The sequence below is a fragment of the Nitrospirillum amazonense genome, from assembly GCF_007828045.1.
In the GTDB taxonomy this organism is placed as follows: Bacteria; Pseudomonadota; Alphaproteobacteria; order Azospirillales; family Azospirillaceae; genus Nitrospirillum; species Nitrospirillum amazonense_C.
In genome coordinates this window covers 1-57025 of record NZ_VITN01000022.1, presented here as the reverse complement: position 1 = coordinate 57025, position 57025 = coordinate 1, and the positions used below count along the sequence as shown (strand labels likewise).

Below are 57025 nucleotides of genomic sequence, written 5' to 3'. Positions count from 1 at the left end.
GCCGGCCAGCGCCACGGTCCCGCCCGCCCAGGCGAGATCGGGCAGGGCGCCAGTATGATCGAAGGTCCAGCCGGCCCAGGCCAGTCCCACCAGGGGCAGGGCCGCGCCCCATGCCCAGGCCCGGGGCAGACGGTGCGTGCCGGTCAGGGCCCGCAGTCCCGCCGCCGCGAAGCCCAGGCCGAAGGCGGCGGCCACGCCCAACTGGGCGGGATAGGACAGGCCGGCGGTGCGCACGGTGTAGCCCTGGGCCAGCGCCAGCGTGGCCAGCAGGGCGGCAATGGGTGCTAACGCCTCCGTCACCTCCGGCCTGTGGGACGGCGCGCGCGCGGTGGCGATGGCCAGCAGGGCCAGGGCCGCCAGTCCAGCCACGCCAATGGCGTCATAATCGGTGGCCACCAGCAGCAACCAATCCAGCACCATGGGCAGGCCACCCAGGGCGGCGACGATCCAGGCATCGGTGACGACCGGCCGTTCCCGCCGCAGGTCCAGCAGGCCGAAGCCCAGCCCGGCGGCGGACAAGGCCACCAGGAACAGGGCGATTGGGGCGGCGGCTACGGTGTGCGAGGCGGCGGTGACCACCCACAGGGCCGCCCCGGCCAGCACGGGCAGGCCCAGCCAGGCCGCCGGCAGGCGCCAGCTTACGGCCAGGGTGGCGGTGTTCAGCAGGGCCAGATAACCGAACAGGGCCCAGGCGGAGGGGTGGTCGCTGGGCACCAGGGCGGGCACGGCCAGGCCGCCGCCCAGACCCAGCAGGGCGATGAAGGCGCCGGGGGACAGCCCGTCGCCCCCGCCATGGCGCAGGGCCAGCAGGAAGGCCACGGCGGACAGGGCGCCCAGGCCGGCGAAGGTGGCGCCGGGCCCGATCAGCCCGTGCAGGGCGTGCGCGGCATAGACGCAGGCGAAGGCGATGGCAAGCCCCGCCGCCGTCAGGGCCGCGGGGATGGAGGCGGCGGACAAGGGCGCCTTGGTCGTCCTCGCGTCCCCGGCGCGGCCGCGCATCGCGTCGCCGGCGGTGACCAGGGCCGCGCCGAACAGGCCACCCAGGGTCAGGCGTACGGCGGGGCCCAGCAGGCCCTGGTCCACGGCATATTTGGCCAGGAACACGCCGGCCAGCGCCACGGCCAGCGCGCCCAGCCAGACCAGCCAGCGCGTGCCCAGCGCCTGTTCCAGCGACGGGCCAGCGGGCCGGGGTGCGGGCCAGGAATCGGGTTGGAGAACGGCTTTGGGAATGGGCGCCGGCGGCGGTGGGGGGACCTGGATGGGCGGCGGGACGGAGGCTGGGGATACCGGGGCCGGCGGCGCCACCGCGGGCTGCACGGGCGGGGCACCCCCTTCCAGGTGGCTCAACCGGAGGGTCAATGCCTCCAGCCGCGCGTTCAGCTCCGCCAGACGGCGTTCCGACTTTTCACTGCGGATCAGGGCCCACAGGGCCACCATCAGGGCGATGAAGACAAGAAAGGCCATGCCGGTCCCAGGGTCGCGCTCAGTGACAGGAAGGGTAGTGCATTTCCCCGGTCCGTGCAGGCCTGTAAAAGCGACGGGCCCGGACCGACCGTCACGGTCGATCCCGGGCCCGCGCTCAAGCGATGCCGAAGGACGGGAATTAGCCGGCGGGCTGGTTCTTCATCCATTCCTCCAGCCAGCGGATGTCATAGTCGCCGTTGATGAAGTCCGGCTGGGCGATGATGCGCTGGTGCAGGGGCAGGGTGGTGTCGATGCCGCCGATGACGAATTCCTCGATGGCGCGGCGCAGGCGCATCAGGCACTCGTTGCGGCTGTTCCCGTGGACGATCAGCTTGGCGATCATGCTGTCGTAGTGCGGCGGCACGCGATAGCCGTCGTACAGGGCGCTGTCGACGCGCACGCCCAGGCCGCCCGGGGCGTGGTACCCGTCGATCCTGCCCGGGCTGGGGGCGAAGGTCACCGGGTTCTCGGCGTTCACGCGGCACTCGATGGAATGGCCGTTGAACTTGATGTCGTCCTGGCCATAGCCCAGTGGCGCGCCGGTGGCCACGCGGATCTGCTCGCGCACCAGGTCGACGCCGGTGATCATCTCGCTGATGGTGTGTTCGATCTGCAGGCGGGTGTTCATCTCGATGAAGTAGAACTGCCCGTTCTCGTACAGGAACTCCATCGTGCCGACGCCGCGGTAGCCGAAGGCCGCCGCCGTCTTGGCCGCCAGGTTGCCGATGAAGGCGCGTTCTTCCGCGTTCAGCGCCGGCGACGGCGCCTCTTCCACCACCTTCTGGTGGCGGCGCTGGATGGAGCAGTCACGCTCGCCGAAATGCACCACGGTGCCGTGGTGGTCGCCCAGCAGCTGGATTTCGATGTGGCGCGGCTTGGCCAGGTACTTTTCCATGTAGACCTGGTCGTTGCCGAAGGCGGCGCGCGCCTCGCCCCGGGCCAGCTGATAGGCCTCCCGCAGCTCGGATTCGGCCCAGGCCACTTTCATGCCCTTGCCGCCGCCGCCGGCCGCCGCCTTGATCAGGACGGGGTAGCCGATGCGGGCGGCATTCACCAGGGCCGCCTCCACCGTCTCCACCGGGCCGTCCGAACCGGGGACGACCGGCAGGCCCAGGTCCAGCACCGTGCGCTTGGCCGTGACCTTGTCGCCCATGATGCGGATGTGTTCCGGCGACGGGCCGATCCAGGCGAAGCCGTGCTCCTCCACCATCTGCGCGAACTGCGCGTTCTCGGACATGAAGCCGATGCCGGGGTGGATGGCGTCCGCCCCGGTGATGGCCGCCGCCGACAGGATGGCCGGAATGTTCAGGTAGCTTTCCTTGGCCGAGGGCGGGCCGATGCATACGCTCTCGTCCGCCAGGCGGACGTGCATGGCGTCGGCGTCGGCGGTGGAATGCACCGCCACGGTTTTGATGCCCATCTCGCGGCAGGCACGGTGGATGCGAAGCGCGATCTCGCCGCGATTGGCGATCAGGACCTTTTCGAACAGGCCGCCCATGGTCAAACCCTCACTCGATGATCAGCAGGACTTCGCCGTATTCGACCGGCTGGGCGTCGCCAACCTGGATCTGGGTCACGGTGCCGGCCTTGGTCGCCTTGATCGGGTTCATGACCTTCATGGCCTCGATGATCAGCAGGGTCTGGCCCACCTTCACCGCGTCGCCAACCTTCACGAAGGTTCCGGCGCCCGGTTCCGGCGCCAGGTAGGCGGTGCCCACCATGGGGGACTTCACCGCGCCCGGGTGCTGGGCCGGCGGCACGGCGGCCACCGGAGCGGCGGCGGGGGCGGCGGCGGCCACCGGGGCGGCGGCCACGGCGATCGGGGCCACGGCGGCCGGCGCGGCGCGGGACAAGCGGATGCGCTTTTCGCCTTCCGCGTATTCGATCTCGGTGAGACCGGTCTCGCCGAGAAGCTCGGCCAACTTGCGGACGAATTCGCTGTCGAGTTCGAAGGTCGCCATTGTCATGATCCTGGGTACTGGGCTGCGGTTAAGCCGCCGATGGGTCGATCGATTTGTTGGGGTAGGCCGGTTGCCCGTGGGTGCTGCGCCGGTGCCGGCGTTACGATTGCCCTGTCACGGGTCACGCTGGGGATGGGCTGTCGATCAGGCGGGCCGCCGCCTGCAGCGCCAGCAGGTAGCCCTGCGAGCCGAAGCCGCAGATGACACCCTTCGCGACCGGCGACACATAGGAATGGTGCCGGAACGGCTCGCGCCGGAAGATGTTGCTCAAATGCACCTCGACCACCGGCAGGCCCACGGCGCTCAGCGCGTCGTGGATGGCGATGGATGTATGTGTGTACGCGCCGGCGTTCAGGATGATGGCATCATGTTCGCCACGGGAATCCTGAATCCAGGTCACCAGTTCGCCCTCATGGTTGGACTGGCGGAAATCCACCTCCAGGCCCAGGCGCGCGGCCGTCTCCTGGCAAGCGTTCTCGATATCCTCCAGCGTCTCCGCGCCATAGATGTGCGGCTCGCGAATCCCCAGCATGTTGAGGTTCGGACCGTTCAGGATCAGGACGGAGGGCGCGATGGCCAAGGGTGTATCGCCTTTGCGTACGTACGTCTCAAAAACCGAACGTGCGGGGGTATGCGTCCCCCGCGCGGCGTTCGTCGAAGGCCGCTTTATAACACGGGCAGCAGCGGGGGCAAGAATCCACGCACACATGTGGCGGGGCCCGCCCATGCGCCCCGCTGTCCGTCCGTCGCCCTGAAAACCGGCCTGACGCCTGCTGGTGTGACCTTACGGGGGATCAGCTCTTGGCGCCGCGGGCCTTGGCGAACAGATCCTTGAAGGCGTCGGCGCCGATGGCGCCCGGCACCAGGGTGTTGCCGATGACGAAGCCGGGCGTGCCGTGGATGTTCAGCGTGTCGGCCAGCGCCAGGTTGGCGTCGATCTCCTTCTGCACCGCCGGGGACTCCATGTCCTTGGCCAGACGGTCGGTGTCGGCGCCGGCGTCCTTGGCGATGGACAGGATGCGGTCCTTGTCCAGCTTGCCGGTGGCGGCCATCAGCGCCGCATGCACGGTGTCGTACTTGCCCTGCATGTTGGCGGCCAGGGCGGCCTTGGCGGCGATGACCGACGCCGGGCCCAGGATGGGGAATTCCTTGTAGACGATGCGGACCTTGCCGTCCTTCTTGATGGCGGCGTCCATCTCCGGCTGGGTGTGCTTGCAGTAGCCGCACTGGTAGTCGAAGAACTCCACCATCGTCACGTCGCCCTTCAGGTTGCCGCCGGCGGGGGAGGTTTTGGAGGCGAACAGCTCATCCTTGTGCTTCACCAGCGCGTCGGCGGCGGCCTTGGCCTCTTCCGCCTCGCTCTTGTCCTGCAGGGCCTGCACGGCCTCGGCGATCACCTCGGGATGGGCCAGAAGGTAGTCATGGACGATCTGTTCCACCTGTGCCTTGTCATAGGGGCCCTTGTCGGCCACCGGCTTGTCGCTCATCGGTTTGTCGGCGGCGAAGACGGGGCTGACGACCGCCAGGCCGGCGAGCGCCACGGTGGCGTAGAGGGTGGCGGCGATGGTACGCGACATCGAGACGAACTCCGGTTTGCGGCCCGAACCTTCGGGGAACGGCGAAGGCCGGCAGCATGGACCAGCCGGCGACGGGGCGCAATGCCGCAAGCCTTGGCGGGACCCGGGTGCGTCGTCGTGCGCGAACGGGCGGCTGCCTACATTTGTAGGCTACCTATCGTCGCGCTTGCCAGGGCCGCGGCGCTGTGCGGTCATGGACTGGCCCGGGGTCACGAGGGATCACGCCGGCGGGGATGCGTTTCCACGCCCGGGCACGACGGTGGGGTTGGCCATGACCATGGCGGATGATGACGACGATTTCCTGTTCCAGGACGAGGAAGAGGACGAGGCCGACGAGGTCTCGGAACTGGTTCCGGGCATGCCGCCCTGGCAGGTGCTGATCGTCGACGATGATCCCGAGGTCCATGCCATGACCCGCCTGGTCATGCGCAAGTTCGCGTTCCAGGGCCGCGGCTTGGCCTTCATCTCCGCCTATTCCGCCGCCGAGGCGCTGGAGGTCATGAAGGGGGAGCACGACATCGCCATGATCCTGCTGGATGTGGTGATGGAAAGCGATGACGCGGGTCTGAAGCTGGTGCCCCGCATCCGTGACGAACTGGGCAACCGGGCGGTGCGCATCATCCTGCGCACGGGCCAGCCGGGCCAGGCGCCGGAGGATGCGGTGATCGCCGGCTATGATGTGAACGACTACAAGGCCAAGACGGAACTGACCGCGCGCAAGCTGGTCACCGCCACCATCACGGCGCTGCGCGCCTATCACCACATCCGCATGCTGGAACGCTCCTGCCTGGGCATGGAGCGTGTGGCGGGCCTGGGTCTGTGCCAGATGGCCCTGTCCGGCCCGTCCTCGGCGGCGGGCGCCGCGCTGGACCAGATGGCCGAGGTGCTGGAGCAGCCGGCGGATGGCTTGTTCTGCGTCATCTATGGTGCCGACCGCCTGTCGGCGCGCATCCTGGCGGGGCGCGGGCGCTATCAGGACGCGGCCGGCCATCCCCTGGCCACCGTGGCCGACACCGGCGCCCTGGCCACCGCCCTGCGCAGCCCCGGCGACCTGCGGCACGAGTTCACCGACGACGCCATGACGCTGGCCTGGCCGCTGACGCCCCAGGCCTCCAGCGGCGGCGGCGCCCATGCCGGGGCGGTCGCCATGCTGCACCTGCATCTGGCGCGCCCCCTGGATGAGATCGCGCGCCGGCTGGCCTTGCTGATGATGATGCGCATCGCCGACGCGCTGGTCACCGCCTGGGTCCTGGAACAGGCGCGTGACCCGGCCTGACGGGCCCCCGGTGGGCCGGGCGGCGGGCTCGGGCGGCGCGGCGAATCCGCTGCGGTGACAGAAAAAGAAAGCGGCCAATAAGGATCAGCGTCCGCCGGGTTGTGGACCGCCACGGCCCGCGCCGCCCAAGGGCGTTCCCGCCGGCGTTCCAGCCATCGGCCCCCCCAGCGGGCCCCCCAGTGGCCCCCCAAGCGGGGTTCCCGTCCCCAACGTGCCCAGGCCCGTGGGGCCGCTGCCGATGGTGGTGGCGTTGGGCAGGTCGGCGACGCTGGGGAAGCCGGCCCCGATGGCGGAGATTCCGCCGGGGGACAACGCGTCGTCCGGCATGCGCCCGGTGGAGATGATGGGCGTGTCGGGCGAGGCCAGGCCGCTGCTGGGCGCCAGTTGCGGGCGCATGTTGTGCGGCAGGCGGCTTTCCACCAGCACGCGGATGTCCTGGGCCCGCACCCAGTCGGGCGACCCGGCCGGCAGCATCTGCTCCGCCCGATCGGCGTGATAGCGGGCGGCGCGGATGTCGCCCCGGGCCAAGGCCTCTTCCGCGCGGGCATAGGCCAGCTGCGGCGCCATGTCGGCGCGGGCGTAGGCGCTGGCCAGCAACAGCCACGTCAGCTCCACCAGCGGCTCGTCCCGGGCGGAAGAGCGTAGAACATCGATGGCCTCGCGCACCAGCTTGTCGTCGCCAGCCTCCAGCAGGGCATGGCCCAGGGCCATGCGCAGCTGGGCACTGTCGGGGGCATACTTCACGGCATTGCGGTAGGGATCGACCGCTTCCTTGGCGCGGCCGTTCTCGAACAGGATCTGGCCCTTCAGCTCATAGAAGTAGGGGTTCTTCGGTTCCTGCTCGATCAGGCCGTCGACGATCTTCAGGCCCTTGTTGATGTCGCCCACCTGGTAATAGGCGATGGACCGGGCGTAGCGCGCCGGGACGCTGGTATCACTCTCCGGATATTTGCGCAGGGCCAGGTCGGGATGGATGAAGCCGTAAAGCTTGGCCCGCATGCGCTGGTGCATGTCGTAATAGGCCGAGGGCATCTTGGCATTGGTGAACTTCGAGATGTGGTCGACGAAGTTCTCGATGTATTCCACGCGGTTCTTGGTCAGCGGGTGGGTCATCAGGAACTCCACCTGCTTGGTCTGCGGCAGGCCGGCGTCCTGGCGGCGCAGCTTCTCCATGAATTCCAGCATGCCCCTGGACGAATAGCCGTTGGCTTCCATGTAGGACAGGCCGGCCTCGTCCGCCGACGCCTCCTGCGCGCGGCTGAAGGCGAAGAAGGAACGGGCGCCCAGTTCCTGCGCGCCGGCGATGCCGCCCATGGCGGCACCACCACCATCGCCCCGCCGCGTGCCGCCGATGGCCGCCGCCACGCTCAGCAGCGTGGCCAGGGTGGACAGAATGACGGCGTTCTCGATGGCGTCGCGTGAGCGCACCTGGTGCCCGCCGGCCATGTGGCCGGTTTCGTGGGCCATGACGCCGATCAGCTGTTCCGGCGTGTCGGCCGCCATGATCAGGCCGGTGTTGACGAACATGTTCTGGCCGCCCGCCACGAAGGCGTTCAACTCGTCATCATTGACCAGGACCAGGGTGACCGCGTCGGGAACGATACCGGCCGCGCGGAAGATGGGGGTGGCGAAGACGCGCAGCGTGTGTTCGATTTCCGCGTCACGCACCAGGTTGATGCCACGGTCCTGGGCCAGCACCGGCTCCACGGCCAAGGCCGAGGACAGCAGGCTGACCAGGATCAGGCGGGCAAGGCGGCGCGGTCGCAAGAACATAGTCAATTCCATCGGCGGTGCCGTCGATACCCGAACAGGCGAGCGGTAAGGTATGATCCCTACATACTCCAAGGATGAATTTCCACGCGCGGCGATGCGCCCGGCTGTCGCTGTACGCGCCAGCACCATCTCCCCCTTCATGGTGATGGAGGTGCTGCGCGCCGCCAACGCACGACAGGCCGCCGGCGGCGACGTCCTGCATCTGGAAATAGGCCAGCCGTCCACCCCGGCACCGAAGGGGGTGATCGCCGCGGCCGCCCACGCCCTGGCCGCCGATCGCCTAGCCTACACCGATGCCCTGGGCCTGCCAGCCTTGAGAGAGGGCATAGCACGTTGGTACCAGGATCGCCATGGGGTGGTGATCTCCCCGCACCGGGTGGTGGTGACCACGGGATCGTCCGGCGCCTTCCTCCTGGCCTTCCTGGCGGGCTTCGACCCGGGCGACCGCGTGGCCCTGGCGGCCCCCGGCTATCCCGCCTACCGCAACATCCTTAAGACGGCCGGCCTGGTGCCGGTGGAGCTGCCGACCGGGCCCGAGACGCGCTTCCAGCCCACGCCTGCCTTGCTGGACGACCTGCTGGCGCGGGGCGGGGGACCCATCCGGGGGCTGATCGTGGCCAGCCCCTCCAACCCCACCGGCACCATGCTGGATCCCGCCGCCATGGCGGCCGTGGGCGACTGGTGCCGCCGCCATGGCGTCTGGCTCATTTCCGATGAAATCTATCACGGCATCGAATACGGCACGGTGCCGGCGGCCACGGCGCTGGCGGTCGATGGGGGCGAGGGCGCCATCACCGTCAACAGCTTCTCCAAATACTTTTCCATGACCGGCTGGCGCTTGGGATGGGCGGTGGTGCCGGAGCGCTTGGTGCGGTCGGTGGAATGCCTGGCGCAGAACCTCTACATCTCCCCGCCCACCCTGTCGCAGCATGCGGCGGCGGCGGCCTTCGATTGTGTGGAGGAACTGGAAGGCCATGTCGCGCGCTATCATCGCAACCGCGACATTCTGCTGGACCTGCTGCCCAGCGCCGGATTCGGCAAGCTGGCCCCGGCCGACGGCGCCTTTTTCATCTATGCCGACATTTCCGACCGCACGGATGATTCCCAGGGCTTCTGCACCCGTCTGCTGAACGAGACGGGGGTGGCGCTGACCCCGGGGGTGGATTTCGACCCCTTGCGCGGTCATCATACCGTCCGCATCAGCTTTGCCGGCGCCGAGGCCGAGATGGTAGAGGCCGCCCGCCGCCTCAGGGCCTGGCGGGCATAACACAAAAGGCCGGTCAGCAGAGGCGCTGACCGGCCCTTCGCGCTTCAACCTTCATGAGGGATGCTCCGGGGGCGGGCCGGTCGTTCGGGTGCCGGCACCTATCCCAATAGTCGCCGATCAGTTCAGGGCGATCAGCTGATGCGGGACGCTCCGTCCGGCATGGGCCTTGATGATGGTGGTGGTCGTGGCCTTGCAGGGCACGGCGAGGCCGCCCGCCTTGCCGCCGCCGTCCATACGGGTGGGCAGGTGGGCGGGGATGACCTTCAGCTTGCCGGAGGGCGAGGCCGCCAGCGTCGCGGCCGGGGCGGGCGCCACCTGTGCCACGGCGGCGACGTCGGGGCGCGGTGCTGCGGCCAGGATGGCGGGGGCGACCAGGAAGGGCAGGCCCAGGAACAGGCCGGTGAGCAGGCTGCGAACGGTCGTCATAATACCACCTCCATAAAACGATCGGCCCTGAGCGGCGTCTGTTGCTAGGCCGAACGACTGATGGGCGTGGAATTGAAACTCGCGGCCAACCGTGGCGGAACCATGGCGAGAACCGGAACTTCCCGGGGCAGGCGCAGACTCCCGGGCCCCTGTGGCCGATGGGCAACAGGTCGCCCCTGGCCGCTCCCCCTGGCCCCTGCGGGACACCCATGCGGCGGCGATGTGCGATTGGATGAAAGAGAGGGCTTGCGGCGGCCGGCGGATGTCGATATATACCCGCCCACCCCGAGACGGAGAGTAGCTCAGCCTGGTAGAGCACTGCTTTCGGGAGGCAGGGGCCGGAGGTTCGAATCCTCTCTCTCCGACCATCTCAGGGACGCACAAGCGGCCGGCTTCTCCCGAAGCCGGCCGTTTCGCTTTTGGGGCGATGGCATCCACAGCCAAGCAAAAAGGCGCGCCGGTGAGGACGCGCCTTCCCGAAATCCGGATTCGAACGGGCTCAGAAGTCCCGGTCGACGACGAAGTCGATCACGTCCAGCAGGGCGCGCTTAATGGGGCTGGCGGGGAACAGGCCCAGGGCGTCGCGGGCCATGGCGCCGTAGTGGCGGGCGCGTTCCACGCTGTCGCGCAGGGTGTTGTGGCGCTGCATGAGCGCCAGGGCGTGCTCCAGGTCGCCGTCCTGTTGGTCGATGTCCTCCAGCGTGCGGCGCCAGAAGGCCCGTTCCTCGTCATCGCCCCGGCGGAAGGCCAGGACGACGGGCAGGGTGATCTTGCCCTCGCGGAAGTCGTCGCCGATGGACTTGCCCAGGCGGGCCTGCACGGCGGAATAGTCCAGCACGTCGTCCACCACCTGGAAGGCGATGCCCAGGTTCAGGCCGTAGCTGCGCAGCGCCTCCTCCTCCGCCGCCGGGCGGCCGGCCACCACGGCGCCGATGCGGCAGGCGGCGGCGAACAGCTCCGCCGTCTTGGCGCGGATGACCTCCAGATAGGCCTCCTCGCTGGTGGTGGTGTCGTTGGCGGTGATCAGCTGCAGCACCTCGCCCTCGGAAATGACGGCGGAGGCGCTGGACAGGATGCGCAGCACGTCCAGCGACCCGTCCTCCGTCATCACCTGGAAGGCACGGGAGAACAGGAAGTCGCCCACCAGCACGCTGGCCTTGTTGCCGAAGACGGCATTGGCCGAGGGCTGGCCGCGGCGCAGGTCGCTTTCGTCGACCACGTCGTCGTGCAGCAGGGTGGCGGTGTGGATGAATTCGACGCAGGCCGCCAGCGGCTGGTGGCGTTCGCCCTGATAGCCGCACAGGCGCGCTGCGGCCAGGGTTAGCACCGGGCGCAGGCGCTTGCCGCCGCTGGCCACGATGTAGCCCGCCAGTTGGGGGATCATCTCCACGTCGGAATGCATGCGGCGGATGATGAGGTCGTTGACCGCCGCCAGGTCGGTCGCCACCAATTCCACCAGCGCCTCCAGGGCATCGGTACTGGCCTTCCGGCGCTTGGGATCGAGGGGGGTGACGACGGCCACGAAACGAACTCCTGCCAGTAGGGGCCAACGGTGGCGGAACGCAGACCTGTTGACGGCCCTGGATAGGACAGCGAGCATACCGGCGCAACCCCCGTGGTCAAGCTGGCAGACCACATCGCCGCCCCCCATCTATGCCGCATGCGTCAATCGGCATGCGATGCGTCGCCAACCGGCGCACTTCCTATGAGGCCTTCATGCAACCCATCCTGACCAGCAACAACGCGGTGGAGATATCCTGGGCGCGGGCCGTGCTGGCCGACGCCGGCATCGAGGCCGTGCTGCTGGACGACTACACCGCCGCGGTGGAAGGCAGCATCAGCGCCATTCCGCGCCGCCTGATGGTGGCGGACGGCGCCGTCACGGCCGCCACCGCCGCGCTGGCCATGGCCCGGGCGCAACTGGAGGCCGCCCCGTGATTCTCGCCTCCGCCGCCCCGGAACCCCGGAGGGAGGATTGCGCGGACGGCGGCATCACCGAGGACCGCCTGCTGAACGGGCGCGTGCGTCTGTTGCAGCCGGCGCAAGGATACAGGGCCGCCATCGACCCCGTGCTGCTGGCCGCCGCCACGCCGGCCGAGGGGGGCGAGCGGGTGCTGGATCTGGGCTGCGGCGCCGGGGCCGCCTCCTTCTGTCTCGCTGCCCGGCTGCCCGGTGTCTGCGTCGCGGGACTGGAGCTGCAGCCCGAAGCGGCGGACCTCGCCCGGCGCAATGCCGAACTCAACGGCGTCGCCGCCCGGGTGCGCATCACCTTGGGCGACGCGGCCCAGGCCCCGGCTCACTTGCCGCCGGGATCGGATCCCGACCTGGTGGCTGGCCGCTTCGACCATGTCATGACCAACCCGCCCTTTTATCCCGGCGGCCGCCATACCCGTTCCCCACGGGCGGGCAAGGCGGTATCGCATGGCGAGGGCACGGCCGATCTGGCCACCTGGGTCGCGGCGGCGGCCCGCCTGCTGGCGCCGCGCGGCACATTGACCATGATCCATCGCGCCGACCGGGTGGATGAGATCCTGGCCCGCCTGGCTGGCCGCTTCGGCGCCGTGGTGCTCTATCCCCTGTGGCCCCGCGCCGGCACGGAGGCCAAGCGCGTCATCGTCCGCGCCCGCCTGGGCGCCCGCACCCCGGCCCGCCTGCTGTCGGGCCTGGTGTTGCATGATGAGGGCGGGCGCTACACGCCGGCGGCCGACACCGTGCTGCGGGACGGCGCGGCCCTGGACTTCTGATGGTCTCCGGCGTATCCCGGGCGGCACGGCACAACCGGCAGATAAAGTGGGAACCCAGCATGGACGTGAAGCGTCTGGACATCGATGGCCTGGTCATGGTGAAGCCCCGTCGCTTCGGCGACGAGCGGGGATGGTTCGTGGAGAGCTGGAACGACGAAAAGCACACGGCCGCCGGCATCACGGGCCCCTTCGTCCAGGACAACCAGTCGCTGTCGCGAATTCAGGGCACGGTGCGCGGCCTGCACTTCCAGTTGGCGCCGGCGGCCCAGGGCAAGCTGATCCGCGTCATTCGCGGCCGCATCCTGGACGTGGCGGTGGATCTGCGCCAAGGCTCCCCCACCTATGGCCGCCATGTCGCCGTGGAACTGGACGCCGAGGAAGGCTGGCAGTTGTGGGTACCGGTGGGCTTCGCCCACGGCTTCTGCACCCTCGTCCCCGATACCGAGATCGCCTATAAGGTGACGGCGCTTTACAGCCCCGCCCATGACCGTGGCCTGCTGTGGAATGATCCCGCGCTGGGTATCCCGTGGCCGGAATTCGCCGGCGCCGTGCTGTCGGACAAGGACGGCAAGCAACCCACCCTGGCGGACATCGGCACGCCGTTCCCGGCCTGAGTGTTTCAGGCCCTGACCACCTGGGCCAGCGCCGCCGCCAGGCGGGGGCCCAGGACCGCCAAGTCATACTCCCGCGCCACCAGGTCGCGGCCGGCGGCGGCGAGGCGGTGGCGCAAATCCAGGTCGGTGCGTAACGTTTCCAGCGCCTGTACCCAGCCTTCCGGGCTGTCGGCCCAGAGGCCGGTGACGCCATCGGCCACGATGCGGCGGTTCTCCCCCACCGGGCTGGCCACCACGGCCTTGCCGGCGGCCATGTACTGCAGCAGCTTGAAGCCCGACTTGCCCTGCGCGAACGGCGTATGGGGCAGGGGCATGATGCCGGCGTCGATGCCGGCCAGGGCGGCGGTCTCGCCCGCCTCGCTCCAGGGAATGAATTCCTCCGGTACGCCGGGCAAGGCGACGGGGTGGCGGGCGATGGTCACCAGGGTCAGCGGACCGCTGGCCGCCAGGGCCGCCAGCGGCTCAGCCAAGGCGGCCAGGTAACGGGCGGACGACGGGGTGCCGATCCAGCCCACGCGAAATTCCCCAGGTGGGCGGTTCCCAGGTGGGCGGTTCCCAGATGGGCGATCCGGCGCCAGTGCGGCTTGGTAGCGGGCCAGGTCCACAGGCGTGGGCAGACGCAGCAGGCGGCGGGCGCCGGCGGCTTCCGCCCATGAGGCCAGGGCGTCGTTGGCCACGACCGTCAAGGTGGCGCCCGCCACCAGCCGTTCCAGCTTGTGGCCCAGCAGCCGCCGTACCGGCGCCAGGCGATGGCCGGCATAGCGCAGGTGCCAGGCGTCGTCGAAATCCAGCACATAAGGCCGGCCCCCGAACAGGCGACGCTCCACCCCCGCAGGCAACCAGGGCAGCGCCTCCTTCTCGATCCACAGCAGATCCGTTCGCCCGGCCGCCTTCATTGCGGCCATGCGCCGGCGGTAACGGCCGGCCAGGGTCCAGCCCTTCACCGGCTGGCCGGCGTACAGCCGTCGCAGGTAACCGTCGTCGAAAAAGGGTGCCGTGCTCACGTCGAGACCCGCCGCCGCCAGATGGGGCAGCGGGTCGAAGAAGCGCAGCCGGCTGCTGGCCCCCAGCCGGTCATAGCGGGGCAAGGCCAAGACCCGCCCCGAAGGGTGGGGGGCGGGTGAGGGAAAGGGTGGCATGGCGGGCGGACGCAAAGGGGGGCCGGGTTCAGCCCTTGCGGGCGACGACCAGCAGACGCTCCACCCCGGCGGCGGTGGCGGGCGGCAGGGGTACCGCTTCCACGATCGTCATGCCCGCCTGGCGCAGGGCCGTCTCCACGGCGTCGCGGCGATGCAGATAGCGGCCGTTTTCCTTCAGCGTCACGGCGGGGGCCCAGGGTTCCGCCGCGTCCATCACCAGGGCCAGGATGCCGCCGGGCAGCAGCGCGTCGGCGGCCGCTGCGGCCAGGGGCGCCAGGTCGCCCAGGTGGTTGGCGATGTCCGTCGATACGATCAGGTTGGCGCTGCCGGCAGACTGTTCCAGCACCTGGGCGTGGTCGCCATGCACCAGCTGGTCATAGAGGCCGCTGCGGGCCGCCATTTGCAGGGCGGGGTCGGAGGGATGCACGCCCACCAGATGGGCGGCGTACGGCTTCAGCAGCGGCGCCAGGGCGCCGACGCCGCAGTCGATCTCCAGCACCTGCAGGGTGCCGGCCGCCGGCCCCAGGTGACGCGCCAAGGTGCTGGCCAGGGTCGGCGACAGCGTGGCGGCGGCGCTGGCCACCGTCTGCTCCGTCAACATCGCGGCCTGGGCGTCGTACATCTGCCGCAGATAGGCGGGGTCGGCCCTGGGGGGCGTGGGGGCCACGCCCAGGGCGGCCTCGGTATGGCGCAGGATGGGGGTGACGCCGCAGGCCCGCCACGCGCTCACCAGGGCCTGGGCGGCGGCCCCGTTGCCGCCCGCCTGCAGCGCGGCCGCGATCTGCGCCGCTTCCAGTTCCGCTGAAATGGTCGGTTCCGGCCGGCCCAGCGCCTGGCGAATCGCGTTGGCCGCCTCGGTCAGGTGCCCCAGGCCACGCAGGGCGTGGGCGCGCCCCACATGCGGGGCGGCCTCGAAGGGGCGCAGCGCCGCCAGCCGGTCGAAGGCCGCCAGCGCCTCTTGGTACTGGCCGGCCTCGTTCAGGACCAGGCCCAGGTTGGAAAAGGTCTGCGCCGCGTCGGGCTGGGCCTGGGCGGTGGCGCGCAGGTAATCCAGCGCCTCGCCCAGGCGGCCCAGGCGGCGCAGGACCAGGCCCAGGTTGGCGGCGGCCTCGACATAGGCCGGTCGCGCCTCCAGGGCGTTGCGATAGTGCTGCTCGGCGATGTCCAGATGGCCGGCATCCTGGAACAGGGTGGCCAGGTTGAAATAGGCCTCCGCCAGCATGGGTTCGCGCTCCAGCGCGTCCAGGTAATGGGTGGCAGCCTCATGGCCCTGGCCCAGGCGCTGGCAGGCGGCCCCCAGGTTGAAGCGATAAATGGGGTTGTCCGGATCCAGCGCCACCGCCATGGTGTAGGCGCCCTTGGCGCCCTCGTTATCCTGCTGGCGTTCCAGGGCCATGCCCAGGTCGGCGCGCAGGACGGCATCGTCGGGGCGCAGGCCCACGGCCTGGGTCAGCAGCGATACCGCCTGGGCGCCGTCGCCGCTTTCCAGTGCCGCCAGGCCTTCCGCCTGTAGGGTCAGGGCGGCCGCGTCTTCCGGCGTGGCGGGTGTGCTGTCGGTGGTGTCAGTCATGCTTCCTCCGCCGGCCGGCCCCGTCCCGGGATTGCCCCTGGGGCCCGCCTCGCTTCTCTCATCGCGAGAGGATAGGGGGCGCCGCCCCTGGTGAACAGAGGCAAGATATGCCCACTTGGCGCCGATTCACCGGCTATTTCAGGGATTTCGCCCGGCGGACGCGTCCCCCAACAGCCCGTGGCGCGCCAGTGCGTCACCATGGCGCGTCACATGGTCGTGCAAAAGGTCCGTCTGCAGGGTGCGCAGTGCCGGGTTGTGCAGGATGCGGAAATATCCGGCCAGGGCCCGTCCGTTGACTTCGACGTGGCTTTTATAGACGTCCATGAACCAGTAGCCGCAGGAAGTGCAGTGCACCAGCCGCACGGTTCGGCCCCGTACCCCATAGCCGTCGCCCGACGGGCGGATCAGCGGCAGCAGATGATTTTGCGGCTGCCATTCCACCGGATCCAGCAGCAGCGCCCGGCCGGCATGACCCCAGCGGGGCCCGTGGATCAGCAGGGCCATGACGTTCTGCTCAAACAAGGAATGCGGTCGCATCCCCCGGCTGCGCCGGTCCCATTCGACCAGCAGGTCCCGCGACCGGCACAGCCAAAAGCCGACGCTGATATAGGGGGCCGCGGGATCGGCGCCGCTATCGGCCAGCAGGGCGCGGAAGGGCGCCATGCCGGTGCCGCCCTTGTCCATGGCGGCCACGTCGGACAGGGCCAGGCTGTTGATGTCAGTAGTCAGCGCGATGTCGGCGCCGCTCGCCTCCAGGCGCTGGAACAGCTGGGCCATGACGGTGCCGTCCAGGCCGACGGCCAGCATGTCGGCATCGATCCAGCACAGCGCCCGCCACGGCAGCCCGCCGACATAGTCCAGGATGGCCGCCTTCATGGCATAGGGATGCAGCGTGTCCGGCAAGTCCTGGGGCCGGGGCAGCAACTGCCCGCGTTCCGCCAGATAGGCCTGCTGACCGGGTGCCAGTCCATAGTCGCAGACCATCAGCCGCGCGTCCGGCAACCGCCGGGCGAAGCTTTCCAGCAGCAGCAGGGTGGTGGCGAAATAGCGCTCATCGGCGCCGGTGACGTAGAGGATGCCGCTCATGACGGCGCCTCCAGGTTCAGGCTGGCGGGCCAGCCGGCGCCATGGACCAGCCGCAGGGAGGGGTACCAGGGGGTGCGCTCGGCCCCTGCCGGCCAGCGCCAGTCGGCATTCACTGGAACCAGTACCACACCGGGACGACCCATGGCGCCGGCCAGGTGGGCCAGCGGCCCGGCCGGCAGCGCCACGGCGTCCAACGCCGCCAGGGTCGCCGCCAACCGGCCCCAGGCTTCGGGCTGGTCGGCGGCGGGGATGGCCAGGGGCACGGCCGTCATGCCCGCCGGCACGGGCGGCGTCAGGGATAACGGCGTGTCGGCGGCCACGCCCACGCCCGGTCCTGCGAACGGTTGCGGCGGTATGCCGGCCGGCGGTGCCAGATAGGGACCGCGCCAGAAGTCCCCGGCATCCCATAGCGACAGCCGGTCGGGCAGTTCCTGAAGAGGCACCTGCAAATCGGCGCGCACCGCATCCGTTCCCCGCGTGGCGACGGCGATGCCGGCCAGCGGCTGGCCCGGCCCCGTGGGCAGCAGGGCGGCCCAGCCGGTCGACACCTCCACGATCACCTCCGCCCCCCGCTCCCGCAGGCGGGGCAGAAGGCGCGCCAGGTGGGGCAAGGCATCCAGCTCCGTCTCGTCCCAGACCAGCAGGCGTCGTCCGGAAACGTCCTGGTCGGCCCGTTCCCATAGGGGGATGGTCCCATGAAGCCGGGGGGCGGTGGGGCGCATCCAGCGCCAGGACAGATCGGCGAAGCCATCCCGCCACGCGCCCAGGCGCAGGCAGGCTTCGGCATGGGCCAGCCGGGCCGCGGCGTGGCCTGGCTCCAGCGCCAGGGCCTGGGCATACAGGGCCCGGGCGCCGGCGATGTCACCCTGGACCTGAAGAACCTTGCCCGACAGATGGCGCAGGTCGGCGGTGACACCACCGGCGCGTTCCATCTCGACCAGGGCCGTCGCCGCGTCTTGCGGCCTGGATGTCATCAGCAGCTCCGCGCGCAGGCCCTGGGCCATGGCATGGGCATCGGCATTGGGCACGGTCCGCGGGGACTCGGTTGGCGGAAGGCCATCCAGCAGGGATAAGGCCTCAGCCCGGCGTTCCCGCGCGATCAACAGCTTGGCAAGGCCCACCCTGGCCGGCAGCTCTTCAGCGCTGCCGGCCGGGCCGGTCGGCAGCAGGGCGCGGTAGTGCCCCTCGGCCTCCGTTACCGCCTGCACCAGCGACAGGTTGTCGGCCAGAGCCAGGCGATCGGCCGGCGTCAGGGGCAGGCCCAGCTCATGCGCTTCCAGCAAGGCTTCCAGCGCCCGGGTCCGGGCACCCGCCATGGCATGCGCGCGCGCCAGGGCGCTCAAGCCGCGCCCCAGGTTGGCGGCGATATCGGGGATGGCGGCGGCATCCGGCTGGGCGTGGGCGCGGCGGATCAGATTGACGCCAGCCGCCACCCGGGCGGGATCGGCGGGCACCGCGCCCACCGCCCGTTGCAGGGTCAGAACACCCGTCAGGTGCAGGGCGTCGATCTGGTCCGGCACCTGCGCCAGGATGGCTGCGTACAGGGATTCCGCGTCGTCCAGCCGACCGGCCTCATGATGGGCGACGGCGGTGGACAGGACTTCGGACAGGGACGCCAAAGGGGATCAGGCGCTGATATCGACCAACTGGCCGCGACCGTCGGTGGGGGCGGGACCGGCGCTCTGCCCCGTCAGCAGTTCGGTGGCGACGGCGGACTGGGCGTCCGTGGTCTGCTTCAGGGCCTGTACCTGGAATTGCAGGCTGGCCTGCAGCACGTTGGCGGCGGTGGCCGCGGCGGCCTGGCTATCGATCTGCATCTCAACTACTCCGGCGGCCGCGCCCGTGGGGGCAGGCCAATCGCTCGCAGTATCGCGCCGATCGGCCGGCCGCTCAAGGCATAGAGTCGGGCGCGCGCCATGAAGATTTGGCTAGCTGAGCGAGCTCATGATGCTGAAGCACAGCTGGTCGCCCTGGGCGTGCAGGGTCTTCAGCGCGTCCTTGGGCAGGGGGATGCGCTTTTCCCGGCAATAGGCGACGATCAGGCGGGCCAGCTGGTAGGACTCCACCTGGATCTCCTCCCGCCCGCCGCCAGTGGGCAGATCGCTGGACAGCTTCACCGTGGGCGGCGGCCCCTCCACCACCTGGATGCTCAGGATGCGGCGGCTGGCGTCGAAGCCCTCCAGCGGCACCGTCTGGAAGACCAGCTTCAGCTCGTCATTGGAAAAAATGATATGCCGGATTTCCGTGATCATGACCGTTTCCTTGGACTTCAGGCCGTGGCGCGCTTTTTCTGGCGGCGGCGGTAGATGGTGCAGGGGTTGATCTCCAGCAGCGCGGCGGCGCGGGTGATGTTGCCCTGGCAAAGGCGGATGGCTTCCTCGATCGTCTCCTCCTCCACCATCCACAGCGGCCGGATACGGCGCTCGGGATTGGGATCGGAGTCGTGGGTGGCGGCGGGTGCGTCGTCCAGCGGAATGGGGGCGGCCCAGCTGGTGGCGCCGGCGGGGACGCCGGGGATGCGGGCACCCCCCACCGACACGCCCCCCGGCGCCGGTGCGGCCGGTGCCATCGGCGGCATGCCGAACCCGCTTGGCGCCACGCCGCCCAGCGTTCCGCCAGAGGCCGGGCCGGCCAGATTGGCGGCTGGCGGCGGCGTGAAGGGGAAGGGCATGGGCCCCGCCATGGCCGCCCAGCGCGGGTCGTTCAGCATGGGCGGGACGATCATGGTGGGCTTGTTCAGCGGCGGCGGCAGCATGAAGGGCTGGATGACGGCGCCGTCGTTCAGCACCACCACGTTGCGCACCACGTTCAGCAGCTGGCGGACGTTGCCCGGCCAGTTGTAGGTGCGCATGATCTCCTCCGCCTCATCGCTGAAGCCGGTGAAGGACTTGCGTTCCTCCTGCGTGTACTTGGCCAGGAACTCCCGCGCGATCAGCAGGATGTCGTCGCCACGGTCGCGCAAGGGCGGCAACTCGATGGAAATGACCTGCAGGCGGTAGAACAGGTCCTCGCGGAAGCGGCCGGCCTGCACCTCGGCGAAGGGGTCGCGGTTGGTGGCGCAGACGATGCGCACGTCCACGGCCTCCGCCTTCTCGCTGCCCACCTTCTTGACCATGCCGGTTTGCAGGAAACGCAGCAGCTTGGCCTGCAGCGACAGGTCCATCTCGCCGATTTCGTCCAGGAACAGCGTGCCGCCGTCGGCCTGCAACGCCGCGCCGGCGTGATCCGTCGTCGCCCCCGTGAAGGCGCCCTTCACATGGCCGAAGATCTCGCTTTCCATCAGGTCTTTGGGAATGGCGGCGCAGTTCACCGGGATGAAGGGGCGCCCGACGCGCGGGCTGCGGCGGTGGATGGCCTCCGCGCAGACCTCCTTGCCTGTGCCGCTCTCACCGGTGATGAACACCGTGGCCTTGGATGGCGCCGCCGCCTCGATCATGCGGTAGACGCCGCGCATGGCGGGCGAGGTGCCGACGAAGCCCAGATAGCCCAGCGGATCCTCCACCGGGGCGGTGGGCGGGGCCGCCTCCAGCACCTTCGCCCGTTCGGCGAGGGCGGCGGCCATGGCTTGGCGCAGGCGCTCCGTGCCCGCCGGCAGCAGCAGCACGTCCACCGCGCCGGCGCGCATGACGTCCACCGCCATCTGCACCGAGCCCTGGGCCGTCAGCGCCACCACCTGCGGCGCCTTGGCGTCGGCCTTCAGTTCCTTCAGCAGATCCAGGCCGTTGCCGCCCGGCAGCTGCAGGTTCAGCAGCACCACGTCGGCCGGCGCCTCCGCCAGGGCGCGGCGGGCGGCCGGCGCCGTATCCACCACCTGCAGGGCATGCCCATCCTTGCGCAGCGCCTGGCTGTAGGCGGCGGCCAGGGACGGTGTGGGTTCGACGATCAGGACGCGGCGCGGACGGGTTTCCATAGGGCGGACGCTTTCACCGAGACTTGAAGCCAGCGCCTATCCTCATCGGAAATGCGTCAGGCATTGCAGCTTGCAGTTTCTCAAGCAATCGCCCAGCGCTGTCAACGTTGGACCTTGCAGGATGCAACGGCGCCGACGTGTTCTTTAGGTTAGGGCCGGGCGGGGTTGGTTGCCCCCGCTTCTACCCTATGGACCTTATTTGGACGTATCCGCCATACGGATGGGTAGGGGGATATTACAAACGTCCACGTGCCCCGCCGGCACGGGGAAGAAATCCTCCCGCCGGTTACGCCGCGCCTCGACATAGGCGGCCCAGGTGGGGGTGTCGGTGCGCAGCACCGTCAGCTTCTCGCGCTGGTCCGCCGGCAGGTCGGCCGCCAACCGCACCTTGGCGATGGGAACGCGCTGTTCCGGCTTGTCGTAAAAGCCCAGGGCGGCGGTGCCGCGTGGCAGGCTGCTCAGGATGTCCATGCCGCGCAGGACCCGGCCCACGACGGTGATGTTGCGGTCCAGGTGGCGCGGCGCCTGGCCGATGACGGCATACAGTTCCGCCCCGCTGCCGCTGTCCAGCGCCATGTCGCGGCCCACGCCCACCATGCCGTAGCAATGGATCAGCCAGGCCTGCTGGCCCTTGGCGTCGCGCGCCGTGGGGAAGCTGTCGCTGTAGCCCGCCTCGGGGGCGTAGGTGTCGCGGTCGGGCAGGGGGGTGAAAGGCAGCTTGGCCACGGCGGCGCCACGCACCACGAATTCGGGCGCCAGCTTGGTCTGTGCCGTCTTGGGCGTGCGGGTGTTGTCGGCGTCGCCCCACTGGGTGACGTAATTGTCCTGCACCCGGTCCACGGCCAGGCCGTCAAACCAGCCCTCGCGCACCAGCTTGCGGATGTTGTCGACATGCGCCGGGGCGAAGGCGGGCGCCAGCTCGATGATCACCCGGCCCTGGGCCAGGTCCATGTACAGCAGGTTTTCCGGGTCGGGGGACCGCCAATCCGCGGGGCTGGACGCGGCCAGCACGTCGGCCGCGACGGGGCCGGCCTTCGTTGCCGGCTTCGGGGCCTCGGCGGCATGGGCGGTGGCGGACAGGCAAACCAGGGCTGCCGCCAGGCGGGCGGCTACCATCGAACGACGCATCGCTTCCCCTTCATTCCTCGTGGCGGCCATCTCACCCGGAAAAGGGGGGCCGCCTTCAGGCCGCAGGATCGGTCCTGGGCCCGACCAAGGGCAAGTGATTTGAGGAGTTATTTCGCGGCGATCGAGATGGTGACCGTGTCCTGGTACTGCCCGGCCACGGCCTGGCTGTTGCCCGGCAGGCTGACGGCCAGCGTGCCCTGGCGGGCCTGGCCGGACCCGGACCGGTCCGTGGTCAGCGACCCGTTCTTGGCGACCGCCGTGTTGTCGTAGGTCAGGTTGTAGGCCACGGCGCCGGATCCGGTGGCGCTGCTTTTCAGCGTGCCGCTGTTGGCCGACGCGACCGAGACGGTATAGCCGCTGCCGGCGTTGCACTGTTCCGTCACCGATCCGACGGCCACGGCGTTCTGGCCGTTGACCAAATCCAGCGTGGCGTTGCTGTCGGTAACCGCGACGGTGCACACGGTGGGCACGGTTGCGCCGATATGGATGGTGCCGCTGGTGCCGGCCGCCCAGGCGGCGGAGGCCAGGGCCAGGGTGGCGGCGACGGTCAGGGCCAAACAAACACCATGCGCGGGGGCATGGGGCGTATCGGGCAGATGCTGGGACATTTTAGTCTCCAAGGACGCCGGCGGGGCCGGCGCCATCTGTCGTGCATGTGGGGTCACCGCCTTCTGCGGCCCCCCGCGTCGGATCAAATGGGTGATCCTGGACGCTGATCCAGAGCTTACGTCAGTTCGCCGTCACCGTCATCAGCAGATAGTCGGTGTAGGTGCCGGCGATGACCTTGGTGACGTCGCCGATGACGACAATGAAGGTGTGCCGGTCCAGGCTGGAATAGCTGTAATACGTCAGGGTGGTGCCGCTGGACGGCACGCCCCGGCCATCCACGGTCATGCTGTAGGGAATCGAGGTGCCGGCACCGTTGTTCACCAGCCTGCCGCCGTTCTGCGACTGGATGGAGACGCTGTAGCCGGTGTTGCCCGACACCTCCAGGTCGAAGCTGCGGCTGGCGCCGGTGGTCAGCTCTCCGAAATCCACGTTGGCGGCCGACGCGCCCAGGTTGGTGCGCACGCCGCCGACATTGACGGTGGCGGAGACGGAGGTGCGCACGGTCGCCCGCACCTGGACGATGGCGCTGTCCATGACGGCGACGACCCCGCCTGAGCTGTTCAGCTGATACAATGTCACCGTCACCTGGTCGAAGTAGTAGCTGGACCCCACCAGCTGGCCGGCGGGGACGGAGGCGTAGAAGCCGGTGGTGGCCGTCTGGGTGCCCCGGCCGTTGTTGACCGAGCCGGTGATCAGGTTGCTGACGTTGCCGGTGCCGGAGTCGCCCACCCGCTGGGTCAGCGCCGCGTCCTTGTACAGGTCATAGCTCAGCCAGTTGCCGCTGAGGCCCAGCATGCGCCGCGTGCCGCCCCACAGGCCGCTGTCGATGCCGATGCCGAAGGTGCAGTTGCTGCCGGCGATGTACTGCACCGTCACCGTGTTGTAGGTCGGGGGCTGCAAGGCCGCGAAGGGGTCGTAGCTGGTGACGGGCGTCACCTGCGACAGGCCGCTCAGCAGGGCGAAGCAGCTCTGTAGCGCGCGGGCCGTGGTCGCCGGCAGGGCCATCAGCACGGCCAGCGCCAGCAGGGCCCAGAGATGGACGCCCCGGAACCGGGCGGCAAAGGGCGGGCGAAGGCGGGTCGGCTGGTCCATGGCATCCAAAATAGCGGCGTCCCCGCCCGGGCGCACCCGGTCAAGGGGATGGTCCCGGCGGCGGGGGCCGTCGGGCGATGCCGCGTCATCAAGCAAGAAATGTTCCGGCCGGTCGCCTTGGGCGTCCCAGGGCCCGGACCCTATCCCCATGATCTTCAAGGTCCGGTTCCTCATGAGGGGCCGCCCCCCGTCGTCGATGCCGGCCTGGTGGGCGACAGGTTGATGGTCTGGCCGGGCAACGCCTCCAGCTTCAGCGTGCCCAGCGGGAACATGCCTTCGGCCTTGGGCGGCACCGTCACGGGGATGGGCTTGTGCGGCACGCCCGTCAACTGCATCAGCCATTCGCCGGGGCGCACGCCCTCCACGCGGAAGCGGCCCTTGCGGTTGGTGAAGAACTGCACCTCCTGCCCGGTCTTGGGATCCTTGACGTTGGCGGCCTTCACGCCCTTGCCGTCTGTGCGGTGCAGGACGCCGGCCGCCAGGGGCACGGGCTTGCCCTCCGGATCCAGCAGCACGCCGTCCAGCGACACGGTGGCGTCGGTACCGATGGGCACCAGGGTGCCGGTGTGGTTGCCCGGCACGATGGCCGGACGGTCGTTGCCGATGTCATAGCCCATGGGCGCGTCCGGCACGTCCAGCAACAGCGGCCGCACCAGGTAGGCGGAGATGTTGGGCACCACCGGCGGGCCCAGCCAGTCGCTGGACGACAGGTAGTGGCCGGTGACGGGATCAACGCCAATCTCCTCATCCGCGATGCGGGGGTGGGGGACCACCAGGGCGAAGCTGTTGGTCACCGGCCGCGTGACGCCGACATGGCCGTCGGCGAAGACCAGGCCGGTGGCGAAGTTCAGGGTGGTGCGCTCGTCATTCTGCAGCGGCCCGTCCAGAGTGGACAGGCGCTGGCTGTAGTCATGGCGGACGGACGCCTCGAACCGGTCCATGGTGTAGCCGGCCGAGCCGCTGGCCTGGTAGGTGCCGGTGGTGTTGGTGGCGTCCACCGACAGGTTCCAGGAATTGGTGGGCCACGGATCCTGGTAGCGCCAGTCCAGCTCACGCTGGCGGCTCAGCGTGTCCATGGTGTAGCCGGCGGACTGCACGCCGTCGCCGAAGGTGTAGCGGAAGGCGAGGTAGGCGCTGTTGTCCGCCTCACGCGTGACGGTGTTGCGCGCCCGGCTGAAGGTCAACTCCAGCGTGGCGTGGCGCCCGAAGCGGCGGCGGAAGCCCAGATCGACCGAATAGCCGTCGATCTGGCTATCGTCGCGCACCAGCTGATAGCGGCCGCTGAGCGTCGCGGTCAGATCCTCGTCCAACGGCTGGCCGTAGCGGGCGGACAGGTCGTAGGACACGGTGTTGCGCGGGTCCAGGGTGCCCAGGCTGGCATAGCCGCCGGACCGCCAGCTGCCCTGCGCCGTCAGGGTGCGCTGCTGGTAGAACTGCTCGTCGTTCGTATAGTCGCGGTAGGTCAGGTCCACGGACGCCCCACGCGACGCGCCCAGGCTGGCCCCTGGGTTGATGCCGATGGTGCCCAGGCCGGTGACGAACAGCACCTCCGTGCCGATGACCTGCTGGCTTTTGTCCGCCTGCAGGCTGGCGCCCAGGGTCAGGTCGTCGGTGATGCCCTGACGATGATAGGCGGAAAAGGTGGGGCGGCTGCGGTCATAGATCAGGCGGTCGGTGCCGGTGGTGTAGGGGATGCCCACCGTATAGTTGAACTCCGACACCCCCTCGGCCAGCAGCTCGGAATCGAAGAAGAAGGGGAAGTCGATGATCCGCGTCTGGCCATAGGCGTCGGTGATGCGCACCTGCACGTCGTTGGTGCCGGACGTGCCGGGAAAGTCGGACAGGTTCACGGGCCCGGCATCCTCACGGAAGACGCGGGTGGGACGGCCGTTCACCAGCACCTCCACCGTCGATGGCGAATCCAGGATGAAGTCGCGGCTGCCCGTGGGTTGGATGGCGCGATAGGGCTGCAGGGTGTAGTTGCGGGCGATGGACAGGCCGGTCAGGGGCCGGTTGGTCTGGATGCCGGTGATGGAATAGTCCAGGTCGCCGGCCTGCAGGCGCACGGCGTCTTCGGGAAAGTCGCGGATCAGCCGGGCGGTGCCGCGCATGAAGTGGTGGCTGTACTGTTCCTGGTACTGTCCTTCCCATTCAAAGGACCAGCCGTCGATGTTGCCGCCGCCATCCAGCCCGACGTTCAGGGGCTGGCGGTAGTTGCCGCTGTCGGTGGCGGGTTGGGCCAGGAAGACCTGGGCGGTGCGCAGATTGATGTAGGCGGCGGCGTCCGCCGGCTCCAGCACCTGGTAGCCGCTGGCGGCGTTGGCGCGGTTCACCACCGTCAGGTTGCGCACGGCCCGCAACTGCGGCGGCACCTTGACCGACAGGGTCAGCTCCTTGGGGTCCACCGTTATGGAAATGGCGGCGGCCCCCGGGCCGCTCCTGGGGCCGCCGGCGGGCCCGCCCAGGCTCAGCGCGCCCAGCTTGGCATAGCCGTCGGGCCCGGCCTGGGCCACCAGGTCGCTGAGCGCCTTGGGTTGGACGAAGTCGCGCAGCAGCAGGGCCAGGCGGTTCAGGTCCACCTGGGTTTCGGCGGGGTCGGGCGCCACCTTGGCCGGCACCTGGCCGACCTCGCGCCCCTCCACCTTCACCGGCAGGTCCAGGGTGGTGGCCTTTTCCGCCTTCTTCTTCTTGCCGAAGGTCTTCTCAAACAAGGCCTCGGTGTTCTGGTTGGCGGGCGGGGCCGTCTGGGCCTGCGCCGCGCCCGACACCAGCAGGGCCGCCATCAGGGCGCAAACAAGCGCGCCCCGGCGCAAACGGCCGGGGCGGTCAAAGGGAAAGGCGCCGCCGAACAGGCGGTTACCGGTATTCAGGCGCGACAGGCGCAACGCCGTCCTCGTCTCAGGGTACTAGGGGGAAAAGGTCAGGGCACCGACAGGGTCACCGTGGCGGGGCCCTGGGGCAGGTCCGCCGGCCAGGGGATATGGAAATGGCGGGTGACCCCGGCAAGGACGTTTTCACCGACCATGCCCGTCAGCTGCTCCTTGCGCAGGGTGACGGTCTTGCCGTTCACTTGGGCGGTCACCTCCAGGTCGCGCATGACCTGGCGCGAGGTGCCGTCGTTGCGCACCACCACTTCCATGACGGTGCCGGTGGCCGGTGCCGTGGCGGGCCTGGGCCCGGCCGACACCACGGTCAGCTTGGGCTTGGCCCCCTCAGGCACGACGTAGAGCGAGGCGACGTACTTCACCAGCAGCTTCACCTGCCCGCCCTGCACGGGCGTGCCGCCCAGGTCGATGGGCAACTGTTCCGCCACCAGGCGGAAGGGCAGTTCCTTGGCCGGCTTGGGATCGCCCGACCATTGCACGCGGATGGACTGGTTCTCGCCGGGCTGCAGGATGATCTGCTCGGGCACGATGGCGAAGCTGTCTTCAGCGTCGGTCAGGACATCCTGGCCGTCCTGGTCCATGCCGCGCGCCATGACCTTGACATCGATGGCCACGGGGTCCTTGCCGTCGTTCTCCACCCGGAAGATCTGGGTGGCGCCGCGCCCGCTGGGCTCCATGTCCATCTCTATGGGGATCAGGCGGAACGAGGCCAGCGCGCCGGTGGACAGCAGCAACGCGCCCGCCAAGGTCGTGGCCAGGATCCGCGTGAAGCGGGAGAAACGGAACCGATGAAGTGCCGACATGGATGATCGCCCGACTCTTGTAGCGTTTTAGTACAGCGCGTGTGAATGCGGCCGCAGGTGTTAAATAACGGTGTACGGGTCTACTTGAACGCCGCCCCCTGGCGTTTGCGGCCTCACCATACCCAGATGCGGCCAGCGTTGCATCCGCTTCCGTGACACGTTTGCGCGAATTCCGAAAGTGTCGCGATTGGGGGCGCGGCTAAATCTGGTCTCCACCGGCGCCCTGGGGTAGACCAGGGGATCGCCTTTCAACAACAGACTGGTTCCCATCATGGCCACCCTGTTCGTCGCGCGCAGCGCCAACCTGTCGAAATGGGCGTCCGATGTCGGCCTGCCCAAGAACATCTTCAAGGTGGGCGTGGTCGAGGGTGGCGCCGATGCCGTGGCCGCGGCGCTGGCCGCCGGCTGGGCGGCGGAAAAGGACTGGACCCTCGTGAAGAAGGTCGAGGTTGGCGATTGGACGGAGGAAGAGGCGCTGGAACGCCTGTCCGCTAAGGAAAAGCCCGTCGACCCCAACTACTACCCCCGCCTGAAGGGGGCGGCCGGCGTCTACAAGCTGACGCCCACCACCGTGGGCAACCACCTGATCGTGGCCCGCGCCATGGCCGGTAACGAAAGCCTGGACTTCAAGCTGAAGGTCGCCGACTACGCCAATTACCTGATCCAGTTTGCCCAGCCGCCGAAGGCGGCGAGTGAATAAAGTGGCCGAAGGCGGCGAGTGAATAAAGTGGCCGAAGGCGGCGAGTGAATAAGACGGCCGAAGGCGGGGGATGCGTAACCTGCGCCTGGCAAAAGGGGCTCAGGCTTTCGCTTTCATGGGGCACCGGCCCGGTGGGGAAACCTGCCGGGCCGTTTGTTATCCGGCAAGGATGATTGACGGTCGAATATTACCTGACTAAAGTCAGAAATATGGACGACGATCAACTCTCTCGCGTGCGCCGCTTCAATCGGGCGGTTACCCACCGCATCGGTGTGCTGGACGGCAATTACCTGGGCAGTGGCCGCCCGTTGGGGGAGGCCCGCCTGCTGTTCGAGATCGGCCGTGACGGTACGACGGTGCGTGACCTGCGCGCGCGCCTGGGCCTGGACTCGGGCTATATCAGCCGGATGCTGCGGGCCTTCGAGGCGGAGGGGCTGACGACATCCACGCCCGACGCGCGGGACGCGCGGGTGCGGCGCGTGACCTTGACACCCCAGGGCCGGCGGGAATGGGACATGCTGGACCAGCGCTCCCGGGACCGGGCGGCAGCACTGCTGGAGCCGCTGGGCCTGTCGCAGCGCCAACGCCTGCTGGACGCGATGGCGGAGGTGGAGCGGTTCCTGCGCGCGTCGGCGGTGGTGATCGAGCCGGCCGACCCTTTCAGCGACGAGGTCCAGGCCTGTCTCCAGGCGTATTTCCAAGAGTTGGCGGCGCGGTTCGACACCGGTTTCGATCCGACGCGCAGCGCCCCGGCGGAGCCCGGCGAACTCGTGCCGCCCTCAGGCTGGTTCTTGCTCGCACGGCTGGACGGCGCGGCCGTGGGCTGCGGGGCGCTCAAAATCAAAGGGGATGGCTACGGGGAAATCAAGCGCATGTGGGTGGCGCCGTCCGTTCGCGGCCTGGGTGTCGCCCAGCGGCTGCTGCGGGCGCTGGAGGAACGCGCGACCGCCGCCGGCGTGGACATCCTGCAACTGGACACCAACGGCAGCCTTACCGAGGCGCGCAAGCTCTACGCCCGCAACGGCTATGGCGAGATTCCGCCGTACAACGACAATCCCTACGCCCAGCACTGGTTTGAAAAGCGGGGACTGCAACGGCTCCGCTGAACCGGTCACGCGGCTTCCGCGATCTTTTTCAGCGCGTTCTCGTAGGCCTCGGGCGGCTGGCCGCCGGAGATGAGATAGCGGCCGTTGACGATCACGGCGGGCACCGACTGGATGCCGCGTGACAGCCACAGCTGTTCCGCCTCGCGTACCTCGGCGGCATAGCGGTCGCCGGTCAGGAGGACGCGGGCCTCCTCCGTATCCAGGCCGGCCTGGGCCACGGCCGCCAGCAGGACCTCGGTGTCGGACGGCGCCTCTCCCCGGGTGAAGTAGGCCTCGAACAGGGCCAGCTTCAGCGCCAGTTGACGCTCCGATCCCTGGCTTTCCGCCCAGTGCAGCAGGCGGTGGGCGTCGAAGGTGTTGTAGATGCGGCGCTTGGCGCCACCCGCACCCGTGGCCGACATGGTGAAGCCGACGGCGGCGGCGCGGGCGCGGATCATCTCCCGCGTCTGGGCCATCTGGTCCGGGGTGGAGCCGTATTTCTGGCTGATGTGCTCATCCAGGTCCTGGCCCGCCGCCCCCATCTGGGGGTTCAGCTCGAACGGCCGGAAGTGGATGTCGGCCTCGACCTCGCCCTCCAGCCGCGCCAGCGCTGCCTGCAGGCCCTTCAGCCCGATGACGCACCAAGGGCAGGAAACGTCGGAGACGAAGTCGATGTGCAGGCGTGTGGGCATGGGGCAAGTCTTCCGGCGGGCGGGAACTGGGGCGGGAACCATGGGCCGGCGGCGTGGGGCGTGCCGTGCCGCCCGTCACAGCCGTCTTAATACACCAGTTCATCGTCGCCCTTGCCGGAGGCGATGACGATTTCGCCGCGGGCGGCCATGTCCTTGGCCAGTTGCACCATGTACATCTGCGCCTCGTCCACGTCGCGCAGGCGCACCGGGCCCATGGCGGCCATGTCCTCGCGCATGATCTTGGCCGCGCGCTCGGACATGTTGGTGAAGAACAGGTCCTTCAGGGTTTCCGAGGCGCCCTTCAGCGCGGTCGCCAGCTTGGCCTTATCGACGGAGCGCAGCAGCGACTGCACGCCCGAGGGGTCCAGCTTGCCCAGATCCTCAAAGGTGAACATAAGGGCGCGGATGCGCTCCGCGCTGTCGCGGTTGCGTTCCTCCAGCGCGGCGATGAAGCGGCTTTCCGTGCTGCGGTCTAGGCTGTTGAAGATTTCCGCCATCATCTCGTGCGCGTCGCGGCGGTTGGTGCGCGCCAGGTTGGACATAAACTCGGTGCGCAGCGTGCGCTCGATGTCGTCCACCACTTCCTTCTGCACCGATTCCATGCGCAGCATGCGCATGATGACTTCCATGGCGAAGCTTTCGGGCAGCAGCTGCAGCACGCGGCCGGCGTGGTCGGCCTTTATCTTGGTCAGGATGACGGCGACGGTCTGCGGGTATTCGTTCTTCAGGTAGTTGGCCAGCACCTGCTCGTTCACGTTGGCCAGCTTGTCCCACATGGTGCGACCCGCGGGACCGCGGATCTCTTCCATGATGGTGTCCACCTTCTCCTTGGGCAGAACCTTCATCAGCAGGCGTTCGGTGCTGTCGAAGGTACCGACCAGAGAGCCGGTGGAACTGATCTGCTCCGCGAACTCGACGAACAGGCGCTCCACGATGTTGGAACTGACCGAGCCCAGGTTGGCCATGGTCTGGGACAGTTCCTTGATTTCGTCTTCCGCCATCAGGGCGAACAGGCGGCTGGCATGCTCCTCGCCCAGCGCCAGCATCAGCACGGCGGCCTTTTCCGGCCCCGTTAGACCCCGGTAATCTTCACGTACCCGGATCGCCATGTATCGTCGTCTCCTGCCCGGCGGGATGATGCCGCCGGATTGTTCCGTAAGGGCCGGGCTTTAGTCATGCCACGGTCCCTGAACCACTAGGGAAAGTACACCCGGCCCCGGCGGCAGGATAGAATTTTTGTCGCAAGCGGGTCAGGCCGGAACTCCCCCGTATAAGGGGTGTGGAACCGGGGCCTTCCAGGGCCGTTTCCACGGCAATTCGGGAGTAGGACGATGACCAAGCGGTACGTGCAGATATGGGCGGTGATGGCTTTGGCCCTGGCGGGCTGCCAATCCGCCCCGCCGGACGGGGCCACCAAGGATGGTCCGGCCAGTGGTGCCGTGGCCTCGGCGGCCGAGGCGCCCGGCGACAGGCCCCCTGGCGCCAAGCCCCCTGGCGCCAAGCCCATGGCGGCGCAGCCGGCCTGCTTCTTCACCCGTGACATCGATGGCTGGAACAGCATCGACCCCTACACGGTGCGCATCCGTGTGGGCGTCAACAAGCGCTATGACCTGAAGCTGTTCATGCCGCAGCCCGACCTGTCCACCCGCCTGCAACTGGCCATCGTGACCAAACCGGGCGGGTCGGATTGGGTCTGTTCCCCCATGGATATAGAAATCATCGGTGAACCCCTGCACCTGCGCGTGCCGGTGCGGGAAATCATCGCCGTGCCGCCGGACCCGAAGGGCAAGGGCGGGGACCATGACAGGGATGGGGATGGCGCGGCCAAGAACCCCGGCCCCGCGGCCGCCCCTTATCCTGGCCCTAACCCCGGCCCGAATCCCGGCCCGAATCCCGGAGCGACGGGCGCCTGACCCGGCTGGAGGGAACGGCGGGGCTACGGGCATAACGCCCGGCCCCGCGGGTCCTTGACGTTTACTCTTCGCTGTCGCCGTCGGCGGCCGAACCCGGAGCGGCGCGGCGGCGCGGGGGGAAGCGGTCACCCCCGGCCGGGCCGCCATGGCTGCGTGGCGGCGCCTCGGCCCGCTGGGCGGCGGCGCCGTCGATGGAACCGGTCCAGCCGGACGACCGCGGACGCGCGCTGCGCTCCTCGGCGGCGGCGATGGTGCCTTCCAGTTCGCGGATACGCTCCTTCAGGGGGGCGATCATCGGGCTGCTGCGATTGCGGGCCAGATATTGTTCCAGGTCGCCCTTCAGGCGCTGTAACTGATTGCGCAAGGTCGCCAGGTCCGTTTTCGGCTTGGCGGAGCGGAAAACCCGTTCCTCGTGTCTGGTCACACCCGTCCTCCATTCGCGCCGGCGTCAACTGTCGGCGGCTGGTCTGCCCCCCAGGTATAGCAGCGACGGGCGTTTCATGAAACCCGGCGCGATGGGGGAGGGGTGACCCGTTCTTATCGGGGTAGTCCCGGCTCTGCCCACCCGCCTTTTCCCCCGGGGGGCGGCGGTCGCTACGGGGCGCCCAGACAGCGCGACATCGCCTGCCGCAGCTGGGTGCTGTCCAGGGGTTTGGGCACGATGGCGAAGCCCAGGCTCTCCGCCTCCGCCACGCGATCGCCATAGCCGCTGACCAGCAGGATGGGCAGGCCGGAGTACAGGTGGCGCACGGCCTGGGCCAGTTCCAGGCCGTTGCGCCCCCCGGGCAGCACGATGTCGCTCACCATCAGCGAGATGTCTGGCCGGTCGGCCAGCAGCGACTGGGCGGCGTCGGCCGTCGTGGCGGCCAGGACGCGGAAGCCCAATGCCTCCACCATGTCCCGCATGACCTTGGCCACCGTCGGATTGTCCTCCACCAGCAGGATCTGGCGTCCGTTGCCGGCGACCGTTGGAACACCGTTGGCCGGAACACCGTTGGCCGGAACACCGTTTGCCGGCATGGTGCCGGTCCCCGCGGCGGAGGCGTCCTCGTCGGTCCGGGGCAGGTAGAGGGTGATGGTGGTGCCGGCCGCGGCACTGTTCGGGATGGCCGGGTTCAGGCTGTCGGCCAGGGCCGCGCCGCCGGACTGGCGGGCCAGGCCGTGCACCTGGGCCAGCCCCAGGCCGGTGGACTTGCCGTCCTGCTTGGTGGTGAAGAAGGGGTCGAAGACCCGATCCAAGATGTCGGCCGGAATGCCCGACCCCGTGTCGCAGACCGTCAGGCGCACGAAATCGCCCATCAGGCCGCCGGTGCGCTCGCTCTCATGGCTGGCGGGGTCGATGTGGACGTTGGCGGCCGCCAGGCGCAGCACGCCGCCCCGGGGCATGGCGTCGCGGGCGTTGACCGCCATGTTCAGCAGCGCCAGGTCCAACTCCGTCCTATCCACGCGCAGGGGCCACAGGCTGGGCGGCAGCGCCGTTTCCAGGCGGATGTCGCCGCGCAGCGCCGGGCGCAGCAGATCGGCGATGTCGCCGGCCATGTCCGACAGACGCACCAGATCCAGGTGCAGGCGGGGCCGGCGGCTGAAGGTGCGCAGATTATGGGTCAGCCGTTCCCCCCAGGCGATCGCCTGCAGCATGGCGTCCAACACCTCGCGCTGGGGTTCGGTGTGCGGGCGGCGGCACAGCACCTCTGCCCCGCTGCGCACGGTCATCAGCAGGTTGGCGAAGTCATGGATGATGCCCCCCGTGATCTGGTCCAGCGCCTGCAGCCGCTGGGTGCGCAGCAGCGCGCCCTCTGCCCGCTCCCGCCGGGTCTCCGCCGCGCGCAGGGCCTGGGCCGCCAGCCTTTCCCGCCGGGCGCGGCGCATGGCCAGCAGCGTGGTGGCGCACAGCGCACCCATGACCGGCAGGGCCAGCAGCGCCAGCCGGCCCAGGCGCCGGTGCCATTGGCGGTCCAGCTGGGTCCGGTCCACGCCCACCATCACCGTCAGCGGCGCGTTGGCGATCAGCCGGCAGGCCGCCAGCCGCTGCCGCCCCTCGTTCGCGGCGCTCGCATCCGGCGGACTCGCGTCCGGAGTGCCATCGGGAGCGGCGGCGCGCCAGGTGGCGCGGGCGCCGGGACAGGCGGGGTCGACCCGCGCGCCATCGGTCGCGACCGGGCGGCCCGCCATGATCATGCCCTCGCGATTGACCAGCATGACGGTCGTGGCCGGATCGTCTTGCGTCACCCGCCGGTAGAAATCGTCGAAATAGGCCAGCGACATGGAAACGGCGGCGATGCCGGCCAGGCTGCCGTCGGGGTGGCTCAGGCGGCGGGCCAGGCTGAAGACGCGCTGATCGCCCGATGTCCCGCTGCCGGCCGACAGGCTGTCGGACGGGGGAATCAGCATTTCCGTCTGGCCGGCGCGCAACTGGCCGTAGGCGGGGCTGTCGGTGATGTCGGGCCTGCTGGCGGTGGGGGTATGGCGGCTGGCCGCCAGGGGCCGGCCCTGCGCATCCCACAGCCACAGCGCCTGGATTTGGGGAATGCCGGCCACCATGCCGGCCAGGGCGGCACCCACCTGATCCGTGTCCCGGGGGCGGGCGAGGTCGAGATGGGCGGGGTCAAGGTCGCGCACCCGGTCCAGGATCAGCCGGTCGCTCTCGATCACCTTTTGGGCGTGTTCGTCCACCGCGGCGGCGATGCGCTCCACCCGGTCGCCGGCTTGGGTGACGATGTCCCTGCGGCTTTCCAATCCAGCCGCAGCCAGCGGGGCCAGGGGGATCAGCACGGCGGCCAATATCTGCAGGCGCAGGGCCGCGATGGTGGAGGGCGCGCGCGGCGGCTCCGCCTCCGCCACCCGCGGCGCCCCGATGTCGGACCCGATGTCGGAATTGACCGTCACGACCGCCCTTGCGTCCCTTAGCCTACGCCAGGCCCGATCATATGGTCTGGTTTACGCGGTCTCCAATGGTGTTGCAGCCTATCCTTTTAGTTGAATTCAGGGTAGGCCGACAGGCTCGGCGGGGAAGGCCAGCTCATGCCGCGCCCGCCACTCGGGCTTCACATAGTTGATGATGATGGTGCGGCGAATGCCCTGGAAGGGGCGTCGGGCGAAGCCGTGCCAGGTGTCGCTGCCGGGAATGAACACCAAGCCGGTGTTGAAGCGGCCCGACGCCCGGCCGGCGTGGCCGCCCTCGGGCCCGTCCATGATGTCGGTACCGAGGTTTTCCGCGTCCGGCCCGGTGCTGAGGTAGACCAGCATGGTGAACAGCTTGGCGCCGATGTCGGTGTGTGGCTCCAGCCAGAACCCCTCGCGGTCCAGGCAATATTCGATGCGCAGGGACGATCCGCCGAGGTCCACGCCGAACTGGCGCGCCAGGGTGGACACCGTCTCAGGCGCCTGAAAGGCGGCCGCCACGGCGCCGCACACCGGGTATAGCTGCTGGTTGTCGGTCGACAGGAAGGTGCGGGTGGAGTTGTGCGTCTCCCGCCGGCCCCGGGTGTCGTCGATCTCCGGCGCCGCGAAGGGCAGGGTGGCCAGCGCCTCCGCCACGGCGGCCGGGAAGACGCTGTTGAGATACCAGTGGCGGTAGGGATGATCATCCCGGTCCGCCGCGTTCAGGCAGGCGCGCACATGGTGGCCGGTGGCGGCGTCCAAGGCCTGCGGGTCGAAGGCGGGCGTGTCGGCCTTGGGGGCGCCAGGGTGGGGGGCAGGAAAGCTCATCACATGTCCCCCTTGCCGGAGAAGGCGTTGCCCAGGCGCTTCAGGCCGGCGGTGACGCCGTGGCGCAGGGTCTCGCGCCGGGCGGTGCCTGCATCCACCATCCAATTCAACATGATGTAGCGTCTCACGCCGTCGTGTGGCTTGTGGCCGTGGAAGGAGTTGTCGGTGCGGCGGAACGCCACCAGCGTGCCGTCCAGGGGCAGTACCTCGGCCAGCATGTCCTCCATGTCGTCGGCGCTGCGCAGCAGGCGCAGGCGGCCGCCGGGCGCGGTCCATGTGTCGTTCAGGTACAGCAGCGCCGTCAGGCGCTTGGTCACGCTGTCGGTGTGGATGCGCCCGTCCTTGGGCACGCAGCGGCTGCGCACCGTCACCATCAGGGCGTCGGGATCCAGGTCCAGGCCGAAGGTCTCGGCGAAGGCCTGCGTCGTCTCCGGCGCCGTCAAGGCGGCCAGCAGGCGGGTGAAGCCGTCCAGGTCGCCCCGCTCCAGCTCCGCGCGCGATGGGGCGGGCACCAGACCGCCATGGGGGCTGTCGGGAAAGTCGTGGCGGGCGGTGACGGCTACGACGGGGGCGATGAAGCCGGTCATCACCAGGTGGGGAAACGGTTCCGTGGCCGGGCGCAGGGCGCGCAGGCCATCCAGGTTCAGGACGCCATCCGTCCGATTGGCCGGCGGCACCTGGGCCACGGACGGGGCGGGAGAGGAAAGGGCGGGCATGGGGCGGAGACCTTGAGAGGAGCCAGCCGGGGCGGGCCCCCTGGCGATGCTCTCTTTTCCACCTGTCCCGCCGGCGGGGCGTTGATCCAGGTCAAGGCCATATCCCTCCGCATACGTCGTCCGCGTTAACCGAATCCACCAGATTCATCATGGAAAATGCCGGCAGCGAGGGTGCGCCTATACGGGGGTCGCCCTCCGGGATTTCTGGAGTGATGACGATGCGTTGGATTTCCGATCTGGCCTTGACCCGCAAGATGGCCATACCTCTGGGCATGCTGTTGATCGTGGTCTGCGGCCTCATCCTCTATGCCGGGACGGCGATGACCACGCTGAACCGCCAGGCGGACCAGTTGGTCGACGTGCTGGCCCTGCGCCGGCAGACGGTGATGCAGCTGGCCAACGCCATGAATGAGGGGACGATCGCCGAGAAGAACCTGCTGCTGGAGCGCAACGCCGAGGCCCGCGCCGGCTTCGACAAGCAGCGACACGACTACTTCGCCCAGGCCGTGGACCTCGCCAACCTGCGCCTGGCCCAGGTGGACACCACCGCCGACCGCCCGCTGACGGAAGATATGGTAAAGGCGGTGAAGCGCCGGGCCGAGGTGTCGGACATCGTGGCGCCCATGGGCCTGCGCCAGGAACTGGACCAGGCCTATGACTTCTCGGCGAAGGAAGGTCGCACCGCCCGCAAGGCCGCCGCCGCCGCCATCGCCCAGCAGGTCAAGATGACGGATGGCGAGCTGGCGGCCGGCAAGGCGGCGGCGGCGGAACAGGGCCGCCGGGCCATCCTGCTGCTGGTGGTGGCCAGCGCCATCGGCCTGGGCGCCGCCGTCACCGTGCTGTGGCTGATCGTGCAGCGCCTGGTGGCGCGTCCGCTGGTGCGCATGGCGCACACCATGGAACGTCTGGCGGGCGGCGACCAGGACATCACCGTGGAGGGCACGGACCGCAAGGACGAGGTGGGCTCGCTGGCCCGTTCGCTGGAGGTGTTCAAGCAGAACGCCCAGCGGGCGGAGATGCTGGCCCTGGAACAGGTGGCGGCGCAGGAACAGCGCATGCGCCGCACCCAGGTGGTCGAGCGGCTGATCGTGGACTTCGACCACGCCGTCGCCGTCGTGCTTGACAATGTCTCGACCTCCGCCGACCGGCTGCACGGCGCCGCCGGCACCATGAACAGCATGGCCAACGAGACGCGGGAGCAGGCGACCGTGTCGTCCGCCGCGGCGGAGCAGACCTCGGCCAATGTGCAGACCGTGGCGGCGGCCACGGAGGAGATGACCAGCTCCATCGCCGAGATCGGCCGGCAGGTGGTGCGCTCGTCCCAGGTGGCGTCGCGCGCCGTGGATGACGCCCGCACCACCAACCAGACCATGCAAGGCCTGGCCGAGGCGGCGACCCGCATCGGCGCCGTGGTGCAGATGATCCAGGACATCGCCGGGCAGACCAACCTGCTGGCCCTGAACGCCACCATCGAGGCGGCGCGGGCGGGTGAGGCCGGCAAGGGCTTCGCCGTCGTGGCGGGCGAGGTAAAAAGCCTCGCCAACCAGACGGCCCGGGCCACGGAGGAGATCTCCGGCCAGATCGCGGCCATCCAGGCGGCCACGGGCGGGGCGGTGGATGCCATTCAGGCCATCGCCGCGACCATCGGCGACATTTCGGAAATCACCACCACCATCGCGTCGGCCGTGGAACAGCAGAACGCCACCACCACCGAAATCAGCCGCAGCGTCGCCCAGGCGGCGGTGGGCACGCAGGAGGTGACCAGCAGTGTGGTGTACGTCACCCGCGCCGCCGGCCAGGCGGGCGCGGCGGCGGGCGAGGTGCTGTCCTCCGCCGGCTCCCTCTCCGGCCAGGCCGCCACCCTGAAGCGCGAGATCGAGACCTTCCTCCAGGGTATCCGCGCGGCGTGACGGCTATTCGGGCTTGAGGCGGGGCGGGGCTGCCAAAGGGTGGTCCCGTCCCAGCTATTTTGGCGGAGAGTTCGGATTCACACGGCGGCGGGTGTCCGCATCCGGACAGTGTTCGCATCCGGACGCCGATGTTTGTGTCCAACCCATTGATAAATAAATAAATCTGGATCTGGCATATCCTTTGCCAATGGGAAGCCCGCAGCGTCCGCTTCGTGATTGGGCGCTGGCGGGGTGGTCCCTTCCCGGCCTGCCCTGTCCGACTGAAAAGGAAGTGGGGTTATGATGGTCCGGAACGACATCCTGATGGATATGCAAGAGGTCGCCGATACCCGGTCGCTGATCGAGCGGGTCGAGGATGCGCTGCTGTCGGTCAATCCGGACCTGTGGCTGGTCAGCGCCCTGCTGGTGGTGGCCATCCGTTGCCTGGGGGCGCTGTGATGGGCGCGCCGGGTTCGCCCAGCGTGGAGGGTTCCGTTGGCGGTGTCCACATCGTCAAGGCGACGGGCGTGGGCGGCACCGGCGGCATGGGCATCGGCATGGACCGCCGTGTGGAAAAGCCCAAGGGCTGGAAGGGCTGGGTCCACCGCGCCCGCACCGACAAGCGCGCCTGGGCGGCTGGCGCGGCGCTGCTGGCCCTGGCCGGCGGGGCCGCGGTCCTGACCCAGACCCAGGGCGGCCAGACGGTGCGGGTGGCGGAATCGCGCCTGACCGTGGCCACGGTATCCCAGGGCACGTTCGAGGATTTCATCCCGGTGCGCGGCGCGGTGGAACCGCTGAACAGCGTCTATCTCGACAGCATCGAGGGCGGCCGGGTGGAAAAGAAGCTGGTGGAGGTGGGCCAGAAGGTGAAGGCCGGCCAGCCGCTGGTGGAGCTGTCCAACACCCAACTGCAGCTGGACATCATCTCGCGCGAGGCGCAGGTGATGGAACAGATCAACCGCCTGCACGACACCGAGTTACAGCTGGAAACCAACCGCATCAGCAACCAGCGTGAACTGGCGGAGTGCGACTACAATGTCTCCTGGCTGTCCAAGGACCTGGAGCGCAAGACGGCGCTGATCAAGACGGGCGCGTCCTCGCAACGCGACATCGATATCATCCGCGACCAGATCAAATGGTATGAGCGCCGGCGCGACCTGACGCTGGAGACCATGCGCACCACCGACAAGATGCGCGCCAGCCAGTACACCGAGATGCAGGACAGCACCCGCCGCCTGGAGGAAAACCTGGCCATGGCGCGCAAGAACCTGGACAGCCTGGTGGTGCGGGCGCCGGTGGACGGCCAGATCACCGTGCTGGACGTGGAGATCGGCCAGACCAAGCAAAAGGGCGAGCGCCTGGGCCGCATCGACCGCGACGACGGCTTCAAGGTCCAGGCCCAGATGGACGAGTTCTATCTGTCGCGCCTGGAACTGGGCCAGACGGCGGAGGCCGCCATCGGCGCCGGGGAGTACAAGCTGAAGGTCGCCAAGATTTACCCGCAGGTCCGCGACGGCCAGTTCCAGGTGGATCTGGAATTCTTGGGCGCCGCGCCGCAGGATATCCGCAGCGGCCAGACCCTGCAGATGCGCCTGAAGCTGGGCGCGGCCACCACCGCGCTGTTGATCCCTAACGGCGGCTTCTACCAGGACACGGGCGGCGACTGGATCTTCGTGGTACAGCCGGGCGGAACCTATGCCGAGAAGCGGCGCGTGCACCTGGGCCGGCGCAACGCCCAGATGATCGAGGTGCGCGACGGCCTGGCGGCGGGCGAGCGGGTCATCGTCTCCTCCTACGGCGACCTGGCCCGCATGGACCGTATCGAACTGAATTGATCCGCCTACGAAACGATCATTGAATTTGTTGTCATAAGACGGGGATGGCAAGGATGCTGAAACTAGTCGACCTGACCAAGGTCTACCGCACGGAAGAGGTGGAGACGACGGCGCTGAACCAGGTGAACATCCACATCAAGCAGGGCGAGTTCGTGGCCATCATGGGCCCGTCGGGCTGCGGCAAGTCCTCGCTGCTGAACATCGTGGGCATGCTGGACAACCCCAGCAGCGGCCAATACTGGTTCGGGGATGAGGATGTGGCCGGCTATGGCGAACGTAAGCTGGCCGACATCCGCAAGAAGAACATCGGCTTCATCTTCCAGAGCTTCAACCTGATCGACGAGCTGACGGTGTTCGAGAACGTGGAGCTGGCGCTGCTGTACCACGACATCCCGGCGCGCGAGCGGAAGGAGCGGGTGAAGGAGGCGCTGGCCAAGGTCAACATCGCCCACCGTGAAAGCCACCTGCCGCAACAGCTGTCCGGCGGCCAGCAGCAGCGCGTGGCCATCGCCCGCGCCGTCGTCTCGCGCCCCCGCATGCTGCTGGCGGACGAGCCGACCGGCAACCTGGACAGCGCCAACGGCGAAGAGGTCATGAACATGCTGACCGAGCTGAACGGCGAGGGCACGACCATCGTCATGGTCACCCACTCCATGCCCCACGCCCAGTATGCCCGGCGCATCATCAACCTGTTCGACGGCCAGGTGGTGGCGGAAAACCTGCGCGCCGCCTGACGCCGCGCTTCCGTCCGTCCGCCTGCCCGCTGTCTGCCGCCGCCCTTCGCCGGAAAGGGGGAATGCCGCCCCATGTTCGCCAACTACCTGACCGTGGCGTTGCGCATGCTGGTCAAGCACAAGCTCTATTCCGCCATCACCGTGGCCGGGCTGGCGCTGGGCCTGGCGGCGGCCATCCTGATCGGCCTGTTCGTCCATAACGAACTGACCTACGACCGCGACGTCACCGACGTTGATCGCATCCAGCAGGTGCTGGTCACCGCCACCCTGCCCGGCCGCGCGCCGGAGGACGGGGCGTCGCTACCCATGCCGGTGGGTCCGGCGCTGAAGCAGGCCTTCCCCCAGGTGGCGGACGTGGCCCGCGTCGCGGCCCAGACCTCCAGCCTCAAGCGGGACGAGACGCTGTTCAGCGAACCGGCGGCCGTGGCCGACGCCAGCTTCTTCCGCCTGTTCGACTGGCCCTTCCTGGCGGGCGCCCGCGCCACGGCCCTGGACGATCCCAATTCCGTGGTGCTGACGCGCAAGACCGCCGCCAAGTATTTCGGCGACGCCGACCCGCTGGGCCGGACGCTGCTGGTGGACGGCCACCTGCTGCGCGTGACCGGCGTGGTGCGCGACCTGCCGCCCAACACCCAGTTCGCCTTCGCCCTGCTGCTGCCCATGGACAGCCCGGCCAACCAGCTTCCGGATTACCTGCGGGAACATTGGGGCGGCCTGATCGCCATGACCTTCCTGAAGCTGAAGCCGGGCGCCGACGCTGATGCCATCCAGGCGGGGCTTCCCGCCTTCGGCGCCGCCATACCGCCCATCCGCAGCAATACCGGTGAGGTTCATCTGGGCGACGTGTTCAAATTCTTCCTGGTGCCGCTGACCGAAGCCCACCTGCATCCCGTGCGCAACGCCATGGTGGAGGGCACCAGCCCCCTTGAGATCGGCATCTTTACCGCCGTCGCCGTGCTGGTCCTGGCCATTGCCTGCATCAACTTCATGAACCTGGCGACGGCGCGGGCGTCCTTGCGGGCACGCGAGGTGGCCTTGCGCAAGGTGGTGGGCGCCAGCCGTGGCCAGATCATGGTGCAGTTCCTGGGCGAGTCCATCCTGTTGACCACCTTGTCCCTGATCCTGGCGGTGGCGCTGGTGGAGATGCTGCTGCCGTCCTTCACCACCTTCCTGGGCAAGCCGTCGCTGGCCTTCGATTATCTGCGCGACGGGCGCGTGCTGGGCTGCCTGGCGGCTCTGGTCCTGGTGGTGGGCGGCGTGGGGGGGCTTTATCCGGCCGTCTTCCTGTCCGCCTTCCAGCCGGGTCCGGTGCTGAAGGGCAACAGCGGCGGCAGCGGGGCGGGCGGGCGTCTCCGCGTGGTCCTGGTGGTGTTGCAGTTCGCTATTTCCATCAGCCTGATGGTGGCGACAGGCGTGGTTTACGGCCAGCTGGCCTACGCCCAGGGGCGGGCGCTGGGCTTCAACAAGGAAGACGTGGTCATCCTGACGGATCTGTACGGTCCTGATGTGCGAAAGGCGGAAACCTTGCGGGACGCCTTGCGCCAGGATCCGCGCATCGTCGCGGCGTCCCTGGCCCAGTCCTATCCGGGCAGCGGCACGGAAAACAATACCGGGGTGCACCGTCCAGGCGCCACGGTCGATGACGGGGTGGTGCTGCGCCAGGACGCCGTGGATTTCGACTATTTCGCCGCCCTGGGGGTGCCGCTGCTGGCCGGCCGCGTTTTCGACCGGCGGTCGGCCGCCGACACGCTCTCCCCCGCCGATCCGGCCCACCCGGAAAAGATGCGTCACGGCGGCCTGATCCTGAACCGTGCCGCCGTTCAGCGCCTGGGCTACCCGACGCCCGAGGCGGCGGTGGGTCAGCTGCTTATACTGCCCAGCAACCTGGGCAGCGCGGGTATAGAAATGACCGTGGTGGGCGTGGTGGAGGACTTCCACCAAGCCAGTGTCCACACCGCCGTGGCGCCGCAGATCTTCTTCGTGGCGCCCTCCCCCAGCGATGGCCAACTGCTCATCCGGGTGAAGGCGGGGGAGATGCCCGGCGCCTTGGACCTGATCGACCGGACCTGGCGGCAGATGATGCCGGACCGGCCGGTGCCCCGGGTGTTCCTGGATGCCCAACTGCAAAGCGTTTACGAGCGCGAGATCAAGACCGGCCAGCTGTTCGCCGCCTTCTCCGGCCTCGCCATCGTCATCGCCGCCCTGGGCCTGTTCGGTCTCGCCTCCTTCACCGCCGAGCGGCGAACCAAGGAGATCGGGCTGCGCAAGGTGCTGGGCGCCGGCGTCACCGACATCGTGCGCCTGCTGGTCTGGCAGTTCTCCAAGCCCGTGCTGGTGGCCAACCTGATCGCCTGGCCCATAGCCTGGGTCGCCATGCGCCACTGGCTGGACGGCTTCGCCGACCGCGTTTCCCTCAATCCCCTGCTGTTCGTGGCGTCCGGCCTGTCGGCCCTGATGGTCGCCTGGGCCACGGTGGGGCTGCACGCCGCCCGGGTGGCGGCCACCAAACCCGTCGTCGCCCTGCGGTATGAGTAAAGGAGTCCCGGTCATGAAGATGTTGGGCAATTTCCTGCGGGTGGCGGTGCGCATCCTGGTGCGCGACCGGCTGTACACCCTGCTGAACGTGGCCGGCCTCGCCATCGGCATCGCCGCCGCCAGCATGCTGGGCCTCTATGTCTGGCATGAAACGCACTACGACGGCTTCTTCAGCAAGGCGGGGCAAATCTACCGCGTGGACAAGACGGAATTCGTGCCCGGCCGCATGCCCATCACCTACGATTCCACGGCCAAGCCCCTGGGTCCGGCGCTGAAGCAGGATTTCCCCGAGGTCGAGGCCATGGTGCGCATCGACAGCGATTCAGTCGTGGTGTCGCGCGACGGTAACGCCTTTCGCGAGCGGATACAGGTGGTGGACGGCGATTTCTTCCGGCTGTTCGACCTGCCCTTCATCGCTGGCGACCCCGGCACGGCGCTGGCCGCCCCGGGCACCGTCGTGCTGCCGGAAAGCCTGGCGCGCAAGTATTTCAATGGCGTGGATATTCTGGGCCGCACGCTGACGCTGACCAACGGTATCAGCCTGACGGTCAGCGGCGTCATCCGCGATCTGCCGACCAACACCCACCTGCGGCGCGACGCCATGCTGACCAACATCGGGACCCGGCTGGGCGATAACTTCGACGGCTGGTTCACCCGGATGGACACGGTGTGGAACACCAACTTCATCCGGACCTACATCCTGGTGAAGCCCGGCACCGATCCGGCGGCGCTGACGGCGCGGTTCCCGGCTTTCCTGGCGGCGCGCGACCCCAACTATCTGTCGACCGGCACCAACAAGCCGGCCAAGGCCCTGGTGCTGACCGGCCTAACCCATATCCACACCGATCCCACCGGGGTCAGCGCCAACCTGCTGGGCGTGCTGCATGGCCTGCTGGCCGTGGCCGCCGTGGTGCTGGGCATCGCCGTCGTCAACTTCGTCAACCTGTCGACCGCGCGATCCTCCCTCAGGGTGCGCGAGGTGGCGGTGCGCAAGGCGCTGGGTGCGCCGCGCGGCATGCTGATCGGGCAGTTCATCGTGGAATCGGTGCTGCTGACCCTGGTGGCGGCGGTGCTGGGGTACGTCCTGCTGGAAGTGCTCATGCCCACCTTCGTGTCCGCGCTGGGCATCCGGTTTGACCGGGGCTACCTCTACAGCCCCTGGCTGCTGGTGGCGGAATTGGCGGGGGTGCTGGCGGTGGGCGGGCTGGCCGGCCTTTATCCCGCGCTGGTCCTGTCGCGGCCCACCGCCTCGGTCCTGCTGAGAGGCGGGACGGTGGCATCGGGCGGGTCGGCGGTGCGCACCCTGCTGGTGGTGGCGCAGTTCAGCGCCGCCATCCTGCTGGCCATCTCCACCGTCGTCATCTTCCAGCAGACGCGCTACGTCAGCAGCCAGCAGCTGGGCTTCAACGCCGAAGGCGTGCTGCTGATGCGCGAACTGCACCAGCCGGAGGCGCGCGCCCACATCGAAAGCTTCCGCCAGGCGCTGCTGCGCATCCCGGGCGTGGGCCAGGCGGGCGCCAGTTTCCACGCGCCCAGCGACGGGTCGGACAGCACCGACAACTATCACGTGCCCGGCACGGTGGACGACGGCACCATCGTCTTCCGCAGCGAATTCATCGGGCACGACTACCTGCAGGCCATGGGCGTGCGCCTGCTGGCCGGCCGCCTGTTCGACCGCGCCGCCACGGCGGACGCACTGCGCGATCCCAAGGCGGCGGCACCGGCCGAGGGTATCAACAATGTGCGCCCCACCGACCCCCTGGGCCGCACGGTGGTGCTGTCCTGGCGCGCGGTCCAGCGCCTGGGCTTCCACACGGCGGAGGAGGCGGTGGGCCGCCAGGTGATCTACGACGTCGACTATCCGCTGACCATCATCGGCGTGGTGGATGATTGGCAGTTCAACAGCGCCCGCACGGAACTGCAGCCCACTGCCTTCCTGCTGGACGAACGGGGCCTGGACGTCATGGCCGTGCGCCTGACGCCCGCCGCCGGGGCCGCCACGCTGGCCGCCATCGATCAGCTGTGGAAGGACACCTTCCCCACCATCCCCGAGAACCGGCAGTTCCTGGACGACCATATCCGCGACGCCTACACGGGCGAGACGCGCCAGGGAACCCTGCTGGCGGGCTTCACCGGCCTCGCCATCCTGATCGCCTGCCTGGGCCTGTTCGGCCTCGCCGCCTTCACCGCGCAGCGCCGGACGAAGGAGATCGGGTTGCGCAAGGTGCTGGGCGCCGGCGTCACCGACATCGTGCGCCTGCTGGTCTGGCAGTTCAGCAAGCCGGTCATGGTGGCCAACCTCATCGCCTGGCCGCTGGCCTGGCTGGGGCTCAGCCGCTGGCTGCAGGGTTACGCCTACCGCATCGCGCTGAACCCGCTGGTCTTCGCCGTGGCCGGGCTGGCGGCCCTGGTCATCGCCTGGGTGACCGTGGCCGGCCATGCCGCCCGCGTGGCGGCGGCCAAGCCGGTGGACGCGTTGCGCTACGAATAGGCGCCGGCGGGATTGGCCAGCGGGAATGCAAAGGGGGGAGGGCGCATTATGTTCGGCAATTTCCTGAAGGTCGCCGTGCGGGTTCTGGTGCGCCAGCGCCTCTACACCGCCCTGAACATCGCCGGCCTGGCGCTGGGCATGGCCACGGCGGCCATGATCGGCCTCTTCGTCTGGCACGAGATGCACTATGACGGCTTCTTCTCCCACGCCGACCGCATCCATCGCCTGATCCGTACCTACCACACGCCCAGCGGGGCGGCGGTGACCGTGGCCGCGCAGTCCAAGCCCCTGGGCCCCGCCCTGGCGCGCGACTTCCCGGAGGCGGAGGCCGTGGTGCGGGTGGTGAACCACGCCGTGGCCGTGCGCCGCGACAGCGCCGTGTTCGAGGTGCGCCTGACCCTGGCCGACGCCGACTATTTCCGCCTGTTCGACTGGCCGTTCCTGGCGGGCGATCCCGCCACCGCCATCAGCCAGCCCGGCACCGTGGTCCTGACGGAGAGGACGGCGCGCAAGCTGTTTTCCAGCGTCGACATCCTGGGCCGCGCCGTCACCCTGACCTCGGGCGTGACGCTGACGGTGGCGGGCGTCATCCGCGACCTGCCGTCCAACACCGTCTTCCATATGGAGATGCTGGCCAACATCGCCACCCGTCTCAACGACGGCTGGGATGAGCCTTTCGCGGCGGCCGACACCCAATGGCACCACAGCTTCCTGCGCACCTACCTGCTGCTGAAGTCGGGGGTGGAGCCGGCGTCCCTGGTGGCGCGCTTCCCCGGCTTCCTGGCGGCCCGCATGACGGAGTACCTGGATACCGCCACCGGCAAGCCCAGCGTGACCCTGGATTTGCAGCCCCTGACCCGCGTGCATGTCGAGGGCATCAGCGACGACGGCGTGCCCCTTAGCCTGCTGGTCACCTTTCTGGGCGTGGGGGCGTTGGTGCTGGGGATCGCCGTGATCAACTTCATCAACCTGTCCACCGCCCGCTCCTCCCTGCGCGCGCGGGAGGTGGCCATTCGCAAGACCCTGGGCGGGCGGCGCGGTGTTCTGGTGGCGCAGTTCCTGACGGAATCGGTGCTGCTGTCCTTCATCTCCGGCGCCTTGGCCCTAGTGCTGGTGGAACTGGCCATGCCGCGCTTCCTGGCGCTGCTGGACCTGCGCATGGATGCGCACTTCATGTCGGGCCTGTGGATCGCGGCCATATCCCTGCCCCTGGTGGCGGTGGTGGGTCTGCTGGGCGGGCTCTATCCGGCGCTGGTCCTGTCGCGGCCCCGGCCAGGCGACCTGCTGAAGGGCGGCCCCATGGCGGCCGGCGGCGGGCGGCTGCGCGCCATCCTGGTGGTGGCCCAATTCGCCGCCGCCATTGTGCTGGGCATCTCCACCGTCGTCATGCTGCAGCAGACGCGCTATGCCAGCACCCAGCGCCTGGGTTTCATGCCGGAAAACGTCGTGTTGCTGCGCGGGCTGGACACGCCGGCGGGCCATGCCCACCAGCAGGCCCTGCGCGAGGCGCTGCTGCGCATCCCGGGTGTGATCGCGGCGGGCGGCAGCCTGTGGACGCCGGGCGACGGCGCCGATCGCTTCTCCTCCTACCGCCTGCCCGACACGCCCAAGGAGAAGGAACTGCAGCTGCGCACCGAGGGGGTGGACTTCGGCTACATGGAAGCCGTGGGCATGAAGGTTCTGGCCGGCCGGCTGTTCGATCAGGCCCACCCCCAGGACGGCCAGGTCACCCGGCCGGACGCGCCCGAGGATGAGGAAGCGCCCCAGGGGGACAGCATCGTGTTGTCCGCCCTGGCTGTGACGCGCCTGGGCCTGGGCACCCCGGAACAGGCCCTGGGACGCACGGTGATCTATGGCGACCACACGGCCGTGACCGTCATCGGCGTGGTGGACGACGTGCAGTTCGACAGCGCCAAGTCGGTGCTGGAACCCACCCTCTACCTGATCGAGCCCCGGTTCATGGACGTCATGGCGGTCCGGGTGGCCGCCGGCGGCGGGGCCGGTACCTTGGCCGCCATCGACGACACCTGGCGCCGCCTCTACCCCGACCTGCCGTTGAAGCGGGAATTCCTGGACGACCACATCCGCGACACCTACGCCGCCACGGCGCACCAGGGCCAGCTGCTGGGCCTGTTCTCCGGCCTCGCCATCCTGATCGCCTGCTTGGGATTGTTCGGCCTGGCGGCCTTCACGGCGGAGCGGCGGACGAAGGAGATCGGGCTGCGCAAGGTGCTGGGCGCCACCGTGCCCGACATCGTGCGCCTGCTCGTCTGGCAGTTCAGCAAGCCGGTGGTCGTGGCGACGCTGGTCGCCTGGCCGGTGGCCTGGGTGCTGGCCGGCCGCTGGCTGGGCGAATTCGTCTACCGCGTCGATCTCGATCCCCTGGTCTTCGTCATCGCCGGCCTGGTGGCGCTGCTGATCGCCTGGGTGACAGTGGCCGGCCACGCCGCCCGGGTGGCCGCCGCCAAGCCGGTGCGCGCCCTGCGCTATGAATAGTCCTCGCTGCGACCAGGTTGGGATGCCGCCCATGCTGTTGAACTATGTGCGTGTCGCCTGCCGGGTGCTGCTGCGTCAGCGGCTCTACACCGCCTTGAACGTGATGGGCTTGGCGCTGGGCATCGCCACGGCGGCCATGATGGGGCTGTACGTCTGGCATGAGACGCACTTCGACGGTTTCCACAGCCAGGGCGGGCGTATTTTCCGCATCGTCCAGGCCCAGTACGTGCCAGCCCAGGCCCCGATCCGCCGGATCGAGACACCCAAGCCCCTGGGCCCCGCGCTGGCGCAGGACCTGCCCGCGGAGGTGGAGACCATGGTGCGGGTGGTGCGCCATGCCATCGTGCTGCGCGACGGCGGCACGCCGGTGGAGGACACCATCTACCTGGCGGACGCGCCCTTCTTCCGCCTGTTCGACTTTCCCTTCCTGGCGGGCGACCCCGCGACGGCTCTGGCGCAGCCGGGCACCATAGTGCTGACCGAAAGCCGGGCGCGGCGCTATTTCGGCTCGTCCGACGTCCTCGGACGCACCCTGGAACTGACCTCGGGCGTCCGCCTGGTGGTGACGGGCGTGGTGCGCGACCTGCCCTCCAACACCATATTCTCCCGCGAATTTCCCGCGACGCTGTGGACCAACGTTGCCACCCGGTTCCAGGATGGCTGGGATGCGGAGTTCGCCGCCAAGGACACGCTGTGGCGGGATGAGTTCCTGCAGACCTTCGTGATGCTGAAACCGGGCGTGGACGGGGGCGCCTTGCCGGCACGCTTCCCCGCCCTGCTGCTGGCCCATCGCGAAGGCCGGCAGGACATCGCGCCGGGCCTGGTGGAAACGCTGGAGCTGCAACCCCTGACGGCCATGCACACCGACCCGATGGCGGGCCTGGGCATCGCGCCCGGCGCCTTGGCGGCCTTCATCGGCATCGCCTGCCTGGTGCTGGGCATCGCCGTGGTCAATTTCGTCAACTTGTCCACCGCTCGCGCCTCCCTCCGGGCGCGGGAGGTGGCCATCCGCAAGACGCTGGGCGGTCGCCGTGGCCAGCTGGTGGCGCAGTTCCTGCTGGAATCGGTGCTGCTGGCCCTGGCGGCGGGCCTTCTGGGCCTGGTGCTGGCGGAATTGGTCATGCCCCGCTTCCTCGCCCTGCTGGCCGTCAGGCTGGACGCGCGCTTCCTGGGCGGCACAAGCCTGGCGGCGGCGGTGCTGCTGCCAACCCTGCTGGTGGGCCTGTTGGGGGGATTGTATCCGGCGGTCGTGCTGTCGCGGCCCCGACCCACAGACCTGCTGCGCGGCGCGCAGGCGGCGGGGGGCGGGCGCCTGCGCGCCGCCCTGGTCATGCTGCAGTTCACCGCCGCCATCGTGCTGGTCATCGCCACCATCGTGATGGGGCAGCAGACCCGCTACGCCAGCACCCAGCAGCTGGGCTTTCGGGCGGAGGGGGCGGTGGTGTTGCGCGGCCTGGCCCGGCCGGCGGGGCGGGCGGGCTTGGCCAGCCTGCACGACGCCTTGGCGCGCATTCCGGGCGTCGCCGCCGTGGGGGCCGCCGCCAACGTGCCCAACGACCGCAGCGAATGGACCAACAATTACCGCCTGCCCGAGGCGCCGGACGGGACCCGTGACCTGCTGTTCCGCACCGAACCGGTGGACGTGGACTATCTGCAGGCCCTGGGCGTGCCCGTGCTGGCCGGCCGCGTGTTCGACCCGGCCCGGCCGGGCGACGTCACCAGCCACGCGGCCATCCGGGCGGGGACGGCCGGCACCACCATTCCCGTGGTCCTATCGGTCACGGCAGCGGCCCGCCTGGGCCTGGGCGCGCCGGACCGGGCGGTTGGGCGCACCGTGGTTTACGGCGACAGCCTGCCCCTGACCGTGGTCGGCGTGGTGGCGGATGTGCAGTTCGGCACCGCGCGCCAGGCTTTGGAGGGCACCGTCTATCTGGCCATGCGGGATGAGCTGTCCGTCCTGTTGGTGCGGTTGGCCCCCACAGCTGACGCCGCGACCCTGGCCGCCATCGACGACACCTGGCGCCGCCTGTTCCCCGACCTGCCCCTGAAGCGGGAGTTCCTGGATGAGCATGTGCGCCAAGTCTACGCCGACGAAGCGTTGCAGGGTCAGTTGCTGGCCCTGTTCTCCGGCCTGGCCATCCTGATCGCCTGCCTGGGCCTGTTCGGCCTGGCGGCCTTCACGGCGGAGCGGCGGACCAAGGAGATCGGCATCCGCAAGGTGCTGGGCGCCACCGTGGCCGATATCGTCCAGCTGCTGGTCTGGCAGTTCAGCAAGCCGGTGCTGGTGGCTAACCTGATCGCCTGGCCCCTGGCGTGGATGCTGATGGGCTGGTGGCTGGGCGGCTATGTCTATCGCATCAACCTCAATCCGCTGGTCTTCGCCTTGGCCAGCCTTGCCGCCCTGCTCGTCGCCTGGGTCACGGTGGCGGGCCACGCCGCCCGGGTGGCCTCGGCCAAGCCGGTCACGGCGCTGCGGTATGAATAAGATGGCCGAATAGGCGCCATGCCTGACGGCGGCTTGCCTTGGGCAGGGCGGCGGTCCAGCCTGACCCCTCGGTTTCAACGAGGGGAAACGCATCATGGCGGCGATGGCGGTGACGGGCGCGGATGTCGAGGCGGCGGCCCAGCTTCTGGCGGGCAAGGCGGTGGTCACACCGTTGATCACCAACGCGGCGCTGGACGCGGCGGTGGGCGCCCGCGTGCTGCTGAAGCCCGAGGTGTTGCAACGCACCGGTTCCTTCAAGTTCCGCGGCGCCTACAACCGCCTGGGCCGCCTGACGGCCGAGGAACGGTCGCGGGGCGTGGTCGCCTGGTCATCCGGCAACCATGCCCAGGGCGTGGCGGAGGCGGCCCGCCTGGTGGGCACCAGGGCCACCATCGTCATGCCCGCCGACGCCCCCGCCATCAAGGTGGCGGGCACCCGTGCCCTGGGCGCCGCGATCGTGTTCTACGACCGCCTGACGGAGGATCGCGAGGCCATCGGGCGCGACCTCTGCGCCCGCACCGGCGCCGTGCTGGTGCCTTCCTACGACGACGTGCACATTATCGCCGGCCAGGGCACCGTGGGGCTGGAGATCGGGCGCCAGGCGGCGGCCCTGGGCCTGACCGTCGACGCCTGCCTGGTGAACTGCAGCGGCGGGGGCCTGGCCACCGGCACCGCCCTGGGCCTGAAGCAGACCTTCCCCCAAGCCAGCGTGCACACGGCGGAGCCCGAAGGCTTCGACGACATGGCGCGGTCGCTGACGGCCGGTGAACGGCTGGCCAACGCGCCCGGCGCAAAATCCTCCTGCGACGCGTTGCTGGCGCCCATTCCCGGTACCATCACCTTTCCCCTGGCCCAGGCGCTGTTGGGTCCTGGCCTGGGGGTGACGGAGGCGGAGGTGCGCGCCGCCATGCGTTTCGCGGCCGCGAACCTGAAGCTGGTGGTGGAGCCTGGCGGGGCGGCCGCCCTGGCGGCGCTGCTGGCCGGCAAGGTGGAAACGGCCGGCCGCACCATCGCCGTGGTACTGTCCGGCGGCAATGTCGACCCGGTTTTCTATGCCGAGGTCTTGGCCGAGGCGGCCTGAGCAAGCTTGCAGTAAGGGAAATAAATGACCCCAGCGCCAGGGGCATAGGAAAGGGATGAGCGGCATGGAATTCGAAGACCGGTTGGCGGTGAAGCTGCTGGCCCAGGCTCAAGCCCTGCTGGGCAAGGCGATGAACGAGACGCTATGCACCCATCCCGACCGCCGCCTGGTCCGCGCCCTGGTGGACGAGGCCCAGGCGATGATCGCCGAGTTCGGGGACACGTATTTCGAGGACAGGGCCGCTGAGGATCAGGCCGCCTCTGGCTGACCGGCCCCGTTGCCGTCCAGCTGGGGGCCTTCCCAGCTGCGCCAGATCTGGCCGCGGCTGTCGCGGGTGCGGCGCTGGTCGGCGATGGCCGCCTCCAGGCTGCTCACGGCCCGCTCCAGCGCCCGCACGCTGCGGAAACGCTGCCCGTCCAAGGCCTGGAACAGGCTGTGCGAGGCGAAGAACTGGACGTCCCGGCCGTCCTGAACGGCCAGCCCCGCCGTATGGCGGGCGGTCTCGATGATGACCGCGGCGGGCGCGGGCGCCCGGACGGTATCCTGATTTTGAATTCGCTGGCTCATGGTGAGCTCCCTCTACACCCCCGCCATTACGGGGGTGTGAAAACAACACGATGGTTTTATGGCTCGAACCCCCGAGCGGGGAGGAGCGCTGCGGCTGGACAAGGGCGGGGCGTGCAGGTGCGCGCCCGGCGGATCATCAACAGCGGCAGCCCATGCGCATGCGGGGACAGCGGCCGGACAAGGCGGTGGCCTTGGCGGGGAAGCGGCGTCGGGTCGGGAAAGTGCGGGTCATGGCGTCATCCTTCACGTTCCGGAGGAACCACGAAGGGGCTTCGTGGCGCTTTAGCGGTTGGTGACGCGGCGCAAGCTGCTCCGTCAAATGGCCGCGGGCCGGTTGGCCGGGCCCCCACCGGAAAAAGGGAACGAACGGGCGGTTGTTCCTGGACGGCGAAGGGCCCGGCACTGGCCGGGAAGGAGGGCTGGGAGCGCCCCTTCCTTGACGCCAAGGCTGTCATCCGCAGTTCGCACTGTCAATAACGATAATAATGACGATTCTTTAATGTTGAATTAAGGATGGCGTCACTATCGGCCGTTTTCCTGGGGTCTATCCCCCTGCGATGGCGGGGTGGAGAATGCCGATAGGGCCAACCGCTGTCGGTGACGATCATCACGCCGGCCCTATCCCGTTCGGCCATGCGGCAATTCAACATATTGGCGTGTTGAATTTACGGTAGATCACGCACGCAGGCGCGGGCATTGACAGTTTGCCGCACATGCCGATCCTATGCCGGCCGGCTTAATCCCCGCATTTCCGGTTACACCTCGAAAGGGAGCTGCCCCATGCGTCGTGCCTATTCGTCCCTGCTGACGGCCCTGCCGCTGATCGGCGCGCTGCTGGCGGCCCCCGCCACCCAAGCGGCCGACCCGGTGGTCCACATCGGCTACATCCCCGTGCTGGGCGCGGCGCCGGCCTACATCATCAGCCAGGAGGGGTGGGACAAGCAGGCGGGGTTCGAGCTGAAGCTGACGCAGTTCGACAGCGGCCCCAACATGATCCTGGGCCTGGCCTCCGGCACGCTGGAGGCCTACATGGGCGGCATCGGCCCCCTGATGGTCGCGGGCTCGCAGGGCATCACGGTGAAGGTGGTCGCCTCCACCGCGGTGGAGGAGCTGGTGGTGGCCGGCGGGCCGGATCTGTCGGCCGAGGCGGCCAAGGGCGGCACCAAGGCGGAGGCCATCGCGCGCCTGGCGGCCAAGCTGGGCCGGCCGGTGAAGATCGCCACCCAGCCCGTGGGCTCCATCCCCGATACGGTGCTGAAGTACTGGCTGCAGGAAGATGAGCACGTCGATGCGGCCAAGGTGCAGATCGTGCCCATGGGCATCGACGCCACCCAGCAGGCGCTGCTGGCGGGCGCGGTGGACGCCGCCACCGTGCGCGAGCCGGCCCTGACCATCATCCAGGACCGTCTGCCCACGGTGAAGGTGCTGGCCTATGGCAAGGACATGATCAAGGACCAGCCGGGCACCGTGCTGGGCGTCACCGGTGCCCTGGCCAAGGATCACCCGGAACTGGTGCAGAAGCTGGTGGAACTGGTGGACAAGGCCGTCACCCTGATCGCCCAGGATCCGGCCCGTGCCGCCGCCGACGTGGAAAAGGTGCTGGGCCGCGGCATCGTGGACGTGAAGACCATGCAGCGCGCCCTGACCTCCCCCGCTTCGCAGTTCGTGGTCGACCCCCGCCGCATCGTGGAAAAGACCAAGACCTTGCAGGACTTCCAGGTGAAGACCGGCGTCTTGAAGAAGGCGGAGCCGCTGGATACCCTGTTCGACGCCAGCTATTACGAAAAACTCCATAAGTGAGCGTCGTCGTTTGACCCCCCCGACATCGCCGGATCAGCCCGGGGCCGCCCTGCCGGCCCCGGGCAAGCGCATACCCCCGTCCGCCTTCCTGGCCAAGCCGTCCCGGCGCCATCGCGGCCTGTGGGCGTTGCTGGGTGTCGTCGCCTTCCTGGCGGTGTGGGAGGCGGTGCCGCGCCTGGGCCTGGTGCGCCCCGTGCTGCTGCCGCCGCCCAGCGCCATCCCCCAGGCCTTCGCGGCCGAGGTGCGCAGCGGGGCCTGGACGGACGCCATCCTGCAAAGCCTGGGGCATTATCTCTGGGGCCTGGTCATCGGCTCGGTCGGCGGCATCGCCGCCGGCGTGCTGACCGGCATGTCCCGGCGGCTTGAGGATTTCACCAGCTGGGTGGTGCGCCTGCTACGCCCCATTCCCGGCCTGGCGTGGGTCCCCTTCGCCATCATCTGGTTCGGCGTCACGCCCACGGCCGCCATCTTCATCATCGTGCTGGGCGTCTTCTGGATCAATTACTTCGCGGCATTGGGCGCGGTGCAGGCCGTGGACCGCGACCTCCTGGAGCTGGCCGACGCGTTCGGCCACCGCTCCACCCCGGCCAAGCTGGTCAAGATCGTGCTGCCCGCCGCGTCCGGCGCCATCCTGGCGGGCCTGCGCACCGGCCTGGGCCAGGCGTGGATGTCAGTGGTGGCGGCGGAGCTGTTCGGCGTGCCGGGATTGGGACAGCGCATGATGCAGGCCAGCTCCCTGCTGGCGACCGACATCGTCATCGTCTACATGGCCACCATGGCCCTGTTCTATGGCCTGGTCGACATGGGCTTCGTCGCCGTGCGCGACCGCCTGATGCGCTGGAAGGCTTAAGATGGCGGAGAGGGCCCCCATGATCGAGATCCACGATCTCAGCCTTGCTTTCCCCAACCCCGCGTCGCCCGATGGCCGCACCGTGGTGCTGCGCGACTTCAACCTGTCGGTCGCGGCCGGGGAATTCATCGCCATCGTCGGCGCGTCGGGGGTGGGCAAGTCCACCCTGTTGCGCGTGGTGGCGGGCCTGGTGCCGCCCAACAGCGGCACCATGACCCACGCCCAGTCCGGCGCCCTCAAGGGCCGCCGCCCCTACGGCCTGGTGTTCCAGGACGCGCGCTTGCTGCCCTGGCGCACCGTGCGCGCCAACGTCGCCTTCGGCCTGGAAGGGCTGGGCCTGTCCCGCGCCGAACGCCGGCGGCGGGCGGAAGAGGCGCTGGCCCTGGTGGGCCTGGCCGACAAGGCCGGCCGCTGGCCGCACCAGCTGTCGGGCGGCCAGCGCCAGCGCGTGGCCATCGCCCGCGCCCTGGCGGTCAATCCCGACCTGCTGATGATGGACGAACCCTTCGGTGCCCTGGACGCCATTACCCGCCAGTCCCTGCAGGACGAATTGCTGGACCTGTGGCGGCGCACGTCCAAGACCATCCTGTTCGTGACCCACGACATCGACGAGGCCGTCTACCTGGCCGACCGCGTCATCCTGCTGGCGGGATCGCCCGCCACCGTACGGTCGGAGGACAGGATAGGTACCGCCCGTCCCCGCGCCCGCGATGACAACGCCGCCCGCGCCCTGGCCACCCGCATCCGCGATCGGTTGTCGGACCTGATGGATGGCGGCGGCATCTGATGTCACCATTCACGGATGAATAGTTTGTCTAAGGATTTGGGGAATTTTGGCGCATGACTGAATAGGTCAGGGTTGGGCATTGATCGTTTCCGCCTAAGGATCTGACATCATGCCTATTCCCGCCCTGTCCCGCCTGCGCATCGCCGCCGCCGTGATGGCGCCGCTTATCCTGGGCCAGCCCGTGGCGGCCGCGCCGCCATCCCTGGCCGTCGCCGTGCAGAACCCCGATGCCGTGTGGAACGCGGTGGCCGTGGACGGCGCACGGGTCTTCCTGGCCGGCCCGCGCTGGACGGGCACCAAGTTGCCGCCCCTGGTGGTGGTGGACGGTGCCGGCACGCCCCATTCCTATCCGGATGCCGCCTGGAACGCCTGGGCCCCCGGGGCTGATCCGTCCCGCGCCTTCGTGAACATCAACGCCATTCATCGCGACGAGGCCGGTGGCCTGTGGGTGGTGGACACCGGCGCGCCCGACTTCGGCGGCAACCCGCTGCCGGCTGGGGCCAAGGTGGTGCGCATCGACCTCAAGACCGCGCGGGTGGACCGCATCATCCCGCTGGGGCCGGAGATCGCCCGCCCCGGCAGCTACGTCGATGACATCCGCTTTCACGGCGATCACGCCTATCTGACCGATGCCGGGCAGCCCGGCCTGATCGTGCTGGACCTCATCACCGGTGCCGCGCGCCGGGTGCTGGACCGCCATCCCTCCACCCTGGCGCCGGCCGATCGGCCGGTGGTGGTGGAAGGGGAGATGGTCATGGCGCCGGATGGCCGGCCATTGGCCGTGCATGCCGACCCGCTGGAGGTCAGCCCGGACGGTGAATGGCTGTACTACGCGCCCCTGGAAGGGCCATGGTCGCGGGTACCCACCCGCCTGCTGGACGATCCGGCCGCGCCCGCCGCCACCCTGGCGGCGGCGGTCCAGCCCTGGATCGACCTGCCGCCGGTGGGCGGCACCGCCATGGGCCCCGATGGCAGCCTGTACTACACCGACCTGGCGGCCAACGCCGTGCGCCGCCGCGCCCCTGACGGCGGCGTGACCACCCTGGCCCAGGACAAGCGCCTGCATTGGGTGGATGCGCCCTACCTGGCGGCGGACGGCACCTTGTGGCTGCCGGCGGCGCAGATGGACCGCGTGGCCCTGTTCCACCATGGGGTCAGCCGGGTGCGGCCGCCCATGACCGTCTTCACGCTCTACGCACGCTGAACGCAAAAAAGGCCGGGGACATCCCCCGGCCTTTTCCATCGGTGCGCCAGGCATGGCGCGAGGTGCGTAAGCACCGAGAGCCGGGTTGGTAACCGGCTTGTGACTTGGAGGTGGAAGTCCTCTACGGACCCTG

General features: G+C 69.2%; 49 protein-coding genes and 1 tRNA gene (1 of these 50 cut by a window edge). 23 read left to right on the top strand and 27 right to left on the bottom strand.

Going from position 1 to position 57025, the window contains the following annotated elements; all coding sequences use genetic code 11:
• The 5 genes from FBZ89_RS24885 to FBZ89_RS24865 form a co-directional block, all read right to left on the bottom strand.
• On the bottom strand, positions 1-1464 hold the 5' portion of the coding sequence (locus FBZ89_RS24885; RefSeq protein ID WP_145753124.1) for a DUF2339 domain-containing protein. It extends 1197 nt beyond the left edge of the window; the window shows 1464 of its 2661 coding nt (coding positions 1-1464); its start codon is at positions 1462-1464; its stop codon lies beyond the left edge, outside the window.
• A gap of 139 nt (positions 1465-1603) precedes the next feature.
• Positions 1604-2953 (bottom strand): acetyl-CoA carboxylase biotin carboxylase subunit, encoded by a 1350-nt coding sequence (gene accC, locus FBZ89_RS24880; RefSeq protein WP_145753213.1) that lies wholly within the window; start codon positions 2951-2953, stop codon positions 1604-1606.
• A 19-nt stretch (positions 2954-2972) separates the two neighbouring features.
• On the bottom strand, positions 2973-3425 hold the full coding sequence (accB, locus tag FBZ89_RS24875) for an acetyl-CoA carboxylase biotin carboxyl carrier protein (RefSeq protein WP_145753122.1): 453 nt from the start codon (positions 3423-3425) through the stop codon (positions 2973-2975).
• A gap of 121 nt (positions 3426-3546) precedes the next feature.
• The gene (aroQ, locus tag FBZ89_RS24870) at positions 3547-4005 is read right to left on the bottom strand and encodes a type II 3-dehydroquinate dehydratase (protein ID WP_145753120.1); all 459 of its coding nucleotides are present in this window, start codon (positions 4003-4005) and stop codon (positions 3547-3549) included.
• A 214-nt stretch (positions 4006-4219) separates the two neighbouring features.
• Positions 4220-5002, bottom strand: coding sequence for a DsbA family protein (locus FBZ89_RS24865; RefSeq protein ID WP_145753118.1), 783 nt, complete (start codon positions 5000-5002; stop codon positions 4220-4222).
• A gap of 271 nt (positions 5003-5273) precedes the next feature.
• On the opposite strand from FBZ89_RS24865, the gene FBZ89_RS24860 reads away from it, so the two are divergent.
• Entirely contained in the window at positions 5274-6278 is a 1005-nt protein-coding gene (locus tag FBZ89_RS24860; protein ID WP_186457566.1) for a DUF3369 domain-containing protein, read from the top strand.
• An 84-nt stretch (positions 6279-6362) separates the two neighbouring features.
• On the opposite strand, the gene FBZ89_RS24855 is transcribed toward FBZ89_RS24860, so the two are convergent.
• Positions 6363-8051 carry a M48 family metalloprotease gene (locus tag FBZ89_RS24855; RefSeq protein ID WP_246172552.1) on the bottom strand — a complete coding sequence of 563 codons (1689 nt, stop codon included), beginning with the start codon at positions 8049-8051 and terminating at the stop codon, positions 6363-6365.
• Positions 8052-8145: 94 nt separating this feature from the next.
• Between FBZ89_RS24855 and FBZ89_RS24850 the strand changes: the two genes are divergently transcribed.
• On the top strand, positions 8146-9318 hold the full coding sequence (locus FBZ89_RS24850) for a pyridoxal phosphate-dependent aminotransferase (protein WP_145753113.1): 1173 nt from the start codon (positions 8146-8148) through the stop codon (positions 9316-9318).
• Between the two features lie 117 nt (positions 9319-9435).
• On the opposite strand, the gene FBZ89_RS24845 is transcribed toward FBZ89_RS24850, so the two are convergent.
• A complete protein-coding gene (locus FBZ89_RS24845; protein ID WP_145753112.1) occupies positions 9436-9744 on the bottom strand; it encodes a hypothetical protein in 309 nt (102 codons plus the stop codon).
• 291 nt (positions 9745-10035) lie between these two features.
• On the opposite strand from FBZ89_RS24845, the gene FBZ89_RS24840 reads away from it, so the two are divergent.
• A tRNA-Pro gene (locus tag FBZ89_RS24840) sits at positions 10036-10112 on the top strand.
• Between the two features lie 131 nt (positions 10113-10243).
• Here FBZ89_RS24840 and FBZ89_RS24835 read toward each other — a convergent pair.
• Positions 10244-11266 carry a polyprenyl synthetase family protein gene (locus FBZ89_RS24835; protein WP_145753110.1) on the bottom strand — a complete coding sequence of 341 codons (1023 nt, stop codon included), beginning with the start codon at positions 11264-11266 and terminating at the stop codon, positions 10244-10246.
• Positions 11267-11460: 194 nt separating this feature from the next.
• Between FBZ89_RS24835 and FBZ89_RS24830 the strand changes: the two genes are divergently transcribed.
• The 3 genes from FBZ89_RS24830 to rfbC are packed head-to-tail and all read left to right on the top strand — an operon-like array spanning position 11461 to position 13102.
• Positions 11461-11682, top strand: a complete 222-nt coding sequence (locus FBZ89_RS24830; RefSeq protein WP_145753109.1) for a putative signal transducing protein — start codon at positions 11461-11463, stop codon at positions 11680-11682.
• Positions 11679-12488, top strand: a complete 810-nt coding sequence (locus FBZ89_RS24825) for a tRNA1(Val) (adenine(37)-N6)-methyltransferase (protein WP_342780650.1) — start codon at positions 11679-11681, stop codon at positions 12486-12488. Before FBZ89_RS24830 ends, FBZ89_RS24825 begins: the two co-directional genes overlap by 4 nt.
• Before the next feature lie 59 nt (positions 12489-12547).
• Positions 12548-13102, top strand: coding sequence for a dTDP-4-dehydrorhamnose 3,5-epimerase (rfbC, locus tag FBZ89_RS24820; protein ID WP_145753107.1), 555 nt, complete (start codon positions 12548-12550; stop codon positions 13100-13102).
• 5 nt (positions 13103-13107) lie between these two features.
• Here rfbC and FBZ89_RS24815 read toward each other — a convergent pair whose 3' ends face one another.
• The 12 genes from FBZ89_RS24815 to FBZ89_RS24760 form a co-directional block, all read right to left on the bottom strand.
• Positions 13108-14196 (bottom strand): glycosyltransferase, encoded by a 1089-nt coding sequence (locus FBZ89_RS24815; protein ID WP_186457565.1) that lies wholly within the window; start codon positions 14194-14196, stop codon positions 13108-13110.
• Between the two features lie 73 nt (positions 14197-14269).
• Positions 14270-15811, bottom strand: a complete 1542-nt coding sequence (locus tag FBZ89_RS24810) for a tetratricopeptide repeat protein (RefSeq protein WP_145753103.1) — start codon at positions 15809-15811, stop codon at positions 14270-14272.
• 138 nt (positions 15812-15949) lie between these two features.
• Positions 15950-16897 (bottom strand): hypothetical protein, encoded by a 948-nt coding sequence (locus tag FBZ89_RS24805; RefSeq protein ID WP_145753102.1) that lies wholly within the window; start codon positions 16895-16897, stop codon positions 15950-15952.
• Positions 16894-18516, bottom strand: coding sequence for a tetratricopeptide repeat protein (locus FBZ89_RS24800; RefSeq protein ID WP_145753100.1), 1623 nt, complete (start codon positions 18514-18516; stop codon positions 16894-16896). The genes FBZ89_RS24805 and FBZ89_RS24800 overlap by 4 nt, the downstream gene beginning before the upstream one ends.
• 6 nt (positions 18517-18522) lie before the next feature.
• Positions 18523-18714 carry a hypothetical protein gene (locus tag FBZ89_RS24795; RefSeq protein WP_145753099.1) on the bottom strand — a complete coding sequence of 64 codons (192 nt, stop codon included), beginning with the start codon at positions 18712-18714 and terminating at the stop codon, positions 18523-18525.
• Between the two features lie 111 nt (positions 18715-18825).
• Complete coding sequence (locus FBZ89_RS24790; protein WP_145753097.1) at positions 18826-19149, bottom strand: hypothetical protein; 324 nt, start codon at positions 19147-19149, stop codon at positions 18826-18828.
• 17 nt (positions 19150-19166) lie between these two features.
• Positions 19167-20807, bottom strand: a complete 1641-nt coding sequence (locus FBZ89_RS24785; protein WP_145753096.1) for a sigma-54-dependent transcriptional regulator — start codon at positions 20805-20807, stop codon at positions 19167-19169.
• Between the two features lie 195 nt (positions 20808-21002).
• Complete coding sequence (locus FBZ89_RS24780) at positions 21003-21935, bottom strand: peptidylprolyl isomerase (protein ID WP_186457564.1); 933 nt, start codon at positions 21933-21935, stop codon at positions 21003-21005.
• Positions 21936-22042: 107 nt separating this feature from the next.
• Complete coding sequence (locus FBZ89_RS24775; protein ID WP_186457563.1) at positions 22043-22543, bottom strand: spore coat protein U domain-containing protein; 501 nt, start codon at positions 22541-22543, stop codon at positions 22043-22045.
• A gap of 121 nt (positions 22544-22664) precedes the next feature.
• Complete coding sequence (locus FBZ89_RS24770; protein ID WP_145753092.1) at positions 22665-23636, bottom strand: spore coat protein U domain-containing protein; 972 nt, start codon at positions 23634-23636, stop codon at positions 22665-22667.
• Between the two features lie 170 nt (positions 23637-23806).
• Positions 23807-26521 (bottom strand): fimbria/pilus outer membrane usher protein, encoded by a 2715-nt coding sequence (locus FBZ89_RS24765; protein WP_246172550.1) that lies wholly within the window; start codon positions 26519-26521, stop codon positions 23807-23809.
• Positions 26522-26556: 35 nt separating this feature from the next.
• Positions 26557-27324 carry a fimbrial biogenesis chaperone gene (locus tag FBZ89_RS24760; RefSeq protein WP_145753090.1) on the bottom strand — a complete coding sequence of 256 codons (768 nt, stop codon included), beginning with the start codon at positions 27322-27324 and terminating at the stop codon, positions 26557-26559.
• Between the two features lie 271 nt (positions 27325-27595).
• Here FBZ89_RS24760 and FBZ89_RS24755 point away from each other — a divergent pair, with 271 nt between their 5' ends.
• Together FBZ89_RS24755 and FBZ89_RS24750 are read left to right on the top strand one after the other, a co-directional pair.
• Positions 27596-28024, top strand: a complete 429-nt coding sequence (locus FBZ89_RS24755) for a hypothetical protein (protein WP_145753089.1) — start codon at positions 27596-27598, stop codon at positions 28022-28024.
• A gap of 209 nt (positions 28025-28233) precedes the next feature.
• Positions 28234-29130, top strand: a complete 897-nt coding sequence (locus FBZ89_RS24750; RefSeq protein ID WP_145753087.1) for a bifunctional helix-turn-helix transcriptional regulator/GNAT family N-acetyltransferase — start codon at positions 28234-28236, stop codon at positions 29128-29130.
• A gap of 5 nt (positions 29131-29135) precedes the next feature.
• On the opposite strand, the gene FBZ89_RS24745 is transcribed toward FBZ89_RS24750, so the two are convergent.
• Both FBZ89_RS24745 and fliG read right to left on the bottom strand, forming a co-directional pair.
• Complete coding sequence (locus FBZ89_RS24745; RefSeq protein ID WP_145753085.1) at positions 29136-29801, bottom strand: DsbA family oxidoreductase; 666 nt, start codon at positions 29799-29801, stop codon at positions 29136-29138.
• An 86-nt stretch (positions 29802-29887) separates the two neighbouring features.
• Positions 29888-30910: a flagellar motor switch protein FliG gene (fliG, locus tag FBZ89_RS24740; protein WP_004271656.1), complete on the bottom strand. Its 1023-nt coding sequence runs from the start codon at positions 30908-30910 to the stop codon at positions 29888-29890.
• Between the two features lie 222 nt (positions 30911-31132).
• Here fliG and FBZ89_RS24735 point away from each other — a divergent pair, with 222 nt between their 5' ends.
• A complete protein-coding gene (locus tag FBZ89_RS24735) occupies positions 31133-31714 on the top strand; it encodes a DUF6491 family protein (protein ID WP_145753083.1) in 582 nt (193 codons plus the stop codon).
• 61 nt (positions 31715-31775) lie between these two features.
• Here the strand turns inward: FBZ89_RS24735 and FBZ89_RS24730 are convergent, their stop codons facing one another.
• The 4 genes from FBZ89_RS24730 to FBZ89_RS24715 form a co-directional block, all read right to left on the bottom strand.
• Complete coding sequence (locus FBZ89_RS24730; protein ID WP_088872743.1) at positions 31776-32138, bottom strand: hypothetical protein; 363 nt, start codon at positions 32136-32138, stop codon at positions 31776-31778.
• A 170-nt stretch (positions 32139-32308) separates the two neighbouring features.
• Positions 32309-34600, bottom strand: a complete 2292-nt coding sequence (locus FBZ89_RS24725; RefSeq protein ID WP_145753081.1) for a hybrid sensor histidine kinase/response regulator — start codon at positions 34598-34600, stop codon at positions 32309-32311.
• Between the two features lie 96 nt (positions 34601-34696).
• The gene (locus FBZ89_RS24720) at positions 34697-35422 is read right to left on the bottom strand and encodes a 2OG-Fe(II) oxygenase (RefSeq protein ID WP_342780649.1); all 726 of its coding nucleotides are present in this window, start codon (positions 35420-35422) and stop codon (positions 34697-34699) included.
• On the bottom strand, positions 35422-36138 hold the full coding sequence (locus tag FBZ89_RS24715; RefSeq protein WP_145753080.1) for a 2OG-Fe(II) oxygenase: 717 nt from the start codon (positions 36136-36138) through the stop codon (positions 35422-35424). The genes FBZ89_RS24720 and FBZ89_RS24715 overlap by 1 nt, the downstream gene beginning before the upstream one ends.
• A 218-nt stretch (positions 36139-36356) precedes the next feature.
• On the opposite strand from FBZ89_RS24715, the gene FBZ89_RS24710 reads away from it, so the two are divergent.
• From FBZ89_RS24710 to FBZ89_RS24670, 10 genes are all read left to right on the top strand, one after another.
• Positions 36357-38048, top strand: a complete 1692-nt coding sequence (locus FBZ89_RS24710; RefSeq protein ID WP_145753078.1) for a methyl-accepting chemotaxis protein — start codon at positions 36357-36359, stop codon at positions 38046-38048.
• A gap of 279 nt (positions 38049-38327) precedes the next feature.
• The gene (locus tag FBZ89_RS31025; RefSeq protein ID WP_157999591.1) at positions 38328-38486 is read left to right on the top strand and encodes a hypothetical protein; all 159 of its coding nucleotides are present in this window, start codon (positions 38328-38330) and stop codon (positions 38484-38486) included.
• Complete coding sequence (locus FBZ89_RS24705) at positions 38486-39862, top strand: efflux RND transporter periplasmic adaptor subunit (protein ID WP_145753077.1); 1377 nt, start codon at positions 38486-38488, stop codon at positions 39860-39862. Before FBZ89_RS31025 ends, FBZ89_RS24705 begins: the two co-directional genes overlap by 1 nt.
• A gap of 53 nt (positions 39863-39915) precedes the next feature.
• On the top strand, positions 39916-40596 hold the full coding sequence (locus FBZ89_RS24700) for an ABC transporter ATP-binding protein (protein WP_199902739.1): 681 nt from the start codon (positions 39916-39918) through the stop codon (positions 40594-40596).
• A gap of 72 nt (positions 40597-40668) precedes the next feature.
• On the top strand, positions 40669-43131 hold the full coding sequence (locus FBZ89_RS24695; protein WP_145753076.1) for an ABC transporter permease: 2463 nt from the start codon (positions 40669-40671) through the stop codon (positions 43129-43131).
• 13 nt (positions 43132-43144) lie between these two features.
• Positions 43145-45622 carry an ABC transporter permease gene (locus tag FBZ89_RS24690; RefSeq protein ID WP_186457562.1) on the top strand — a complete coding sequence of 826 codons (2478 nt, stop codon included), beginning with the start codon at positions 43145-43147 and terminating at the stop codon, positions 45620-45622.
• 48 nt (positions 45623-45670) lie between these two features.
• A complete protein-coding gene (locus tag FBZ89_RS24685) occupies positions 45671-48118 on the top strand; it encodes an ABC transporter permease (RefSeq protein ID WP_145753071.1) in 2448 nt (815 codons plus the stop codon).
• A 31-nt stretch (positions 48119-48149) separates the two neighbouring features.
• Entirely contained in the window at positions 48150-50603 is a 2454-nt protein-coding gene (locus FBZ89_RS24680; protein ID WP_186457561.1) for an ABC transporter permease, read from the top strand.
• A 94-nt stretch (positions 50604-50697) separates the two neighbouring features.
• A complete protein-coding gene (locus FBZ89_RS24675; protein ID WP_145753068.1) occupies positions 50698-51684 on the top strand; it encodes a threonine ammonia-lyase in 987 nt (328 codons plus the stop codon).
• 64 nt (positions 51685-51748) lie between these two features.
• Complete coding sequence (locus FBZ89_RS24670) at positions 51749-51952, top strand: hypothetical protein (RefSeq protein ID WP_145753066.1); 204 nt, start codon at positions 51749-51751, stop codon at positions 51950-51952.
• Here FBZ89_RS24670 and FBZ89_RS24665 read toward each other — a convergent pair.
• The gene (locus tag FBZ89_RS24665) at positions 51934-52251 is read right to left on the bottom strand and encodes a hypothetical protein (RefSeq protein ID WP_145753064.1); all 318 of its coding nucleotides are present in this window, start codon (positions 52249-52251) and stop codon (positions 51934-51936) included. The two genes, FBZ89_RS24670 and FBZ89_RS24665, sit on opposite strands and share 19 nt — an antisense overlap.
• 780 nt (positions 52252-53031) lie before the next feature.
• On the opposite strand from FBZ89_RS24665, the gene FBZ89_RS24660 reads away from it, so the two are divergent.
• From FBZ89_RS24660 to FBZ89_RS24645, 4 genes are all read left to right on the top strand, one after another.
• On the top strand, positions 53032-54051 hold the full coding sequence (locus FBZ89_RS24660) for an ABC transporter substrate-binding protein (protein WP_145753063.1): 1020 nt from the start codon (positions 53032-53034) through the stop codon (positions 54049-54051).
• Positions 54052-54061: 10 nt separating this feature from the next.
• Complete coding sequence (locus tag FBZ89_RS24655; protein WP_425465977.1) at positions 54062-54901, top strand: ABC transporter permease; 840 nt, start codon at positions 54062-54064, stop codon at positions 54899-54901.
• Between the two features lie 19 nt (positions 54902-54920).
• Positions 54921-55688 (top strand): ABC transporter ATP-binding protein, encoded by a 768-nt coding sequence (locus FBZ89_RS24650; RefSeq protein WP_211115354.1) that lies wholly within the window; start codon positions 54921-54923, stop codon positions 55686-55688.
• Positions 55689-55797: 109 nt separating this feature from the next.
• Positions 55798-56892: an L-dopachrome tautomerase-related protein gene (locus tag FBZ89_RS24645; protein WP_145753059.1), complete on the top strand. Its 1095-nt coding sequence runs from the start codon at positions 55798-55800 to the stop codon at positions 56890-56892.
• Positions 56893-57025: the final 133 nt, after the last annotated feature.

Excerpts from the sequence above, each read along its gene's own strand:
- accB (WP_145753122.1), bottom strand. The coding sequence starts at position 3,425 with ATGGCGACCTTCGAACTCGACAGCGAATTCGTCCGCAAGTTGGCCGAG.
- FBZ89_RS24865 (WP_145753118.1), bottom strand. The coding sequence starts at position 5,002 with ATGTCGCGTACCATCGCCGCCACCCTCTACGCCACCGTGGCGCTCGCC.
- FBZ89_RS24860 (WP_186457566.1), top strand. The coding sequence starts at position 5,274 with ATGACCATGGCGGATGATGACGACGATTTCCTGTTCCAGGACGAGGAA.
- FBZ89_RS24855 (WP_246172552.1), bottom strand. The coding sequence starts at position 8,051 with ATGTTCTTGCGACCGCGCCGCCTTGCCCGCCTGATCCTGGTCAGCCTG.
- FBZ89_RS24850 (WP_145753113.1), top strand. The coding sequence starts at position 8,146 with ATGCGCCCGGCTGTCGCTGTACGCGCCAGCACCATCTCCCCCTTCATG.
- FBZ89_RS24845 (WP_145753112.1), bottom strand. The coding sequence starts at position 9,744 with ATGACGACCGTTCGCAGCCTGCTCACCGGCCTGTTCCTGGGCCTGCCC.
- FBZ89_RS24830 (WP_145753109.1), top strand. The coding sequence starts at position 11,461 with ATGCAACCCATCCTGACCAGCAACAACGCGGTGGAGATATCCTGGGCG.
- rfbC (WP_145753107.1), top strand. The coding sequence starts at position 12,548 with ATGGACGTGAAGCGTCTGGACATCGATGGCCTGGTCATGGTGAAGCCC.
- FBZ89_RS24810 (WP_145753103.1), bottom strand. The coding sequence starts at position 15,811 with ATGACTGACACCACCGACAGCACACCCGCCACGCCGGAAGACGCGGCC.
- FBZ89_RS24805 (WP_145753102.1), bottom strand. The coding sequence starts at position 16,897 with ATGAGCGGCATCCTCTACGTCACCGGCGCCGATGAGCGCTATTTCGCC.
- FBZ89_RS24795 (WP_145753099.1), bottom strand. The coding sequence starts at position 18,714 with ATGCAGATCGATAGCCAGGCCGCCGCGGCCACCGCCGCCAACGTGCTG.
- FBZ89_RS24790 (WP_145753097.1), bottom strand. The coding sequence starts at position 19,149 with ATGATCACGGAAATCCGGCATATCATTTTTTCCAATGACGAGCTGAAG.
- FBZ89_RS24785 (WP_145753096.1), bottom strand. The coding sequence starts at position 20,807 with ATGGAAACCCGTCCGCGCCGCGTCCTGATCGTCGAACCCACACCGTCC.
- FBZ89_RS24780 (WP_186457564.1), bottom strand. The coding sequence starts at position 21,935 with ATGCGTCGTTCGATGGTAGCCGCCCGCCTGGCGGCAGCCCTGGTTTGC.
- FBZ89_RS24775 (WP_186457563.1), bottom strand. The coding sequence starts at position 22,543 with ATGTCCCAGCATCTGCCCGATACGCCCCATGCCCCCGCGCATGGTGTT.
- FBZ89_RS24770 (WP_145753092.1), bottom strand. The coding sequence starts at position 23,636 with ATGGACCAGCCGACCCGCCTTCGCCCGCCCTTTGCCGCCCGGTTCCGG.
- FBZ89_RS24760 (WP_145753090.1), bottom strand. The coding sequence starts at position 27,324 with ATGTCGGCACTTCATCGGTTCCGTTTCTCCCGCTTCACGCGGATCCTG.
- FBZ89_RS24755 (WP_145753089.1), top strand. The coding sequence starts at position 27,596 with ATGGCCACCCTGTTCGTCGCGCGCAGCGCCAACCTGTCGAAATGGGCG.
- FBZ89_RS24750 (WP_145753087.1), top strand. The coding sequence starts at position 28,234 with ATGGACGACGATCAACTCTCTCGCGTGCGCCGCTTCAATCGGGCGGTT.
- FBZ89_RS24745 (WP_145753085.1), bottom strand. The coding sequence starts at position 29,801 with ATGCCCACACGCCTGCACATCGACTTCGTCTCCGACGTTTCCTGCCCT.
- fliG (WP_004271656.1), bottom strand. The coding sequence starts at position 30,910 with ATGGCGATCCGGGTACGTGAAGATTACCGGGGTCTAACGGGGCCGGAA.
- FBZ89_RS24735 (WP_145753083.1), top strand. The coding sequence starts at position 31,133 with ATGACCAAGCGGTACGTGCAGATATGGGCGGTGATGGCTTTGGCCCTG.
- FBZ89_RS24720 (WP_342780649.1), bottom strand. The coding sequence starts at position 35,422 with ATGAGCTTTCCTGCCCCCCACCCTGGCGCCCCCAAGGCCGACACGCCC.
- FBZ89_RS24715 (WP_145753080.1), bottom strand. The coding sequence starts at position 36,138 with ATGCCCGCCCTTTCCTCTCCCGCCCCGTCCGTGGCCCAGGTGCCGCCG.
- FBZ89_RS24710 (WP_145753078.1), top strand. The coding sequence starts at position 36,357 with ATGCGTTGGATTTCCGATCTGGCCTTGACCCGCAAGATGGCCATACCT.
- FBZ89_RS31025 (WP_157999591.1), top strand. The coding sequence starts at position 38,328 with ATGATGGTCCGGAACGACATCCTGATGGATATGCAAGAGGTCGCCGAT.
- FBZ89_RS24705 (WP_145753077.1), top strand. The coding sequence starts at position 38,486 with ATGGGCGCGCCGGGTTCGCCCAGCGTGGAGGGTTCCGTTGGCGGTGTC.
- FBZ89_RS24700 (WP_199902739.1), top strand. The coding sequence starts at position 39,916 with ATGCTGAAACTAGTCGACCTGACCAAGGTCTACCGCACGGAAGAGGTG.
- FBZ89_RS24695 (WP_145753076.1), top strand. The coding sequence starts at position 40,669 with ATGTTCGCCAACTACCTGACCGTGGCGTTGCGCATGCTGGTCAAGCAC.
- FBZ89_RS24690 (WP_186457562.1), top strand. The coding sequence starts at position 43,145 with ATGAAGATGTTGGGCAATTTCCTGCGGGTGGCGGTGCGCATCCTGGTG.
- FBZ89_RS24685 (WP_145753071.1), top strand. The coding sequence starts at position 45,671 with ATGTTCGGCAATTTCCTGAAGGTCGCCGTGCGGGTTCTGGTGCGCCAG.
- FBZ89_RS24680 (WP_186457561.1), top strand. The coding sequence starts at position 48,150 with ATGCTGTTGAACTATGTGCGTGTCGCCTGCCGGGTGCTGCTGCGTCAG.
- FBZ89_RS24675 (WP_145753068.1), top strand. The coding sequence starts at position 50,698 with ATGGCGGCGATGGCGGTGACGGGCGCGGATGTCGAGGCGGCGGCCCAG.
- FBZ89_RS24670 (WP_145753066.1), top strand. The coding sequence starts at position 51,749 with ATGGAATTCGAAGACCGGTTGGCGGTGAAGCTGCTGGCCCAGGCTCAA.
- FBZ89_RS24665 (WP_145753064.1), bottom strand. The coding sequence starts at position 52,251 with ATGAGCCAGCGAATTCAAAATCAGGATACCGTCCGGGCGCCCGCGCCC.
- FBZ89_RS24660 (WP_145753063.1), top strand. The coding sequence starts at position 53,032 with ATGCGTCGTGCCTATTCGTCCCTGCTGACGGCCCTGCCGCTGATCGGC.
- FBZ89_RS24650 (WP_211115354.1), top strand. The coding sequence starts at position 54,921 with ATGATCGAGATCCACGATCTCAGCCTTGCTTTCCCCAACCCCGCGTCG.
- FBZ89_RS24645 (WP_145753059.1), top strand. The coding sequence starts at position 55,798 with ATGCCTATTCCCGCCCTGTCCCGCCTGCGCATCGCCGCCGCCGTGATG.